Annotated in this window: 42 protein-coding genes (1 of these 42 cut by a window edge); 22 read left to right on the top strand and 20 right to left on the bottom strand. The window is 45.0% G+C overall.

The window, feature by feature from the left end:
• Nucleotides 1-419: 419 nt before the first annotated feature.
• The 5 genes from BMZ54_RS10865 to BMZ54_RS10845 all read right to left on the bottom strand — a co-directional run bounded on the left by BMZ54_RS10865 (nt 420) and on the right by BMZ54_RS10845 (nt 7,638).
• Nucleotides 420-917, bottom strand: coding sequence for a TlpA family protein disulfide reductase (locus tag BMZ54_RS10865; protein WP_089910512.1), 498 nt, complete (start codon nt 915-917; stop codon nt 420-422).
• 6 nt (nt 918-923) lie between these two features.
• Entirely contained in the window at nt 924-2,447 is a 1,524-nt protein-coding gene (locus tag BMZ54_RS10860; RefSeq protein ID WP_089910509.1) for a hypothetical protein, read from the bottom strand.
• Nucleotides 2,448-2,465: 18 nt separating this feature from the next.
• Nucleotides 2,466-3,638 carry a hypothetical protein gene (locus tag BMZ54_RS10855; RefSeq protein WP_143080967.1) on the bottom strand — a complete coding sequence of 391 codons (1,173 nt, stop codon included), beginning with the start codon at nt 3,636-3,638 and terminating at the stop codon, nt 2,466-2,468.
• Nucleotides 3,639-4,067: 429 nt separating this feature from the next.
• Nucleotides 4,068-6,734 carry a class III lanthionine synthetase LanKC N-terminal domain-containing protein gene (locus BMZ54_RS10850; RefSeq protein ID WP_089910502.1) on the bottom strand — a complete coding sequence of 889 codons (2,667 nt, stop codon included), beginning with the start codon at nt 6,732-6,734 and terminating at the stop codon, nt 4,068-4,070.
• A 37-nt stretch (nt 6,735-6,771) separates the two neighbouring features.
• Nucleotides 6,772-7,638: a glycosyltransferase family 2 protein gene (locus BMZ54_RS10845; protein ID WP_089910499.1), complete on the bottom strand. Its 867-nt coding sequence runs from the start codon at nt 7,636-7,638 to the stop codon at nt 6,772-6,774.
• Nucleotides 7,639-8,566: 928 nt separating this feature from the next.
• Here BMZ54_RS10845 and BMZ54_RS10840 point away from each other — a divergent pair.
• From BMZ54_RS10840 to BMZ54_RS10830, 3 genes are all read left to right on the top strand, one after another.
• Nucleotides 8,567-9,154, top strand: coding sequence for a Crp/Fnr family transcriptional regulator (locus tag BMZ54_RS10840; RefSeq protein ID WP_089910495.1), 588 nt, complete (start codon nt 8,567-8,569; stop codon nt 9,152-9,154).
• A 207-nt stretch (nt 9,155-9,361) separates the two neighbouring features.
• Nucleotides 9,362-10,135 carry a hypothetical protein gene (locus tag BMZ54_RS10835; RefSeq protein WP_089910492.1) on the top strand — a complete coding sequence of 258 codons (774 nt, stop codon included), beginning with the start codon at nt 9,362-9,364 and terminating at the stop codon, nt 10,133-10,135.
• A complete protein-coding gene (locus tag BMZ54_RS10830; protein ID WP_089910490.1) occupies nt 10,119-10,733 on the top strand; it encodes a P-loop NTPase family protein in 615 nt (204 codons plus the stop codon). The genes BMZ54_RS10835 and BMZ54_RS10830 overlap by 17 nt, the downstream gene beginning before the upstream one ends.
• A 61-nt stretch (nt 10,734-10,794) precedes the next feature.
• Here BMZ54_RS10830 and BMZ54_RS10825 read toward each other — a convergent pair whose 3' ends face one another.
• Nucleotides 10,795-11,490 carry a hypothetical protein gene (locus tag BMZ54_RS10825; protein WP_089910487.1) on the bottom strand — a complete coding sequence of 232 codons (696 nt, stop codon included), beginning with the start codon at nt 11,488-11,490 and terminating at the stop codon, nt 10,795-10,797.
• 229 nt (nt 11,491-11,719) lie between these two features.
• Between BMZ54_RS10825 and BMZ54_RS10820 the strand changes: the two genes are divergently transcribed.
• Nucleotides 11,720-11,926 carry a hypothetical protein gene (locus BMZ54_RS10820; RefSeq protein WP_089910484.1) on the top strand — a complete coding sequence of 69 codons (207 nt, stop codon included), beginning with the start codon at nt 11,720-11,722 and terminating at the stop codon, nt 11,924-11,926.
• A 156-nt stretch (nt 11,927-12,082) separates the two neighbouring features.
• Here BMZ54_RS10820 and BMZ54_RS10815 read toward each other — a convergent pair whose 3' ends face one another.
• Nucleotides 12,083-12,841: a competence protein CoiA gene (locus BMZ54_RS10815; RefSeq protein ID WP_089910481.1), complete on the bottom strand. Its 759-nt coding sequence runs from the start codon at nt 12,839-12,841 to the stop codon at nt 12,083-12,085.
• Nucleotides 12,842-13,064: 223 nt separating this feature from the next.
• On the opposite strand from BMZ54_RS10815, the gene BMZ54_RS10810 reads away from it, so the two are divergent.
• Complete coding sequence (locus BMZ54_RS10810) at nt 13,065-14,327, top strand: pentapeptide repeat-containing protein (RefSeq protein ID WP_089910478.1); 1,263 nt, start codon at nt 13,065-13,067, stop codon at nt 14,325-14,327.
• Nucleotides 14,324-14,896, top strand: a complete 573-nt coding sequence (locus tag BMZ54_RS10805; protein WP_089910475.1) for a hypothetical protein — start codon at nt 14,324-14,326, stop codon at nt 14,894-14,896. Before BMZ54_RS10810 ends, BMZ54_RS10805 begins: the two co-directional genes overlap by 4 nt.
• A 4-nt stretch (nt 14,897-14,900) precedes the next feature.
• On the opposite strand, the gene BMZ54_RS10800 is transcribed toward BMZ54_RS10805, so the two are convergent.
• Nucleotides 14,901-15,209, bottom strand: a complete 309-nt coding sequence (locus BMZ54_RS10800; protein ID WP_089910472.1) for a helix-turn-helix domain-containing protein — start codon at nt 15,207-15,209, stop codon at nt 14,901-14,903.
• 418 nt (nt 15,210-15,627) lie between these two features.
• Between BMZ54_RS10800 and darT the strand changes: the two genes are divergently transcribed.
• Nucleotides 15,628-16,266, top strand: a complete 639-nt coding sequence (gene darT, locus BMZ54_RS10790; protein WP_089910467.1) for a type II toxin-antitoxin system toxin DNA ADP-ribosyl transferase DarT — start codon at nt 15,628-15,630, stop codon at nt 16,264-16,266.
• Nucleotides 16,267-16,270: 4 nt separating this feature from the next.
• Nucleotides 16,271-17,332 carry a type II toxin-antitoxin system antitoxin DNA ADP-ribosyl glycohydrolase DarG gene (gene darG, locus BMZ54_RS10785; protein WP_089910465.1) on the top strand — a complete coding sequence of 354 codons (1,062 nt, stop codon included), beginning with the start codon at nt 16,271-16,273 and terminating at the stop codon, nt 17,330-17,332.
• A gap of 9 nt (nt 17,333-17,341) precedes the next feature.
• On the opposite strand, the gene BMZ54_RS10780 is transcribed toward darG, so the two are convergent.
• Nucleotides 17,342-18,184, bottom strand: coding sequence for an AraC family transcriptional regulator (locus BMZ54_RS10780; RefSeq protein ID WP_089910462.1), 843 nt, complete (start codon nt 18,182-18,184; stop codon nt 17,342-17,344).
• Nucleotides 18,185-18,351: 167 nt separating this feature from the next.
• On the opposite strand from BMZ54_RS10780, the gene BMZ54_RS10775 reads away from it, so the two are divergent.
• The 7 genes from BMZ54_RS10775 (at nt 18,352) to BMZ54_RS10745 (ending at nt 29,504) form a co-directional block, all read left to right on the top strand.
• Entirely contained in the window at nt 18,352-19,746 is a 1,395-nt protein-coding gene (locus BMZ54_RS10775) for a sugar porter family MFS transporter (RefSeq protein WP_089910459.1), read from the top strand.
• 4 nt (nt 19,747-19,750) lie between these two features.
• The gene (locus tag BMZ54_RS10770) at nt 19,751-20,590 is read left to right on the top strand and encodes a phytanoyl-CoA dioxygenase family protein (protein ID WP_089910457.1); all 840 of its coding nucleotides are present in this window, start codon (nt 19,751-19,753) and stop codon (nt 20,588-20,590) included.
• Nucleotides 20,590-21,453, top strand: a complete 864-nt coding sequence (locus BMZ54_RS10765) for a sugar phosphate isomerase/epimerase (RefSeq protein ID WP_238386547.1) — start codon at nt 20,590-20,592, stop codon at nt 21,451-21,453. The genes BMZ54_RS10770 and BMZ54_RS10765 overlap by 1 nt, the downstream gene beginning before the upstream one ends.
• A gap of 16 nt (nt 21,454-21,469) precedes the next feature.
• Entirely contained in the window at nt 21,470-23,770 is a 2,301-nt protein-coding gene (locus BMZ54_RS10760) for a glycoside hydrolase family 3 N-terminal domain-containing protein (RefSeq protein ID WP_089910454.1), read from the top strand.
• A 36-nt stretch (nt 23,771-23,806) separates the two neighbouring features.
• A complete protein-coding gene (locus BMZ54_RS10755; RefSeq protein ID WP_089910452.1) occupies nt 23,807-24,508 on the top strand; it encodes a hypothetical protein in 702 nt (233 codons plus the stop codon).
• Nucleotides 24,509-24,658: 150 nt separating this feature from the next.
• Complete coding sequence (locus BMZ54_RS10750; protein ID WP_089910449.1) at nt 24,659-28,591, top strand: SIR2 family protein; 3,933 nt, start codon at nt 24,659-24,661, stop codon at nt 28,589-28,591.
• Between the two features lie 16 nt (nt 28,592-28,607).
• The gene (locus tag BMZ54_RS10745; RefSeq protein WP_089910446.1) at nt 28,608-29,504 is read left to right on the top strand and encodes a hypothetical protein; all 897 of its coding nucleotides are present in this window, start codon (nt 28,608-28,610) and stop codon (nt 29,502-29,504) included.
• A 129-nt stretch (nt 29,505-29,633) separates the two neighbouring features.
• Here BMZ54_RS10745 and BMZ54_RS10740 read toward each other — a convergent pair whose 3' ends face one another.
• Nucleotides 29,634-30,368 (bottom strand): class I SAM-dependent methyltransferase, encoded by a 735-nt coding sequence (locus tag BMZ54_RS10740; RefSeq protein WP_162277511.1) that lies wholly within the window; start codon nt 30,366-30,368, stop codon nt 29,634-29,636.
• 259 nt (nt 30,369-30,627) lie between these two features.
• On the opposite strand from BMZ54_RS10740, the gene BMZ54_RS10735 reads away from it, so the two are divergent.
• On the top strand, nt 30,628-33,294 hold the full coding sequence (locus BMZ54_RS10735; RefSeq protein WP_089910440.1) for an alpha/beta hydrolase family protein: 2,667 nt from the start codon (nt 30,628-30,630) through the stop codon (nt 33,292-33,294).
• Nucleotides 33,295-33,351: 57 nt separating this feature from the next.
• Here BMZ54_RS10735 and BMZ54_RS10730 read toward each other — a convergent pair whose 3' ends face one another.
• Nucleotides 33,352-33,714 carry a hypothetical protein gene (locus BMZ54_RS10730; protein WP_089910437.1) on the bottom strand — a complete coding sequence of 121 codons (363 nt, stop codon included), beginning with the start codon at nt 33,712-33,714 and terminating at the stop codon, nt 33,352-33,354.
• Nucleotides 33,715-34,690: 976 nt separating this feature from the next.
• On the opposite strand from BMZ54_RS10730, the gene BMZ54_RS10715 reads away from it, so the two are divergent.
• Both BMZ54_RS10715 and BMZ54_RS10710 read left to right on the top strand, forming a co-directional pair.
• Nucleotides 34,691-37,954 (top strand): carbohydrate-binding protein, encoded by a 3,264-nt coding sequence (locus tag BMZ54_RS10715; protein WP_089910430.1) that lies wholly within the window; start codon nt 34,691-34,693, stop codon nt 37,952-37,954.
• A 368-nt stretch (nt 37,955-38,322) separates the two neighbouring features.
• Nucleotides 38,323-39,318 carry a ParA family protein gene (locus tag BMZ54_RS10710; RefSeq protein WP_089910427.1) on the top strand — a complete coding sequence of 332 codons (996 nt, stop codon included), beginning with the start codon at nt 38,323-38,325 and terminating at the stop codon, nt 39,316-39,318.
• A gap of 288 nt (nt 39,319-39,606) precedes the next feature.
• Here BMZ54_RS10710 and BMZ54_RS10705 read toward each other — a convergent pair whose 3' ends face one another.
• The 4 genes from BMZ54_RS10705 to BMZ54_RS10690 are packed head-to-tail and all read right to left on the bottom strand — an operon-like array spanning nt 39,607 to nt 47,307.
• On the bottom strand, nt 39,607-41,199 hold the full coding sequence (locus BMZ54_RS10705; RefSeq protein WP_089910423.1) for a hypothetical protein: 1,593 nt from the start codon (nt 41,197-41,199) through the stop codon (nt 39,607-39,609).
• 51 nt (nt 41,200-41,250) lie between these two features.
• Entirely contained in the window at nt 41,251-43,794 is a 2,544-nt protein-coding gene (locus BMZ54_RS10700; RefSeq protein ID WP_089910420.1) for a GH116 family glycosyl hydrolase, read from the bottom strand.
• A 12-nt stretch (nt 43,795-43,806) separates the two neighbouring features.
• Complete coding sequence (locus tag BMZ54_RS10695) at nt 43,807-45,753, bottom strand: lanthionine synthetase LanC family protein (protein ID WP_089910417.1); 1,947 nt, start codon at nt 45,751-45,753, stop codon at nt 43,807-43,809.
• Nucleotides 45,754-45,777: 24 nt separating this feature from the next.
• Entirely contained in the window at nt 45,778-47,307 is a 1,530-nt protein-coding gene (locus tag BMZ54_RS10690) for a hypothetical protein (RefSeq protein WP_089910415.1), read from the bottom strand.
• A gap of 204 nt (nt 47,308-47,511) precedes the next feature.
• Here BMZ54_RS10690 and BMZ54_RS10685 point away from each other — a divergent pair, with 204 nt between their 5' ends.
• Nucleotides 47,512-49,338 carry a glycoside hydrolase family 2 protein gene (locus BMZ54_RS10685; RefSeq protein ID WP_089910412.1) on the top strand — a complete coding sequence of 609 codons (1,827 nt, stop codon included), beginning with the start codon at nt 47,512-47,514 and terminating at the stop codon, nt 49,336-49,338.
• A gap of 19 nt (nt 49,339-49,357) precedes the next feature.
• Here BMZ54_RS10685 and BMZ54_RS10680 read toward each other — a convergent pair whose 3' ends face one another.
• Complete coding sequence (locus BMZ54_RS10680; protein WP_089910408.1) at nt 49,358-50,704, bottom strand: hypothetical protein; 1,347 nt, start codon at nt 50,702-50,704, stop codon at nt 49,358-49,360.
• A gap of 467 nt (nt 50,705-51,171) precedes the next feature.
• Here BMZ54_RS10680 and BMZ54_RS10670 point away from each other — a divergent pair, with 467 nt between their 5' ends.
• Nucleotides 51,172-52,557, top strand: a complete 1,386-nt coding sequence (locus BMZ54_RS10670; protein ID WP_089910402.1) for a DEAD/DEAH box helicase — start codon at nt 51,172-51,174, stop codon at nt 52,555-52,557.
• A 10-nt stretch (nt 52,558-52,567) separates the two neighbouring features.
• On the opposite strand, the gene BMZ54_RS10665 is transcribed toward BMZ54_RS10670, so the two are convergent.
• From BMZ54_RS10665 to BMZ54_RS10650, 4 genes are all read right to left on the bottom strand, one after another.
• Nucleotides 52,568-53,293: a hypothetical protein gene (locus tag BMZ54_RS10665; protein WP_143080965.1), complete on the bottom strand. Its 726-nt coding sequence runs from the start codon at nt 53,291-53,293 to the stop codon at nt 52,568-52,570.
• A gap of 120 nt (nt 53,294-53,413) precedes the next feature.
• Nucleotides 53,414-54,247 (bottom strand): CvfB family protein, encoded by an 834-nt coding sequence (locus tag BMZ54_RS10660; protein WP_089910396.1) that lies wholly within the window; start codon nt 54,245-54,247, stop codon nt 53,414-53,416.
• 310 nt (nt 54,248-54,557) lie between these two features.
• Nucleotides 54,558-55,544, bottom strand: a complete 987-nt coding sequence (gene mgrA / locus BMZ54_RS10655) for an L-glyceraldehyde 3-phosphate reductase (RefSeq protein WP_089910392.1) — start codon at nt 55,542-55,544, stop codon at nt 54,558-54,560.
• 66 nt (nt 55,545-55,610) lie between these two features.
• Nucleotides 55,611-56,615 (bottom strand): phosphotransferase enzyme family protein, encoded by a 1,005-nt coding sequence (locus BMZ54_RS10650; RefSeq protein ID WP_089910389.1) that lies wholly within the window; start codon nt 56,613-56,615, stop codon nt 55,611-55,613.
• Between the two features lie 61 nt (nt 56,616-56,676).
• On the opposite strand from BMZ54_RS10650, the gene BMZ54_RS10645 reads away from it, so the two are divergent.
• Nucleotides 56,677-57,579, top strand: coding sequence for a helix-turn-helix domain-containing protein (locus BMZ54_RS10645; RefSeq protein WP_089910386.1), 903 nt, complete (start codon nt 56,677-56,679; stop codon nt 57,577-57,579).
• An 81-nt stretch (nt 57,580-57,660) separates the two neighbouring features.
• Nucleotides 57,661-57,671 carry the beginning of an SDR family NAD(P)-dependent oxidoreductase gene (locus BMZ54_RS10640; RefSeq protein WP_089910383.1) on the top strand. It continues 823 nt past the right edge of the window, so only the first 11 of its 834 coding nucleotides appear in the window; it begins with the start codon at nt 57,661-57,663; the stop codon falls past the right edge of the window.

The raw sequence follows: 57,671 nt of genomic DNA, 5'->3' as shown, positions 1-57,671 counted from the left end.
TTAATATCCTGGCTCTGGCTGATCAACATAATTATCATCTACGCAACTACAACTGAATACTTACCACTCAGGGCCCAGAAAAGTGGCTTTCGTACAGCCTACATTCCTACAACTAGCCGTATTATTAGTTATTGTATAACAGCACCTTACTATACCGCCCTATCTACAAGATAGGTAGTACATATACCAGCACCTCCAGCATTTGCTCGTACACAATAAGATTATTAATACATTCTTTCCTTAAAAACCAATATCCCGCCAATTGATGCCATTACAGTAATAGCCACTAATACACTTTTTGTCTTCTCCATAATAATTATGCTTTAAATGAAGAAGTCATTTTAATATTCCAAGATTATAAATAGGTTCGGTTCTGGCCTTATACCTCCTATTCTGCTAAGTGATTCTAATAAAGATCCCTAATGCCCAGCCACTGCCAATATCTGCCCTCCGCTCACTTCTCCCACAAATGCCTCCTTTAACTTCTTATCCTTCCCATATATTGTCATATAAGGCACTCCAGGCGCAGAATAATAATTGCCAAAAAACGCACTTGAATCAAGTCCCATTTTTATATTGGAATATTGATCTATCTTATACTCATTGTAAAATCCTTTCATCTCCTGAAACGGGAAAGATGTAAATATGTAAAACTGTATATCCTTTAATCGATCAATATTTGCAATAATCTCTTCCATCTGTTGGTGGGAATAAGGGCAACGTGGGCTGTAATAAAACATCGCTATAGGCTTTCCCGCTGGAATATCCCTGGTGTTAAAATAAGTAGCGCTATCAGGTAGTAATAAACTGAATGTCGGTAAGGGTTTCCCTTCAAATCCGGTAACCACCGGCTTCTTGTTGTTGTTTGAGCAACCATAAAAGAGCCACACAGCTAATAAAAATGCTAAAAATTTCATATTAAATTATTTTAGGTAAGCAGGTGATGATGCTAGATTTTCGTTAGAAACAGAGCGTATTTCCCGTACCATAAAGTTGGTTAACAGTACGCCGAATACCAATGTAATGATCATAGGAAAAATTTGATACCTCAATTCAATAGGCGCAGACAATACGCTGAAAACCATATTACCAATCCATACAGTAAACATCCACCATAAAATATGTTTGGCATAAGGAACCGATCTATTAAAACCGGTCAGGTAAATAAAGGATATAAATCCCAGCGCAAAAAAAATGTTAGTGAATGCGGTTAATGCAGTAAAGTAATCGCTGATCTTAATTGTCTTATCCTTGAAATAAGTGGATATCTTGTTATTTTTCAATCCAAACCAGGTAACGGTTATAGGTGCAACCGTTTGCCCACCCAGGTTGTAGGATGCCATAAATTTTGCAGGCGGGGCATAGTATTTTACGAAGTTGGGCCACACGTAATACTTTAAATATAGTATCGGATAATGTTGCACCAGGTACCTTCCGTAGCCGGCATAAAGCGGTGCCATAGTAGCCCAGCGTTTAAAATAGCCCGTAGTGGTATCACTATTCCATTTCTGGTACATATACTCCAGTAAAGGCGACTTAAAATTCCAGAAATAATAAATGGCTACTTCGGCATCCGGCCTTTCAGGTAAATATCGTATAGAGTCCATATGCCGGTTCACTATGGCATGGAGTTGCCGGTATTTTTCCGGAACTTCATCCGTTGGCAGCGGCTTGGCATAGGCATAGCCGTATAGCGCATTGGATCCTATTAACCACCCACCAAAGGCGGAGTATTGGAAAGTACCGGTTTCTACATAATATTGGTATTCCGTTCGTCCAGTAAAAGCGCCCAGTAAAAATACAATACTGCCGATGCCGATCACCTTAACGCGTTTCCGCAGGTCTGTAAAAAAGATAACCACAACACTTATCATTGGGTAAAAGACTGCATTATAACGCACCGTAAACGCCAACAGCAAAACCAGCGCATGAAACAGTAACAATCTTTGATGAGGTTTATAAAGGATCCATAAAAGTTGTGTAAACCATAACAGGCTTAAAGCAGTAAAAATCGCATCGCTGGATATAAAATTGCTGATATGCAGCAACAATGGGTTTAGTATAGTACCGGCAACTGCCAGGCGGAAAAACCATTTACCCGGATACAACAGGTACTTTATAGTATATAAAAAATATAGTACGCAGGTCTGTAATAGAATATACTGGAACAAGACCAACGCAAAATGGGAGTTGGTAAAGCTGCTGAATAGCCGGAGAAACTTGGAATAACCTATAGCCCATATATTAATAAGTTGATTGCTATAGGCAGCCTCTATATAGGAATTGGAATCCGGCGGCATAAAATTCGGAAACGGGTACAGCACCTTAAACACAGCAAACTGCAGTATAATAATCGTAACAGATATACAAAGCACCAGGCGGTTCTCCTTATCCTGCCATATCCATCGCTTAAACGGCAAATCGGGTATGTATCCTTGAAATAGCATATTTTACCTGTTTATTACTTAGGCTAAAGCTTCGCTAATAAGTTTCGCTTGTTGGTCCTTTTCTTTTATTTGCCTGGCTTCGTGTTGTTCTTTAATACCCATCTTCCATATCCAGTCTAATAACAGGCCGGTAAATACAGTAGTAAGCATGATCGGAAATGATTGAAAACGTAACGCCGCTGAAGAAGCAAAAATGGTAAATCCTGCATTTAGCAGCCAAATGGCACCGGCCAGTAACATTCCTTTCCTGAACAGCATATTCATCCGCAGTCCATCCAGCATAAAAAAGCATATAAGGCAACATGCCATCACCACATTAATGATCCCGGAAAAAATCGGGTAAAAATCAAGCAACTTTATTTGCAGATCCTTCGTTCGGGTTTTCACCCTTGTACTTTTATAACCAAACCATAATTGTGCTATAGGCGCCACCTTATAACTGCCTGAATTGTAACTTTCAAGAAATTCAACAGGCGGTGCGTAGTACTTATTGGCATTGGGCCATATAAAATACCGCAAATAATGCCAGGGATATTTCCGGATAATATAGGCGCCGTACGCCTTATAGAGTGGCCCCATTGTAGCCCATTTCCTTAATTCACTGGCTGTAGTATCTTTCTTAAATTGTTTATCCCTGTATGCATATAACGGCATGCCGGACGACCACATATACACAGTGCTGGCCATCAGCCCCTCGGCAGGATATTTTTTAACATCCCGGGTGCTGTCAAAATGCGTGCGGATCATATTATCCAGCGTTTTAAACCTTACAGGCACCGGTTTACGCGCTGCGCTATCCACATGTCGGTAAGCATACATGGCGTTATTGGCCATTAACCAGCCGCTGAAGGGCGAGTATTGCCAGATACCCGTCAGCGCCTGGTACTTATTGCCGGTGTATAGAACAAAAAGTCCGCACAGCAGGATGCCGGTTCCGGCCCCGGCCAGTTTCTTACGTACTTGCATTCTGGAAACCAGGAATACAACAGCGGCTATAACCGGGTATATTAATGCATTATAACGCACGGTAAATGCAATAAATAAAACCAGCGTGTGCCAGATGATAAGGTTTGTATTGGGGCGGTGAATGATCCACAGTAATAAAGTAATCCATATAAGGCTTAATGCCAGAAAAAGGCCGTCACTGGATATCATATTCCCCATGTACAGGAACAGGGGATTCAAAACCATAAAGGCAAGCAATATCACTTTAACCGCCTTTACTGGTCTGTAAAAATAAAACGTGGTAAACAACAAAAACAACGCACTGCCCTGGATCAGTAAATACTGGAAAGCCGTTAAAACCATATCCGAGCTGCTAAACACACTAAAGATCCGCAAAAATCTTCCGTATCCTACCATGTAAGATTCTATATCCAAATTATCGTAGGCTATTGCCAGATAAACAAAGGAATCTCCATGTATATAACTAGCGTACGGGTAGAAATATTTAAATACCGAAAACTGAATAATAATAGCAACAGCGGCAATCAATAATACTATTCTGTTAAAACGGTTTTTAAGTAGGTACGATTTAAAAGACTCATCTGGTATGTCAACGGGTATGATTGCTCCTTCTTTCATAGTATTTATAATTAATGTAAATCCGGTTTATTTCTATCAAAAGAGATATCCGAAACCACCTGGCTTCTCATTTCTTACCAAAAAATTAATAATGCCACTATTTCCAGTCATAAGATCTGCGGTAGGAAATATATCCATAGCATCGGCGAGCCAATAGCATCCCTGTTCATGCCGCTTTTTTAAGTGTATCAGTGAGCCGGCAATCCAGTCAGCTCTCTGTTTCCACTTATCATCCTTAAAAACACGCCACGCTTCCAGGTATACTTCTCCTAACCCGCTGATACCCCAGGTATAACTGTGATTACGGTGTGTTATATAATCGGGATAATTTGCTAAGGCGCCTTCGGCCATCCTTTGGTACACAGGATCCTGCAGTACTTCAAATGCCCTGATGAAAACAAGTGCTATACCGGCAATACCATTATGTACCCAAAGATCCATTTCCCTGGTTATGGTATCCGTGCACCAGATATAAGCCTTGTCTTTCTTATGTGCATTTTTTTGCAGCCAGCCCAGGGCATTTGCTGCGCTACTCCTGGCCTGGTTATCATTGAAGTGCTCAGCTACATGTAGTAAAAAATAGGCGATTCCACCAACGCCCTGCGATAAACCGCTCATTATCACGTTTCTTCTTTCACCGGGAATACAGGCAGCCCATGCTCCGTTCTTGTCCTGGTGGATATACAGTAAAGAGGTGATTTCCCCGAGCTTATTATTTGCGAACGCTTCTGGCAAATAAGGCATGCACTGAATAATAGCTCTCCCCTGCCCTGCCGCTCCATTTACCAGATCATACCCGGCAGGCTCGCGGTCCAGGCAGGATTGCATCCAGGAAGTATTTTCTTCATCCTTGCGGATCAAACCGCATTGAATACCACTGGCTACCATCATAGCTATCCCGGCACTACCGGTGTATAATCCGGCGGGTATATTGGTAATATCTTTGGAATATCTTTTCCTCAGATACTCAAGATTGTGTTGGTAGTATTGCTGAACATGATTGTTAAGTTCAATACCGGATTGTTTTATGCCGGATAACATGTAAAGTACGCCGCTCACGCCTTCATAAAGTCCCGGGTAAATAGAACAGGATGCTTGCGGATTACCGATATTTTGATTAATCTGTTGCGTCCTGGAAATCCACACACCATTTTCGGCGCTCATCAGGCCACTGGTCAATGCAGCTAGGCCTTCCATTATTACAGGCTTCAGAACGTCTTTACTTGTTCCAAATTCTATGTACAGGGCCGGTTCACCGGATAATTGCAGCAGCCTGCTACGATATTTGGATACAGCCGCTGATATGGCAAATAACGGTGGCCTTTGTTCCGGAACAGGATTCAGGCAATCTGTTATCAATGTAGCAATTAGGTCATCCCCGATGAAGAAATACAGATCCTCTCTAAGCCGATCCAATGCATTAAGTTCAAATTTCAGGGGGCTAAGGCAGGTAAAAAACACGATCATCAAAGCCCCTAATTCGTAGATATCTTCTGTCGTGGCAGGTGTCTCCATATTCAGCTGCTCCGGTGCAAAGAATCCGTAAGTACCTATACCAAAAGATGGAAGGGGGTATTTTAATCTGCCGGAATATGTGAGTTCAAGGTCTATTACATATAATTTCCCCTTCTTGTCAATAATAAAATTTTCAGGTGCTATATCTCTGTGAATATATTGTTTCTGATGTAACTGCTGAATAACCTTCACCACATCTGTTAAATGATCCAGTAAGGTCAGGCGGCTGCTTAAAGGTAGTTCCATCCAGCTATGCCCGTCATAAATCGATCTTATTCTCTCGTCTAACGATACTCCGTCAATAAATTCCATGGCCAGATACAGGTCATCATTTTCCCTGAAACAGTCAATAATTTTAGGAATGGGAACATCGTTACATAAATCGTTATGCAATTTCAACTGCCATTCCAGCCTGTCCCTGATATCCCGGCCTTTGAGGTCGGAGCACATATTTTTCCTCCCCTCTTTAACAATACATTTTTTAGCCTGGAACCAGCTTTTCATGTACATACCCTTAATCACCCTGCCCTTAACATCCGGCTTTAATACGGACATAATTTTGATACGATCATTCAGGTATCCTGTTTGAGAAGGAACATTAAATTTCCTGATTGATTCAAACGGCCAGGCAATACCTTTAGGCAGCATAAAGGGTATCGCGTATTCATCCGGCACCAGCTGCCCCTCCTGGTTATAAATGTGCTTTTGTTGGTTTCCCTCGGCATCTGTTTTTATAATAGGGTTAAAGCTGCCGTAACGGGTGTATAAGATCGCCCCAAGATGTATATCTGTTGGAATATCCGGTCCCTTAAACTGGGATAATAAAACAATTAATTCCTCAGCAAGTCTCACTGCCTCTTCATCACTTTCAGGATAAATACAGACAATCTTTGCCAGATTTACATAACCTAACATACCGGCCAGCAAATGATCGGCTATTTCTGTATTTGCAGGGATCTTAAACGTAACTTTTGCAGATACCAGCGCCGGTATAACGGTTTTTAATAAGTCCGTTATCTGGGAAAATATGCCGGATACATGTAATATCCAACCCTGTACCCTGGTTATTTCCCCAACCTGTAGATAATAGCCCTGTGAAAAATAGCTTAGTCCATATTCATCCAATATTCTCTCAAATCCGCCGGTATCCTGGAGTGAATTGGTATCCAATATTGTTGCTTGCTGCATACTATAATTTTCAGGTTCTTCGCTAATTACCGTTTACTCACGCATGCCTGTTCACCATTTCCCTTACAACATCCCGCTTCCCAAACAACCCGTACTTCACAATACACACCACCGCTCTCACCCCATCTCTCCATCCTATTTTCTTGCCCTCCCTAAACGTCCTCCCGTAATACGAAATCCCCACCTCATAAATCCTCACTCCCGGCACCCTGGCCACCTTCACCGTCACCTCCGGCTCAAATCCAAACCGTTTCTCCTGCAGTGGTATCTGCTGTATAATATCTGTACGGAACATCTTGTAACAGGTCTCCATATCCGTCAGGTTCAGGTTCGTGAACATGTTGCTTAACATGGTCAGCATCCAGTTACCTATGGAGTGCCAGAAGAATAGTATCCGGTGCGGGCTGCCGCCCATAAACCGGGAGCCGTACACCACATCTGCAAAACCGTTAACAATGGGTTTTAACAGGGTATTGTATTCATCCGGGTCATACTCCAGGTCAGCATCCTGCACCAGCAGATAATCACCCGTAGCCTGGGATATGCCCGTATGAATAGCAGCCCCCTTCCCTTTATTTACTTCGTGCTGCAGGAATTTGATGTTCAGTTCCGGGTTCAGCGCGCTATATTCCTCTATAGCATGGGCAGTACCATCTTTTGAGCAATCGTTCACAATAATCACTTCCTTTTCAATGCCCCTGATCAGCACTACATCCTTCACCTTATCCAGGATAAAACCAATGGTCTTTTCTTCATTATAGGCAGGAATAATAATGGATAGTTTTTTAATGATCCCTCCTATCGGGTTACCGTTCACTGCCGGGTAAGCGGCACGCTGGCCGGCTTTAGCCGCATCGGTAAGTGTGGGGGCTGGCGGGTTTATCTGGCTTAATATGGGATCCATGAATTGTTTTTTTGTTATGGTAAGGCGTAGATCTCACTCCCGGTACTGCCTCCTCTAAAATAAGTGGGGCCGCCCGGCAATTCATAAACAGCAAAATATAACTACAGTGCGGGAATGGAATTACTTAGAAAAATGGGATTTCCCGGCACCAGTAAAGAGTAGAACTATTAAACATATCAGCGGTTATAATGAGTAATATTTTTCATTTCAAAAACATGGTTATACTGCAACCATTCAGGGCGCCTCTGAGGGCTTCGGATCTATACTCCGGTCATTCATTGCATTGTAAAGATGCGTTACATCTGCTGATTTATTGGTGGCCGTTTAGATCTTTTGGAGTGGAAAAACAGTTAAATCATCAATGCATAAAAGGCAACGGCATAGGGTTCTGTGATAAACCTGGTAGGCCGTGTGCAGAAATCGTTTAAAAACCATTCCCCCCCCACAAAAAAATATTTCTCATTTACATCTGATTAACTTGACTTTTCAAACTATCCACCTATTATTGCATAGGATTTATTTGAGAATGCTCTCCTATACATCTCTCTAGGATTGCTTCTCTCTTTATAGATGCATCTCTCAGGATTACCGCTCCATATTTGGGGCGGTTTTTCATTTTACCCTACCTGTTGTTCACATCTCCCAAGGTTATCCCGCACCTCCTCCACCCAAACAACAAAAAATTTGATTTTGGTCAATTCGATCATATCAATATCTTACTTAAATTGCACACCTCGCAATAAATAACCAAATCATAAACCCAATGAAAGATCTTACACCGGAACAAAAAACAATTGAGGAAGCCCTGCTGGCCTATATCCTCCAGACACTCCAGGATAACCCATTCGCACTTTTTTAGTAGAAGGTCTCCGCCAATTCAAAATTTTCCATTTTCCCCGCACTATCCTATCACCCAAACCCCTTTGTCATGACGATCGAGCAAATCATCCATTTAATACAGGGCATTAACCATCTGCCTGCAGAATTAGAACAGGCCTTAAGAAAGTACATTGGCTTTACAACCGCTTTCCCCGGCCATTTCCTTTTAAAGCCCAAGCAGCACTGTGATCATGTATACCTGGTGCTTAGCGGCCTGCTGCGCTGTTATACAGTAGAAAATGGCGAAGAGCACATCCTTTGGTTCAGAACAGAAAATCAGGCAGCCATCCCGGCTCCCAATTTTTGTCACCGTAAGCCTGCGCAGGAATACATTGTGGCTGTGGAGCGAACAGAGCTAGCCTTCATAACCTACGAACATCGGGAAGAGCTGCGCCGTAAGTTTGTTGAATTTGCGTGTATAGAAGTCTATTTCACATTACAGTGCCTGGCCGATCTCCGGCGCCATAGCAAGATCTACAAACTAAATGCAGAAGGCCGTTATCGCTGGTTCCTGCGTTTTTATCACCATCTCCTGCCTCGTGTCCCGCTCAGGCATATCGCTTCTTTCCTGAACATGAAGGAAGAAACGCTCAGCCGCGCCAGGGCCCGCATGCGGCGCCGTAAAAAGCCTTCATAAAGCAGATGATTTAGCGTGCCGTATCGTTCACTAAAAAAAGTTTTGACTTAGATCAAACTGACCATATTGTTATCTTTTCTAAATTGCCGCACTTAATAACCAAAACATATCGCAATGCAAAACGGAAACTAACCGGCAAACCATTACGCGGCCCGCGTAATCGTTAACCACAAACGAAAAACCTTTAACCAAATCTTCAATCAAAGAATGAATTTCATCAAGCATTTAAACACGTTCTTTTTGTACCAGCAAAAAGAACAGCGGCTCTCTGCGTCCCATCTGAGCCTGTACATGGCCTTGTTCCAGTGCTGGAACTATCACCGCTTTCAGAACCCATTTGTCCTGGACCGCGACCGCCTCATGCAGCTAAGCCATATCGGCTCCCGCAGCACCTACATCAACTGCCTGCGCTGCCTGCACCGCTGTGGATATATTGTGTACAGCCCCGCTTTGCACAAAGGCCATAAACCGCGGGTCAGCATCACACACCTGGAGCCGCCGAGCCCCAACATGCAGTTGTCGTTCTGGAAAACAGATCCACCGGATGCTCCCATGCACAAAAATGAGCCTGTACCAGGCAAACCAGGGCCTGCATCAGGCACAGATATGGGCGCCCTTTTGCTCAAAATTGGCGCACACCCGGGCCCAAATCCGGGCCATAATAATAAACAGTTTATAAACAGTGAAAACAGTGAGAGAGGCGCACACACGCAGGGGAATATTCCAACCCGTAATGAGGTCTTAAGCTGGTTCACGGCAGCCTCCTATCCGCAAATAGAAGCAGAGCGTTTCTTTAGTCATTACGAAGCTAACGGCTGGAAACAGGGTGGCAAAACGCCCATCACAAACTGGCAGGCCGCCGCGGAAAAATGGATGAGTTACGCACTCGAATTAAAAATCAAACCAAATACAAACCATGCAAATAATACCAATAACCACATCCACGTGCAACAGCAAAAAAACTATGGAGAGCCTTTATAACTATGCAGCAGTGCTGCAAAACGTTATAGCAAAAGGGCAAACAATGTACGGTCCCCGTTTTAACATTAACAAAGATGACAAGCCCACCATATTAAAACTGTTGTACTGGTTCCTCGATGACCAGCTGATGGCTGCAGAACATGGAATAGATCTTCAAAAAGGCATCATGCTCTCAGGTCCCATCGGCTGCGGGAAAAGCGCCATCATGCGCGTCCTGAACAGCTTATGCAAACCGGATTGGCAGTTCCACATTGCTCCCTGTGAACGGGCGGCACTACAGTTTGCCACAGAAGGTTACCAGACTATTGAAAAGTATTCCTTCAAAGCATTCAACCTGCACCATCCTGTTACCATTTGCTTTGATGATCTGGGTGTTGAAACCGATATCAATTATTTTGGAAATACCTGTAACACCATGTTGCACATCTTATCCATACGTTACGATCTTTATACTGCCCATGAAATGATCACTCATGTTACTACAAACTTAAACAGCAAAGAGCTGGAAGAACGTTACGGCAACCGCCTCCGCAGCCGCATGCGCGAAATGTTCAACCTCATAGCCTTCCCAACAAATAGTGCGGACAAGCGCACATAAAAAACCCCGTACAAAAATGTACGGGGCGCTTTACAACAACTATATGCAAAAACAAAAAGGCCTAATTCCCGTCTGCAGGGGGCGGCGCAGCAGCCGGCAAATCAACTTTCACAATCGCCAGCGCATTAAACTTACCGCTGTTCAACGGGTAAAACTTCCCGTTCACCTGCTGGTAAAAGCGCACACCCAGCGCCAGGAACAACGGCTGCGTGCTGTTCGCCGTCACAGCGTTGTTCAGGGCTATAGCCGCCTCCGTTTGGTCGCCATACACCAGCTCCGCAGTAGCAGCATGCGCGCCGGTATGCACATTACCGCCAAAGTTCACCTCCGATGCAGCAGCTGTTACGCTAAAGTGCGTGGTACCCGAGGGTGCATTGATCATGGTCTTCGGCTCAAATGCTGCAATCGCAATGTTCAGCGTGCCCGCGGCCCGGTCAATGGCCACGGTATACGGCGCAAAGAAAACAGTGGTCAGCCGCGCATCGTTGTTGAACTCAAAGCCTTGCAGCAGGCCCAGGTTACCGTCCGTTACGGTCCGCAGCCCGCGTCCGTTCAGAGCATCGGTTTTAATCACCTTGCTCATTTCTTTCGCCATACGGCTGGTTAGCCGGCTGTCCCGGGCATTATTGGCCAGTATGCGCATGGAGTCGGTAAGCAGTTTACCGGCCTTACCGGCTCTTTCAAATTCAGCCATGTTTTCCCGGGTGCGTTCATACGCAGGGTCAGTGGCTATACGTTTACTTAATGTACTCGGCATAAAAAAAGTGGTTTTAAAAGTTAATGAGATTGTTTCCATAATTCATAATTCGTGATTGATCAATTCGTAATTATATCGCAATACTAAAACCACTTGCTAAATCAAAAAAACAAAGTGAACGCTTTGATAACATTTGATCACATTTGATCGGAATTAAACGTTTTGATCGAAAGTGAACTTTTTGATCGGAATTGAACATTTTGAACGCTGTCATTCGCTTACATACAAAATGAAGAAACTCATTCCTCAACGCCTGGTTATTTATACAAAAGACGTGGAAAACCTCACGGGCAAAAGCCCGCAGGCCGCCCGGCGGCTCCTTCGTCTCATCAGGAAAAAATTAGGAAAAACAGAAGGGGAGTTAATTACCGTCTCGGAATTTTGTGACTTCACCGGTTTGTCAGAAGCCCAGTTAGCCCCTTTCCTGGATAATTAATGGCTGCGCCATTGGTGTCCAACTGGTATATTTCTGCCTTTTTAAGAGGGAGCCATTGCTGCTCCATTGCTGCGCAACTCTACCCCCCTACATAAAACCCTACATATTGTCAGAAACGCCTCTTTCCCGGATATTGTCTGGGTCTGTTCATATCATTCAGCATAGCCCCAGTCGTAGTGCAGCATCCCGAATTTGCCATTCTTGTTTCTCTCGATTTAACTCATCTATAAATCGCTTAACATGCAAACTCCATTTTCCGTTAATCGCAGAATTTATGAAAGTTTCACGTGGCATCTCTGCAACTGTAACATATTTTCCAACTCGTATAGGGAACAGGCAGTATAGAAGATTTTTCATAACGATAGAATCCTCTCCTGGTTCACTACCTTTAAAATCAAAAATAACCGGCACAGCGCTTTCCAGCCATGCTGGATGAAAATATTCTTCCGGGTTCGCAACACGAAATAGACCTTTTTCTATATATTCGAAATGGCGGATTCCTTTCATGAAACGGGAAAAACCGAACTTGTTGCGCGAACCATCAACAACCCAAACCATATTTTTATAGAATTTTTCCCGTGTAATTCGCTCTTGTGGATTAATGGGGGAATGTTGAAATTCAATCACGAGGTCATGACTGGTACAAACATCGGCAATGTGCTTTTCACCTGTTCCCTTATCGGGTAAAATAATTTCCTGCCATTCAGCAGGAAAAACGTTTTTCCAGGATCGATGCCATTCGGTTTCAGGTTCCCACCATCTGTCACACATCTTATCGTTGCGATGCGCCCAGTGATGAATTCGGACACCTCCGCATTTTGGAACTAAGGCGGCCTCACAAAATGGGCACACCGCAAAAAGTCCAGGTTCAGGTCTAATTCTTTCTCCTGTCGCCTTGTTGAGTCCAAATTTCATTTCTGAATATACACAATCCAACTCAAACTAAGTCTCGTCCTTTGAACAATACATTTGTTCAATACAAAAATTATAAATAAATTGCCTGGCAGCCAAACAACAAACCCCATAAATAAACCAATAACAAATGGTGATCCCTTAATATCTGTACCTTATAATTGTTCCCAACCAGTTTGGCTGTCGGTATTCTGCCAATGTGATCACCAAATAGAGATCTTCATTTATGAAATTTCGTTTCATTTTCCTGTTTTTCTTCGTATTCCTGGTGCAACGTAATTCAACGGCGCAAGCTCCTCCAGGCAAAAAGCCGGGCTTTAAGCAGGAACAAAGCTTTAGCTACTGTATTTTAAATAATAATAAGCAGATCAATCTTTATGGTTTTGAAAATGTAAATAGGAATGCCAGGCCAGATAAGGATGGATATGTTAAGTTATGGGACGCACATATATTTAAAGGGAGCTTGGCGATAAAACGTCCGCTAAAAATGATGGCCAGGCTCAAATATTTCGATGGCTCGGAGGAATTATTATACAGAGATATTAAAGACCACAAGGTCATAGAAAACTGTTACATAAATAGGCTTGATTTAAGGAAGCTGGGAACAATAAATAACGGCACCTTAAGAATAACGGAGCCTATAAACATCACTAGCTGCGTTGTTGGAAATATTTGCACCGATTACCAAGGGGTGGAAAATATTGTTTTTAATATGCCAGTTTGTATTCAAAACAGCTACATTAAAATCTTCTTTATACTGAGCGTTGACTTCAACAGCAACTTTTACTGGCTTAATAATAATTGTGGTTATTTTAGAATACTGTATACAAGATTTAATAATGCAGTACACTTGACAGACTATTGCAGCGGTGAACCTTCAGGAATAGCAGAAATGTATACAATTTTTTACAACCCCAAGCTTAATGGATCATTTAACATTTATAACGGTGTAACCTATGGATCACTTAACATTTATAACTGTGTTGCCAATGATTCAGTTGTAATTCATGCAAACAGCAAACAAAAAAGTTTTAACCTCAAAAGCAACAGCTTTAAGGGATCGGTTGTTACGAATCCCTACGACAATTTTGGATTAATGGCACTGTTTCCCTATGGCATAAACATGCTTAAAGAGCAGGTTTGGAATCTTGCTTTTGATAATAGCCAGTTTAATAATTATGCTGATTTTAGCCATTCAGAATTTAATAACTGTTCATTCAAAGACATCACTTTTAAGGGGCCACTTATTATTTACAACACGTTAATAACCAATAAAGATACTGGAGCTGCTGATTATGGCTATACACAGCGCAAAAAGAGGGATTTTTCCACTGCTGTTTTTATGAAAGATAACCTGCCCCTTATTTGCAATCCTGATTTTTTTAATCTCGACACACTGGGTTTTCTCCCAACAACAATCGCAAAATCCAGATTAGATTTCGAAACAATGGGTCAGAATGGCTTTCGTCCTCCATATTTGGAAAAATGAATGGATTCTTGTCACGTACAAATCAATATTACAAAGAAACGTTTAAAGATGAACCGCTGGCAGTAGAAGAAATTATAAATCACAACAATCACCTCAAACTTGAAAACCAGGTCAAGTACCTGAAATCGCAGCCTGGCATAAGCTTCCAGATATTAAAATACAATTTCCTGGAATACCTGGTGGGCAATGGTTACCATGGAGAAGCAAGTTTTTTCCCCAGTGCTCTGCTCTTCATACTTTTATTTACAATACTCTACAATATTTGGTTTGTTAGAGACGTGCAGGCTTACATTCTTAAGATAAATGAAAAAAGCGGCCATAATGAACCGGCAGTTATATCAAAAGAAAAGAAAACAGCACTAGATGCAGCAGTAACTTTTGCACAATGCTTTTGGATGAGCGTTATTGTTTTTTTAAATCCCCGTTTTCCGGCAGCCTACTTTCGCTTTCGAAACAGTTTTATGATCGTGGTGGTTATAGAATGGCTCATAGGCCTCGTAATGATTATTCTCTTTCTTATATTTATTGCCAGCAAATATGCTTTCGTAAAAACTTTATTAGGTATTTAAGCGCTCACTCAAACGCCTTCCTATACTGCAACGGCGTCCGGCCCTTCACCTTCAGAAACTGCTTATGAAAATTAGCCATGGTATTATACCCGCTTTCATAACAAATATCCAGCACGGTTTGCTGCGTTTCCAGCAGCAGGTTACATGCGCAGCCAATCCTTATCTCATTTAAAAAATCAATATAGGTCTTCTTGGTGCTGCGCTTAAAATAATTACAAAAAGCCGGCACGCTCATACATGCAATTTCCGCTACCTGCGGCAGGCTAATAGGGTCCCGGAAATTATCTATGGTAAACTGAAACACCCGGTCCATCGTTTCCCGGTCTTTATGTTGTAAAGCCTTAATCGGCTGGGTTGATAGGAGTTAATTACCGTCTCGGAATTTTGCGATTTCACAGGTTTGTCAGAAGCCCAGTTAGCCCCTTTTTTGGATAATTAATGGCTGCGCCATTGTTGTCCAACTGGCATATTTCGGCCTTTTTAGGAGGGAGCCATTGCTGCTCCATTGCTGCGCAACTCTCCCCCCTACATAAAACCCTACATAAATGGGGGTACTCAGCTTTCAATTTCATTCATTTATCCGGCTTAACATTATCAGAGGAATGTTATATCAATAATTGTTTACTTTTAAGTACTAAAAAATGTTACTTTGACAAATGTCATTAATAATCAATAAATTATAACTAAAATTACCACTAGTTAATAACTAGTTAACAACTTATCTTTGCATTATGCCCGGACAAGTACCTGAGGTAGTAAAAATTTTCAGAATTACGCATTATAAAAACTTAAAATTCATTCTAGAGAATGGACTGCATTGCCCAACATCGAAAACTAAAGATGCCGCGTTTGTTAATATTGGAAAAAAGGACATAATTCAAAAAAGAGAAAGTAAGGAAATTGAAGTGGCTCCATATGGCAGAATCCATGACTATGTCTCTTTTTATTTTGGACCCAGATCGCCAATGTTGTATTCTATTCATAACGGAAACTCGGACACAGATTGTTCTCAGGCAGACATAATTTATCTGGTCAGTACTATTCCTGAAATCATAGCTGCCAATTTACAATTCGTATTTACTACTGGTCAGGCAATAATGGAATTATCAACACAACATAATGATACAAGGCATTTAAGCAAACTCAACTGGGAAATAATTTTTGGGAAATATTGGTTTGACAGGCCACCGGAATATATCGACAGAATGAGGCAAAGAATGGCGGAATTCTTGGTATATAAACATGTCCCGATAACTACAATTCTAGGAATTGGTGTCATGAATGAGTCTATGAAAGATAAGATTGAACGTCTTATAAGTAATGAAGGGAAAAAATTAGAAGTACGTGTAAAATCAGATTGGTATTATTAATAGTATGATAAGATATACAAAAGGAAATTTGCTTCAGGCAAATGTTGAAGCATTGGTGAACACAGTCAATACAGTGGGTGTGATGGGGAAAGGTATTGCGCTACAGTTTAAGGAAAGATTCCCTGAGAATTATAAGTTATATAAAAAAGCAGCTGAAGAAAAAAAATTGGAGACAGGAAAGGTCCTGATTATTCCTACAAACAGGATGGATGATGTTAAATGGATCATAAATTTCCCAACAAAAAAGCATTGGAGAAATCCTTCGAAGTTAGAATATATCACTAGCGGATTAGATGATTTGGTTAAAGTAATAAATGAATACCAGATAAAATCTATTGCGGTTCCGCCATTAGGTTGCGGAAATGGAGGCCTTGATTGGAAAGAGATCAAACCAATTATAGAAAGAAAATTAAGCAAGTTAAACGATGTAGATATCCAGGTTTATGAACCTTCTGATATTGCATATGAGCAAAAAGAAAAGAAAATAATCTCCAAACCTAAATTAACTCCAACAAGAGCCATTATTATTTATTTAATGAAAGTTTATTCACAATTTGAATATTCCCTCACCCTACTTGAAACACAAAAGCTGGTCTATTTTCTTAGTAGATTAGGAGATGAAAATGCTCAAAAAATAAAATTTGAAAAGTTTCAGTATGGGCCATATGCATATCAGCTTGCTCATATATTATACGACATTGATGGAGTATATATTTCGGGTATGAAATATAAGGACGTAAAAACATTCGACCCGTTATATATAATCGAGGAAAATTTCAGGGAAATAGACGAATTTATAACTTCAAATTCAACAGATACGCAGAAGAATAGGTTAGAGAACCTGCTATCCTTAATAGAAGGTTTTGAAACGCCATTAAGTATGGAAGTATTGGCTACAGTTGATTATGTATTATACAATGAAGTAGAAAACAAAGAAAATTTGGACGAAATAGTGAAAAAAGTTCATGATTGGAACAATCATAAAAAACAAGTATTAACTACAGAATATATTAAGGTGGCTCATGAAAGATTAAAGAAATTCTCTAAAGTGCTGAACTATTATTAACGCAATTTCTCACTCAAACGCCTTCCTGTACTGCAACGGCGTCCTTCCCTTTATCTTCAGAAACTGCTTATGGAAATTAGCCATGGTATTATACCCACTTTCATAGCAAATATCTAGCACCGTCTTTTCTGTTTCTAGTAGCAGGTTACACGCACATCCAATCCTCACCTCATTCAAAAAATCAATGTAGGTCTTCTTCGTGCTCCGCTTAAAATAATTACAAAAAGCTGGCACACTCATACATGCAATTTCTGCTACCTCCGGAAGGCTGATAGGGTCCCGGAAATTGTCAATGGTAAATTGAAATACCCGGTCCATCGTTTCCCGGTCTTTATGTTGAAAGGCCTTAATAGGCTGGGTAGATACCGGTATATAAGCCGCCTGTTCTGCCATCATTTCCAGGCATTCCCCCAATAGCAAAATACGTTTAAACCCACTGGTATGTTCTAACGCTGTTATCAACGGCGCCAACGGCTGTTTCAGTGGCGCCTGCATTTTCAGCCCTTGTGATGATACATCCAGCAGCTGCCGCACATGCCGGCTCTCCGGCAATTGTAAAAATCCCTCTCCCCAAAAATCCTCCTTAAACTGCACCACTACTGCACTGGTTACCAACCCTGGCTCCCGCTTCTGAAACGTATGTGGCAAATTAGATCCCAGAAAGTAAATATCTCCGGTCTCAAACTCTCCTACATGATTCCCCACAAAGCTCAGCCCCGATCCCTCCGTAAAAAGGATCAGCTCATACTCAATATGCTGATGCCACCCCACTTCAAAATGAGGCGTACGGAAAGTTTTCGCCACAAACGACGTACTCTCCGTCAACGGTAATTTCTGTAACAGTGTACGCATGTTGCCAATGTGTTAATCTGCACATTATTCTACTTTCTTCAGCAATTTATCGTATTTCCATCACCTCATGAATTAAAATAATTTAGTTTTTGCATAATAAAATGGAACCCCTCCCATCACCAATCCCTTACTTTCGTAGTAGTACATAACCTGCATATTTGCACATCATGAACACTGCTTCCACGTTCCCAACTACACCAAAGGTTACGGTTCAAACAAAGCCCGGCAATAATAGCTTTATAATAAAAGTAAGCAGCGTAGCCGCATTAGGTGGCCTCCTCTTCGGTTTTGATACCGCCATCATCTCCGGCGCTATCCCCTATATCACCGCTTATTTCAAGCTGGATGAATATACCCTGGGCTGGGCCGTAAGTGTGATCCTCATTGGCTGCGCTATAGGCGCACTGGCCGCAGGCGCACTGGCAGACAGATACGGCCGCCGCACAGTATTGATTACCTGCGCTATTTTATTCGCGGTCTCCGGTATCGGCGCAGGCCTGTCCCACCAGTTATACTTACTCGTACTCTCCCGCCTTATCGGCGGTTTGGGCGTAGGCGCTGCCGCCATGGTATCGCCCATGTACATTGCCGAAATAGCTCCCGCAGCCTGGCGGGGCAGGCTGGTAGCCTGTTACCAGCTGGCCATTGTATTCGGTATCCTCCTTGCCTACTTCTCCAACTATTTATTGGATGCTACCGGCCCCGATAACTGGCGCTGGATGTTCGCTTCACAAGCCGCTCCCTCTCTCCTTTTCTGGCTCTTATTATTAACCGTACCGGAAACACCGCGTTGGCTCATAAAACAGGGCCGCAAAAAAGAAGCCCTCACCATCCTTACCAGGACATCCGGCGCTGCAGCTGCAGCCACAGAAATAGCCGCCATCGAAAACAGCTTCCACCAGGAAACACATGCCCCGCTCAAACTTATTTTCACTAAAACTTACCGCCCTGTATTATTCATCGGCATCCTGGTAGCGGTATTCCAGCAGGTTACCGGCATCAATGCCATTCTGTATTATGCGCCAGTGATCTTTAAGGAAATGGGCATGGATACCTCTTCCTCCATGTTACAAACCATCGGCATCGGCGTGGTAAATGTTATCTCCACTTTCATTGCTATTGGCCTGGTGGATAAGGTGGGCCGCAAAAAGTTCCTGCTGGCCGGAAGCTGCATCATGGGCATTTCGCTCATCGTAGTAGCCTCCTGTTTCCAGTACAAATACTTTGATAATTACATCGTGCTCATTGGCATGCTGGCCTATGTAGGCGCTTTTGGCTGCACGCTGGGCGCCGTTACCTGGGTGTATCTCTCAGAGATCTTTCCTAATCGCATCCGGGGCCTGGCCATGTCCGTAGCTACATTGGCATTATGGCTAGCAGATTTTATTATAGCAGGCAGCTTCCCTGTTATGACCAAACACCTGGGCACACCCCTCACCCTTTTCTGTTATGCCGCTTTATGTGCAATTGCATTTTTTTATATGCTCTTAAAAGTGAAAGAAACCAAGGGTCACTCCCTTGAGGAAATAGAGCATCTGTTTATTGGATCATCTAAATCTTAAAATCATGATCACTCCTGAAAATATCAAACAATACCAGGAACAAGGTTACCTGGTGGTCCCAAACCTCTTATCACAAACAGAGATCGCCAACCTGAAAAAAGAAACCGCCGCCATCTTCCGCGGACAGCGCGGGCACATAGAAGGCATGGTAGATGTAGACGACAACGAACCCGATGAAGAAGTGCTTAAAAAATACGTGGCCATCCACTTCCCGCACAAGATCTCAAAGGTCATCCACAACTCATTGTTCCATCGCAACATTGTAGACATCCTTACAAAAATAGTAAGCCCCAATATGAAGTGCATGCAATCCATGCTGTTCGTAAAAGCCCCCGGAAAAGCGGGCCAGTCCTGGCACCAGGACGAGTACTACATCCCTACCCGCGACAAATCCCTCATCGGCGTATGGATAGCCATAGACGATGCCACTGTGGAAAACGGCTGCCTCTGGATCATTCCCGGCCGTCCCGGTTATATTATGCCCCGCGTAAAGAACAGCTCTCCTGAATATGCCGATGTAGACACCATAGATGTATCTCCATATGAAAAGAAGAAGATCCCCGTAGAAGTAAAATCCGGTTCTGTAGTCTTTTTCAACGGTTACACGCTGCACAGCTCTTTGCGTAACAAAACAAAAGACAACTTCCGCACCGCATTGGTCAATCACTACATGAGTGCAGAATCCATGTTGCCCTGGGATCAGGACGGCCACCTGCCCCCAACAGAAGATCTCCGCGATATTGTGCTGGTAGCCGGCGAAGATCCTTACGCTTACAAAGGCACAGTAGACGCCAACAAACCTTATCTCCGCCCCGAAGTACTCAAAATTAAAACCGAATTATAATGGCTTTGCAAGTACTTTTCTTTTGCCCCCGCTGGGGAAGCGAACATCTGCCCTGGGAAGATTTTTGCCGTAACGTAAAACAGGAAGGCTACGATGGCATTGAATATGCCATTGCATCTGATACCACTCCCAAAGAGCTGGACACCGCCTGGAACGCCGCTGTCAAAAACAGCCTGGTCATTCTTCCACAGCATTTTGATACCTACACAGCTAATTTTACGGAGCATTATGATCTTTATTGTAACTGGCTGTTAAGGATCAGGGCATACAAGCCATTCAAGGTAAACTCCCAAACCGGCAAAGACTTCTTCAGCTTTGAACAAAACAAGGTGCTCATTGAAGCCGCTGCCGCCAGCGGCATACCGGTAGTGCATGAAACGCACCGCAATAAATTCTCCTTTGCCGCCCACATCACCAAAGCCTATCTGGAAAAGATCCCCGGTCTACGGCTCACACTGGATGCCTCTCATTGGGTAAATGTAGCAGAGTCTTTCCTGGATGATCAGCCCTCTGCTATGCAGCTGGCCATTGAAAGAACAGATCACATCCACGCCCGCGTAGGTTACCCGGAAGGCCCCCAGGTGCCTGATCCACGCGCCGCAGAATGGCAGGAAGCGTTGAACAAACATCTGAACTGGTGGGATCAGGTAATGCTGCTTAAAGAACAACAGTCGCCCAACGCACAGCTCACCATTAGCCCGGAGTTCGGCCCTTTTCCCTACATGGTGCACATCCCGGCCACAGGACGTCCCGTAGCAGATCAATGGGAGGTAAACAGTTTCATCATGCACTTATTAAAGAACAGATATAATCAGAAAAATGAAATGCCTTTTAAAGCCAGCATGGCTCCTCCTGCTTTGTAATATATCCTTCCACGTTATGGCCCAGCCTATCGCCGGTAAAAAAGAAAAACCTGCGCCTGTACCAGCCTACAAAAACGCATCCCTGCCAACCGCAAAACGGGTAGCTGACCTTCTTTCCCGTATGACGCTGGAAGAAAAGATAGCACAGGTACGCAGCATGCACTTTGGCCGCCCTATTATAGACGATGCCATGCAGGCTAACGCCTTTAAAATGGATTCCATGTTCCGCTACGGCATTGGCATGATGAACCCCGATTTTAAAGCCACTGCAGAAAACACCATTCACCGCCGCAATGCGCTGCAGCAGTGGTTACGTAAGAACACCCGTTTAGGCATCCCTGTTATTTTCCTGGACGAAGCCCATCACGGCCTCCTGGCTCCCGGCGCCGATGCCTTTCCGCATAGCATCGGTTTTGCCTGCTCATGGGACACCGCTTTAATTGAACGGGTATACGACTATGTAAGCCGCGAGTGCCGCTCCAAAGGCACGGACGTAGTCCTCGCCCCCATCGTAGACGTATGCCGTGATCCCCGCTGGGGCCGCACCGGCGAAACCTTTGGCGAAGATCCTTATCTCTGCGGCGTATTAGGCAGCGCCGTAGTACGCGGTTTCCAGGGCAGCAGCAATGGTAAGGTTACGCAAGATCACGTAGGCGCCTGCCTCAAAACATTCACCGGTCATGGCGGCTCAGAAGGCGCCAATAACCAGGGGCCCACAAACGTCTCCATCCGCGATCTGCGGGAGATCCACATGGAATCTTTCCGCCTGGCCATCAACCGCTCCAGGCCCACTTCTATTATGGCTTCTTACTGTGAGGTAGATGATATTCCCTCTCATGCCAACAAATGGCTCTTAACAGACGTGCTGCGCAAAGAATGGAAGTTCAATGGCGTGGTAGTCTCCGACTGGTTCGCCATCGATCAGCTCTGGCAAAAACACCTTATTGCAGCAGATACCAAATCCGCTGCTCTTATCGCCTTCAATGCCGGCGTAACCATCGATTTACCCTACGGCAAAAACTACGCTGCCCTGGACTCCCTCGTTAAGGAAAAAAAGCTGCCCATGAAAGAGCTGGACAGCGCCGTAGCCTATATTCTCCGCTTAAAATTCGATTTAGGCTTATTCGAACAGGACACCGCTTCGCTTGAAAAAGCCCAGCAGCTTATGGCATCTAATGAAGGTACCCCACTGGCCCTGGAAGCCGCAGAAAAGTCCATGGTACTCCTTAAGAACGATAACAATTTCCTCCCCATTAAAAAAGATCAATACAAAAAGATAGCCGTTATAGGCCCTTGCGCCGCCGTAAACTATTTAGGCGATTACTCCGGCATTCCCCGCAACAACGTATCCCTGTTGGATGGCTTAAAAAATAAAGCCAATGGCCAGTACGAGGTACTCTACGCCCAGGGCGTTAAGCTCACCACCAATGGCGATACCATCAGCCATAACAACTACCAGTACATTGATACCGCCCACTGGCCTTCTGCAGAAGAAAACAAAAAACTCATAAACGAAGCTGTAAGCGTAGCCAAACAGGCAGATTTCATCATCATCGCCATCGGTGAAAACGAGCAAATGGGCCGTGAAGCCTGGGCCAATCACCCCGGCGATCAAACAGACCTCAACCTTCAATCCCAGCAGGAGGATTTAGTAAAAGCCATCATGGCCACCGGCAAACCGGCCATGGTGTACCTGGCCCATGGCCGTCCCTTATCCATCAACTGGATCGCTGAAAACGTGCCCGCCATTGTAGACGGCTGGTTTACCGGCGAAGAAGCCGGCAATGCCTTCGCCAACATCCTGTTTGGCGATGTAAACCCTTCCGGTAAACTTGCTATCAGTTATCCCCGCTCTGCCGGCCAGGTACCCATTTACTACAATCACAAGCCTAGCGCGCAGTTCTTTCCTTACCTTATGGAACAAAACACGCCGCTGTATCCTTTCGGTTACGGCCGCAGTTATACTACCTATAGTTACGCCGCTCCGCAGGTATCCACACCTACCCTGAAAAAGAACGGCGCAGTTACCGTTACGGTAAACATAACCAATACGGGCAGCCGCAAGGGAGATGAAATAGTGCAATTATACATTCACCAGAAAGTAGCCTCTGTAACACGCCCTGTAAAAGAGCTCAAAGACTTCGCCCGCATTCCCCTGGAACCCGGCGAAACAAAAACAGTCTCTTTTACCCTAGATCGCTCCAAGCTCTCTTACTGGAACAAAGACATGAAGTACGGCGTAGAACCGGGTATAGTGGAAATCATGACAGGAGCTAATAGTAACGAAGTACAAAAAGTAGAACTAGTCGTGGAATAATCTAATTAGGTATTATCCACGTTAATTTGATAAAATATGAAATGGCCCAATTCTTATATCATCATTATTGCCTTTTACCTAATTTTAGGATGGATTTTGTACATTTTAAAACCTGAAATAGTAAATTCTAATTTCTTCTTCGCTTCAGTCACATTCGTTGTTGGTTGTTTAGCAATATATATATACACGGAACAGAAAAAAGATGAAAAAACTAATGCCGCAATTTCCATATTATTTGAAATTCGCAATGCGGAAGAGCAGGTTAGTATCATCTTAGAAAGATTAAATCAGGGTGGACAACTTGATTTACCCGCTGTACTCCAAACAAATAGCTGGCAAAAATACTCACATCTTTTTGCAAAAGAATTTGATCTTGATGAGTTTAAAGCAATTAGCGACTTTTATAATACATGCGATATAATAGAAGATTTAGTCGAAAGACAGAATAACTTTGTGTGGTTTGCTGCAGAAGAAAGAGCTAAAACCGCCCAAAGACTGCTTGGTGAAATTAACTTAGAGTTTCAGAGAGATATTTTTAACCAGACACATACACCAGAAACCGCTCAACAGAAATTTAATGCGGAAAGAGAAAGTATTACAAAGTATTATACAGATGATGGCTATTTTTATGCCCCGCAAAAATGTCTGGACGGTCTGCGGCTTGCAGTTAGTCAACTCCAAAAACTCACAATAACAACTTTAGGCTCGAAGCTCAAGAAAATTGCAAATTTTAAATAAACCGGCCCTTAAGACAAGCCTTATTCAACAGGTTATAATTATTATGTATTGATGTTGTTTATAGTTATATTCAAATAACTTAAAATAACCATTATGCTATCAGCTATATGGGAAGCATACACTATAGACACATAATTTACTCATTCACAGATGGAAAGCGATTACTCAAAGGCGCTCGAAGAGCTGCAACAGAAACTGAAGAATAGAAATGTATCTGTACTCGTTGGCGCGGGATTTAGTAAAAACGTGCATAACACACTGTTCCCTAGCTGGTGGCAGCTGCTCGAAAAGATGGTAATTAGGATGAACGGACGCTCATATGCGTTGGACTATGAACGGCTAACGGGAAGGAAAGCCAATGAAACGAGCCGAAAATATCTAACCTATCTCAAAGACCAGGTAAACCAATACATTGAGCAGACCGGTTATTTGCAGGTGGTATCGAACTATATCCAGAAAATGGGATATAGGGAAACTGTAGATATCTATATTGAAGAAAATACACCTGTTGCCATCCGGGAAGAAGGAAACATCTTTTTGAAATACATGGAGGATGGTCAAATTAAGAAGGCACTCATCAGTGAAGCAGACCTGGAAATGCACACCAAATTGATCAAACTCCCCTGGAATAATATATACACGACTAACTACGATAACCTGCTTGAATTTTGCATTGATGAGAAAGTCTTTGAAGAATTGGATAAGCAGTTAAAAAGGTATAACGAAGAAATACAGTCCTTACGTATACAGGTCTTAGAGAAAAAGACCGCCATAGAAACCATAGAAGCCTTAGAGATGGGCGCCCAAAGCCAGGATTATCCGGCGCAACAGCCGTACACTAACCTTCAGGATGATTCCGCGCTCAGTGAGAGTGATATCTCCGGCGCCATGCCACGGGATAATACCGCACAGAAAAACCAGCTTAGGTTTGAGATTATAACAGCCAATAATAGTATGGACAACCTGGTGCAGAAAATAGGGAACCTGGGAGAAGCTATCAATGAATGCTATAACATTGTCAAACATTCCTCTGATCTGGCTATTAAAAGGAACAGGAATATTATTAAGCTACACGGTTCATTGCCCAAGGATGAAAAGACCCCCTTTGCTTTTGACAATGAATACGATAAGCGGTACATCATATCCGGGGAGGATTATGCCAATTATCCGCAACGGCACGAAGCCTTTACGCAGCTGATGCGGATTTCTCTGTTACAGGGTCAGTTCTGCCTGATCGGCTTTTCCGGGGATGATCCCAATTTCCTGGCCTGGGTATCCTGGATCCGAACGGTGGTAATGCGAGATCCGGACGAGAAAAAGGAAGAAGCAAAAATTTATCTGATTGATGCAAGGGCAAAGACGCCCGCGGACAGTCACAAACAACAGTTTTATAAGAATCACCGGGTTGTGCATATCCCCCTCAGCCATCCCAGCTGTGTTCATTTTCTGGAGAAGGTATCCGGCAGCGCAATTGACGTGGATAATACCCGGGACCTGCTCTCCAGACTACTGGACTATTTTGGTGATATACCCGTTACAGATATACCACAGCTCTCTTATGAATTATTAGCCAGGCAAAGGTATGAGCAGTATATCGATCAGCTCCATAGTAACAGTAAAGATATAGATATGGAGGTCGTTTCGGAGCTTTGCATGCAATACAACGAACTCAAAGTGTTGAAGCAATTCAACCGTATACCGCCAGCTAATCGTTTGAATAACGATAGCAGGATCGATTTTCTAAGCTCGGTGAATGCCCTCTTTGAAGAGGTTAAAAAAGCCCACCCGAGCCTTAGTAAACATTTTTTGGGACTAACGGCCTTACTGCTGGAGGATACATTCATTCCCTATTCCGCTATTATAGAAGAAGGAAGCTTTCAGCAACTACAGGCCCATGCCCAGGTGTTATCGGACGACATTTATTATGATTTTTTGAAGCTGGCGCTAAAGGACGCTATCTGGAAAGGGGATAACGGGTTATGCCAGGAGATCCACAATAAATGCTGTCAATTAGGATTAAAACAATACGAAGAGGAAAAAACGCTCCTGCTAATAATGGAGGCAGCTATTACTTTCAATTTTGGAAAACTACGGGCGTTGCTGGAGGAAGGTGGTACTACCAAAAACAATCCTATTGCGTTTGCAGGATATTGGGGCATGTTAGATAGGGAGGCAGGAATAAAGTACTTATCTACCCAAACATTCGGGCTTTTTCAGGAGAGCCTGTATGCGCTGCAAATGAAACGGATGTTAAATGGTGTCCATTATGACAATCAGCTATTTGAAAAGGAGAGCAGGCTGAAACAGCAAGGATTGGCATCCATTAATGAGATCCCTGACATGGTTTTTTCGCTGACGGGGGAACCCAAAGAGAAGATAACGCCCTACGAAACAAATGACTTCATTGGCAGATCTATTCATTTCGGCAGGGACGATAAAATAGTGTGGAGTCTTAAATTGTTGGGTATGATGATGGAAACCGGATTTCCGTTTGCGATGCAGTCAATACGATTTAAAGCGGAGGAGGCAGCATATAGTGTTTTCAGGCCGGTCGTTAACCAGTTTCCCATCCCAGTATTATATTTCTCATTACAATATCATAATTCCAAATTTGCCAAACGGATTGGGCAGGATTATGCATATGAGGCCGGCCTTCAGGAGAAGGCGCCGGTCATATTTGACCGGCTGGCTGCAGCCTATCTTGATAGTTGTACGCCTTACTTGTATAAGGATAACATACTGGTGTTCCTGGCCCAGTTTATAGTTATACTCGGACCGGACAACTGGCAACCATTTTTCTCAACAGTATGGCAAACGTGGAAAAGCACAGGAATTTTATTTAACAGGGAAAGGCATGTTAATGCAGATTTTATAGAGTCTGCTATCCGTTATTGTCAGGATGCCCATGTTATGGCCACAGTACTCCAGGATTGTATCATCGCCTCGCTCAGGGGTGGATTGTCCTTAGATAATGCAACCCAGTATTTATACGTATTAGCTAATAATCCCTTCCATCAACATCTAAAGGCAAGTGGCCTGAAAGGCGAACAAGCCCGAATTGTGCAGCAACTTATTGCGTTAATTCCTGAGAATCCGGATTATCTGTTTATACTGGGAAATATACATACATTCTTAACCGATGAGAATACTGTATCAATTGTCAATATGCTGCTGGAATTAGATTATTCGCGGATCAACAGCCCAAATACATGGTCTGTGGCAGTTCATTACAGCAAACGCAATACGTTCCTGCAAAGGAAAATCGTTGATAGCCTGCTAAAAAGTCCCCAGTTATGGAAAACGGGTATTTTCATTAATAAAGATGGAAGAAGAAGCTGGTCCTCGGATAATCATTTTATAAGGCTCAGGAGGCTCAGAAAGGCAACAGGCAGTGATAATGGGCTTACTTTTACGGCAACCGACATCCTGGATATCTATCATCAGCTAAAATCGAAACTAGGCGAGTTAAAGGACGTTAATATGGAAAGGATCGATGACTTCTTTCCGCTGTTGCAGGAGATGCACTGGTTTCTGGATGCGGAAAGTGTGTTATTAGGGGAGCAAGATGACTTTCAGCAAATAAGAAGGAGGGTTGAGGAGCTTTCCGTTAAGGAAGGTAACGTACGGAATATCATGACGGGGCTGGCATCTGATGAAACAGCTGACATCAATGAAGCGATTACCGAGGTGGCCAGGGACCTGTATGATAAGGAAAATTTTGATGTACATCAGTTACACATCCGTCTTATCATCAGCAAAATCCAGTTAAAACGTAGCGCTGGAATCATTTTATGCATGCGTTATCTGGTACAGTGGTGTGAGGCATTTAAGGAAAATGACTTTTTCAAGTCCTTGCAGAATGAGTTGCTGGGAATTTTAAATCTTTATAAATATACATATCCGCCAGAATTAGCAATAGATGTTGTCGAGGAGTTACTGGTCAGACTGGCCATTGTATTACAATACTGGGGAATTGAACATGAGGATGTCGCTTACTTTTTATCATTGCTGGATAGCAGTCGTTTTAACAATGTCAGGTATAATTTAAAAGAAAAGGTAAAACGCAAGGAATTGCATGATTAATTAAACCACAGTCTACATGTCCACCCTAACTAAATGGATTATTGGAATAGCAGCAGGTCTAATTACGTTGCTAGCGATCGCTGCACCGATTTATTACTATGTACACGACTTCCATGATTTACCTCGTTCCTCTGACCCAGCTGACTGGGGAACATTCGGTGATTATTTTGGTGGGATTCTGAATCCGGTAATATCACTCCTAACCTTAATTATTACAATTATTATTGCCGTTAATATTAGTAAGATTGAACAACGTAATCATGACGAAACGGTCCACAGCCCTGTCAAGCCACTATTTACAATTGATACAGGTGAGTTCTTTTCATCTAATATTTCCCGTAACGGATTAACGGTAGAACGGGACTTCTACGATTACGACCCGCCACAACAGCCAGCAGGCCCTCATGATTATTTGTCAAAAGGATTTTACCTCAAGGTCTTCAATAAGGGACTTGGTATAGCTACTGATGTAAACGTAACATTCCAATTGGATCTGGAAGCATTAAAATCATTGGTAATTATCAACGTCCCCCAAATTAAAGTGACGGCGAGTGATTTAAGAACCGACGAGGACGGACGTAAGTTTATAGTTCTCGATATTCAGTCGACACATTTCAACTATCACGGTTTCTCTAAAATTTGGGCTTGGGAAAGGTATGGACTAGGACCAGTCGATAAAGCGGAAGAGATTGAAGCTACTGTTCCAGGCCAAATCATGAGCGCATTCCAGCTATATAATCTTGTTCGCAAATTGCGACCTGGCCCGGTTGACGACTATCCTGCGATCTTTGTTACGTTTAATTTTAAAAATATTCATGGTAAACAACTCAGTACCAAATTTCGAGTGGGCTTATTCCATGTTCACGACCATCCTCAATATTCGATGTTTCGAATATTGCAACAGCAAATTTGATAAATCAGTGTCTTAGTCAGCGGATGCGCAGCGTCAGCAGAAGCCTGCTGGCGGCTGGTACTATTACCGGATATAGCTCAATAATGTACTATCAAAAAATCACCATTTTGAACCCATTCTTAATCCCCCCTACTTCACCCCCACCCCTATCACCGACAACCCCACGCTATTTCCCACCATCTTATCCGCCACTCTAAACACCGGCACCAGCTTATTATAAAACTTCAGCTCCCCTGCCGGCAGCGTCTTCTTCCCCATCACAGTACCGCTCCAGAACCACCCAAATATCCCCGCTAAATTAAAATGCCAGGTCCTCATTACTTCAAACTTTTGCGATTCCAATAACCTCCTTAACGAACTCCGCGTATATCTCCTGTAATGCTCCAGCTCCTTATCAAACCCATTATACAACGCCTGGTAAGCCGGCACCAGTATAATCACCCTCCCACCCGGCGCTAACAGCTTATAACAGTTCGCCAGTGCCAGCTGATGGTCCAGTATATGTTCCACTACATTCAGTGCAAACACCGTATTAAATTTCCCAATCAATTTTGGATATGCAGTTTCAATATCAGGAATAGCCAGGTCCAGGTGTAACACATCTCTGATCAGCGGTTCCGTATCAAACTTTTTCATCAGCATCCGGCAATAGTCCTGGCTATAATCGCTCACATGCAGGGGTATCCCGTTTTGTACAAAACAGCTGGATATATTACCAATACCGCTGCCAATTTCCAGTACCGCCCCTTTTACATAAGGCCGTATAGAATCAAACATCCATTGGTTTAACCGGTCAGCAACGCTCAGGTTCTCAAGGGTAGACAAACCCACTTCCTGTGGTGTCATAGTCGTAGATGGGATCATGTGCTGGAATTTAGTGTTTAACAATACAATAGGCATGCTGCCCCCCGTTCTGAAAGAGAGGCAGCAGCTCCATGAAAAAAGGCAATCATCATATTTATGGCAGTGCCAGGAATATAAGTTGATAGATTGTTACAAAGATGGATACAATAGCGAAATGCAGCAGTAGACGAACCGCTCAATTTGAGTGGAAATTCAGTCCACACGTTTTTCCTGTAAAAAAAAAGCAGTACCTTAATAACCTACCCCTTTCCACCACTATATGAAACGCCTGATCCTCCTTTTGCTAACCTTTCATACTTATGCATTTTCCCAGCCCCTTCCCGGAAAACCGGTCATTGATAGCAGTGCAATTGTAAACTGGCCTGCCCTGGGTGCAGAACTGGCCATCACCGGCAATGGAAAATACTTTGTTTATAGCATCAGTAACAAGCCGACAAATAGCAGCACACTCATAGTACAATCAACAAACGGCCCCTGGAAAAAGGAAATCCCCAACGCTGCGCAACCTTTCTTTTCCGGCAATAACAAACTGCTGGTTTACAACATAAAGGATACCCTCTGTTTTTTGCAGCTGGCCACAGGTAAAACGGAATATATACCTGGGATTAACACAGTTAAACATCCGGTTGCCGGCAATGCACAATGGCTGGCCTATTGTCGGAAAGACACCCTCACCCTGCACAATTTATTCACCGGCAAAAGGTCCCGTTTCAACAACGTAACAGATTATACATTTGATAAAAAAGGAAATGTTTTGCTGCTCCGCACAAAAGCAACCTTACAATGGCTGCGGTTGCCGGAAGGTATACCAGTAACCATCTGGTCAGCGCAGGATACATCCGCAGTTATAAAAAGTTATGCAGTAGACACCGCTGGTAGCCGCCTGGCATTTATAGCAGAGGAAAACGGGATCAATACGCTTTGGTATTACCGGTCCGGCATGAGTAAAGCTGTGATCAAAGCCAGCAATACCTCGCCCGGCATAGAAGCAGGCCTGACTATTGGCAACACATTTCTGACCATTAGTAAAAATGGCCGTTACCTGCTGTTTCAGCTGAAACCAACAACAACAAAGCCTGAGATAAAAGATGCTGTTAGCCTGGATATCTGGAGCTATCGCGATCCCGTATTACAATGTACACAGCTCAGTAACCCGGTCCCTCAAACATATATGGCCGCCATAAACACAGATAGCAGCCGCATTATACGCCTGGAGCAGGAAAATGAAAAGCTGCTCACCTGGGATATTACAGGCAATCATGCCGTATTGCAGTATGATACCATCGGCGATAGATTCTGGCTGAATGATCAGATGAGCTACCGCCTGCTCTCACTACAAACAGGCATCCGTAAGCCATTGCCGGTAACCGGTTATACGGAATTTTATCTTTCCCCCACAGGCAAATACCTGGTATATTATAATGCCCAAAAACAAAATAGCTATTATAGCTATAACCTTATTACAGACAGCATAACAAAAATCTCCGGCCAGGGCAACAGCTGGGCATACAAAAACGAATTCATAAAAAACGATTCCCCCTTCGTATCATTGGGCATTGCGGGCTGGCTGGAAAAAGATGCCGGTTTGCTGGTGTACGACAACTATGATATCTGGTTATTTGATGCAGCAGGCACCAGGCCTCCGTTAAACATTACCAACGCTTATGGCAGCGCTCATCACATTAAACTCCGGCTGGTAAATGAGCTGGATGAATTTTACCAGCTGGCCATCCATCCTGCAAATGAAATCAGCCTGCTCACGGCCTTTAACACAGCAAACAAATACAACGGTTTCTTTCGCAAAGCTTTAAACAGCAGCAGTGATCCGGAATTATTAACAATGGGTCCCTGGACTTTTTTTTATTACCTGGGCGACAAACAGGTACAGGCCGATCATGCTTATAGCTTTGGCATGCCTCCCCTGAAAGCAAAAAACGCCGGCGCCTGGATCATTAAACGGCAATCTGCAACCCAGGCGCCTAATTACCTGCTCACAAAGGATTTTAAGCATTACCGGCAGCTCACCAACCTGCAGCCGCAGAACAACTATAACTGGCTTACCGCCGAACTGCTAACCTGGCAGCAGCTGGATGGTACTACCAGCCAGGGAATTTTATACAAACCGGAAAACTTTGATCCCCATAAAAAATACCCGGTACTGTTTAATTATTATGAGCAAATGTCCGGCCGTCTGTACCAGTATCCTATTCCGGATTTCACCAGGAATAATATCAACATTCCCTGGTTTGTAAGCAGGGGTTACTTGGTATTTACCCCGGATATTTATTATACCAAAGGCCATCCGGGTCAAAGCACTTATAATACTCTGGTATCCGCAGCCCTGCATCTTGCTGAAATGCCCTTTGTAAATGCAAAGAGAATGGGCATTAATGGCCATAGCACCGCAGGTTTTGAAACTAACTACCTGGTTACGCATACCGGTATTTTTGCAGCAGCCATTGAAGGCGCAGGCACCAGCAACTGGATCAGCTCTGCACTCCAGCTCTCCGGGCCGCAGGGCACTGCACAGATCAGCCGCCTGGGTTTATATGAAAGTATCCTGGGAGCCAGCCTATGGGAACGCCCGGATCTGTACCTGGAGAATTCCCCTGTTTTGCAGGCAGATAAAGTAACCACCCCGCTGATAATTTTTCATAGTAAAATTGATACCGCAGTGCCCTGGGAACAGGCAGTTGAATTATTTATATCATTACGCCGCCTCAATAAACCGGTATGGATGTTACAATACGATAACAGTAACCATGGCGCCTGGGGCAATGATTGTATGGATTTCACCATCCGTATCACCCAGTTCCTGGACCACTACCTAAAAGGCGCTCCTCCACCCGTATGGATGACCCGGGGCATTCCCGCAAAGCTTAAAGGCATTGAAACAGGTTACCGGTTGGATACCAGAGGCAATTAAAAAATAAAGCCGGCATTACAAGCCGGCTTTAAAACAAGTGACAGGGAATAAGCTAAATTACTCCAGGGTAAGTTTGGCCGTACGGGTGCATTGAATTAAAGTACACCCCTGGCAATTAAAGGTCGTAGTATAGTAATAAGTAGTGTTACCTCCAACTTTGCCTGCCATACAATCGGTACAAAAGCCCGCTCCGCCGGCAATGGTCTTATAGCAAAAGAGATTGGCATAGCTGTTTTTGGCTTTTAAAGCTAATGCGCCGCCTACACTGGCAATAACAATAATGGCAGCAAGCATAATTTTGATCTTCTTCATAAAAACGGGTTTAATTAAATTAAAGGTTGGATGATAGGATTTTTGTGCTGATGGTGTAGGGAAAGTGCTGATGATTCTATAATACAGATTGGTAATAGCTCCTGGCATGTTTTAACATAAAAATGCAGTATCCTTTTGTGACGCTGCAATGGTGCTCCTACTCGTCTATAAGACGCGTACTAAATTTACAGGTAGCCAAACTACAAAGGTTGCAGTTATTTGTGGTCGTATAGTAATAGGCGCTTAGGCCACCGGCCTTGCCAACCAGACAGCCAGTACAGTTACCGGCTCCTAACGTGGTTGCTCTTATACAATACAAGGTGCTGTATCGCATGTTTGCTCTAAATGCCAGTGCTCCGCCAACAGTTGCCATAACCGTGATGGCAACAAGCATAATCTTAATTTTTCCCATAAAAAATAAGTTTAAATAAAAAGAGATCAAATCCAGGTCCAATAGGGCTAATGGTGTAGGCAAACAATGCTGGTGTTGTAACATTAAACAATTCCCAAAATTGCAGATTATTAAGCAGTACTTAGGTAGAAATTCAGACCAGTTCAGGTAGAAGAGCAGACTAGTATTCCGGGACAAACAAAAAATACCGGATATCCATTTTAAAACCTGTTAAAATAGTTTAGTTTTTAAATAGTAAAGTGGAGTGCTCCCCGCCAGGCGGGGGGTAAATTTACTTGTTGCAATAGGCTACCACACACATAGATCACGGCTTATCCAGTCCCCATCCGGTAGTACAAACAATGCCACTGCCAGTATTATAAATATGGAGTTTAATATCACAAGCATAAAAGGTATAAAAGGTCGTACCGCTTACGCCATCAGTCGCACCACTACTTCCTCATTGAAGTACTGCGTTGCCGGCAGGTCCGGGTTACGAACCTTAGCCGGCGTGATACGAACCACAACGTCCCATAGCCATCCACCGCCCGTCCGCTTGAACTGCCCAATAGCCATCCAAACAGGCGGCGTCAGTTCGTACCCGGACTTGCCCGCATGCTGTAACAGCTGAAAGCAAAAAGCATAAAGCTGAAGGCTTAAAACAAAACTTATAAAATACAAAACCAAATTCCAGTGTTCTCAATCCGCAAAATATTCGCCTTTTTAAACCTCCTCCTCCTTACAGCTGCGCTGCAAGCGCAAAACCTCAGCATAGTAATCTCCAAAAACGCTACCCCCATGGAAGATTACGCCGCCAAAGACCTGTCCCGTTACATCTACCAGCTTTCAGGCAATCTCCCGACCATCACTACCGGCGATCTTAAAACCACCGGCTTTATCCTCGGCCGCCCCGGCAATCCACTAATTGACCGCCTCATTTCAGAACAAAAGATAAAGCTCCCTGCCAGCCCGCAAAGCTACCTGCTCAAAAAGCTCAGAGAAAACGGCAAGGAAGTAATAGTAATAGCCGCCAATGAAGAAGTAGGAGTGCTCTACGGCGTATACGGCCTCCTGGAAGAACACCTCGGCGTAAGCTTCAGCTTCGATGGTGATGTACTCCCTGCAAAAAAATTAACCAATGTACTCCCGGATGTGAACGAAGAAAAAACACCCGCCGTGGAAGTACGCGGTTTCCTCCCCTGGACCAACTTCCCCCAATCCGCTACCTCCTATTCCTGGGAAGATTGGAAATTCATCCTGGACCAGATGGCCCGCATGCGCATGAACTTTCTGCATATTCATAACTACAATGGCGAAGCAGAACATAATGAAATGTTTCACAACTTTGAAGTGGATGGAAAAATGTCGCGCGTATGGATGGCCACCGCCCGTACCGGCCATGCCTGGGGCAGTTTTCCCGGCGGAGAAGTAAACAAATACCCCTTCGGTTCATCCGACCTGTTTGATGATTACGACTTCGGCGCCGACTGCGCCCTGCACAACGAAAAGCTGGATAACAAACAGGTATTCCGCAAAGGCGTCAACGAGTTTCAACGGGTGATTGAATACGCTCACCGCCGCGGCATCCGCATAGGCCTGGGCCTGGACATTGACCTCATCCCCGAAGCCTACGGCCTGCAACCCGATGATCCTAAAGTGATAGAAGCCCGCGTAAAACAGATCACTACTGATTATCCTAACCTGGATTATGTACTCTGCTTTCAGTCAGAAGGTATTGCAAAAGATAAAGCCAAATGGCAGAAATGGCGTATCATCTTTGATGGCTTTTACAATGGCTTAAAGAAAACCACGCCCAACACCCGTGTAGCCGTTTCAGGCTGGGGCCTGGAACCGGAGAACACCGCTACCCTGCCTAAAGACGTGATCTGCGCCCCCATCTCCTACTATTCAGATGGCTTTGAGAATGGCTCCATTTACGATCAGCGCGAGTACTGGGGCTGCCCCTGGCTGGAAAGAGATTTTAACAGCTCTGTATACTATTATCCCTATAACATGGACCTCTCTAATACCATTAAAGCATGGAAAGAGCGTGCCCCCAATATGAAAGGTTTTTACTCCCTCACCTGGCGCATTACCGATGCGGTGAAAGCCAAAATGTGGTACATGTCCAGGGCGCCCTGGGATGATAAGAACGAATTAAAGGATTCCAAAACCGTTTACGGTCGTTTTGCAGAGCAGCAGTATGGCAACGCTGCTGCTACTGCAATAACGTCTATTATTAATGAGAACGAGCCTTATGCCAGCAACTTCAGTGAATGCCGCCCCACGCCACCTTTTGAGGTAGGTGATGTGGAGAACAATGAAAGTTATTTGTTCAACGTACTCTCCTTCCGCCTCTCTGGAGATGGTACACAGGAGTTGTTCATGCCGGCAGCAAACTACACGCAGAATAACGTAGTACGCACCGTGTCCATTTCCTCCGATAGCAGCTGCGTAGCCTACATCCGCAAAGGCTCCTGGACAGCTTATAAGGAACAGGAATTTGATCCCAAATGGACGAAGTTCAAAGCACGCGTAGCCTCCATGGGCAGCGGCGGCCGCATAGAGATCCACCTGAACGCACCCGATGGTCCTAAGATTGGCGAAGCCCTGGTGCAGCCTACCGGCGATTGGGTAAATTGGACAGACGTACAAACTACTATCACACCCGCTCCTGGCAAGCATTCCATTTACCTGGTATACCGTGAGCCCGATGCTGCCCAGGCCTATAAAGCCGATGTAGCAATGGCGCAGGGAGAGCTAAGCAAAGCAAAAGAGCAGCTCTCCACCCTGGATAACGCTATCAATACAACAACTAATCCAGGGCAGCAATATCGCCTTAAACTCCTGCGCAGCCGCATTGGTGCAGAACAGGATCACATCCAGCTGAACCTGCACTTTAATGAGGCCAAATGGAACATTACACCCGTTGCAGCCTCCTGGGTACGCAACTTCAACAGCCGTGTAACAGATCTTTCCTCATTAGGCAATGTTGTAAGTATGCAAAACCGGTTTATCCAGAAAAATTACCTCCCTGAAATAAACAGGCGCCTGCTCAACAGCTACGGCGCACCGGCGCCCGAAAACCTGCAGGCAAAAGGTACCCATGATGGCGCCATCCTTACCTGGGAAATGAACCACTCCGGCTCCAGAGGATTTATAATATTCCGTAATGGAGAACGTATCACGGAAAACGTCTTACCCGCAGATGCCCGCCGCTATGAAGACAAAACCTCTGGTACCGCTAAATATGAAGTGATCAGTGTACGCTGGGATGATATAGGTTCTACACCTTCTGTAGCCGCCACCTGCGAGGCCGGCAGCGCTGATAAAACACCTCCGCAGATCGTAGTTATTTCACCCGCTACTACTGTATTAGCCGGCCAGCCCTTATGGGTCAAGGCCCGCTTGTTAGATAACCGCGGATACGACCTGCTGAAAGCAAACCTGTATTACCGCACCCCGGGCGAAAAAGACTGGCAGCAACTGCACATGACACGCCGCATAAAAGCTATTTTCACGGCCGTTATTCCGGCAGATAAGATTGGCGCAGAAGGCGTGGAATATTACATCTCAGCCACCGACGGAAGCAATCAATCCAGTTTTCCTGCAGATGCACCTGCACAGCCTTTATCTGCCCTGCAGGAAAAGCTTCCTGTCACTGCAACTGCTCTCACTGCACCAGCAGTTGAATCACAAAAACGATCCCTGAAATGGCAGCCGGTAGCTAACGCTTCCTACTACCACATCTATCGTTCCCAGGATAAAGATTTTACACCCTGCCCGGATAACTTTTTAACCTACATCGCCGCAGACGCAGCCCTCACCTTCACCGACAACGGCGAAGACTTTCTGGCTCAGCCTCTGCAAGGAGCCTGGTACTACCGCGTCACCGCCGTAGACCCTCACGGCTACGAAGGCCCGGCTTCCGCATCCATCACCCCCTACCAACCTTGAATCATCCACGTTAATCTATTCTTTATGGAAAGATCATCCCCCACTTGTATTGTCATTAAAATGAAGCGTCCTGTTGCTAGTCTACGGGACGCTTTTAAATTAAATTCTCCATATTCACATTTCCAAATATGCAAAACCTCAACCTCGCACTTCTAGTTTAGAATTCGTATTTATTACGTAACTAATGTACTTCGCACAAGTAACAGGGGAATAAGGTAAAATTTACAAAAACATTATAAATATGCATACATGAATTGGCGTGCTTTTTCATTTAAATAATAAACTAATCAATGAATAAGAAAGACAGAATAAAAGAAAAACCTAATTAAAACTAAATACGTAAATTGCCGTAAAATATTAGAAGCACAGTGAAATCAATAGTATTTTTCAATAACAAGGGGGGCGTAGGTAAGACGACTTTTACATTCCATCTTGGGTATGCATTAGAAAGAGCGGGTAATAAAGTTTTGTTTGTTGACCTTGACCCTCAATGTAATTTAACAGCACATATTTGTGACGAGGAAACAATAGATAAGGCTTGGTCTGAAAAAGGAGACAGCGTATATAAAGCCGTTGAACCTATAATAAAAGGGGCCGGTGATGTAAAACTCATCGAACCATATAAGGTTGAAAATAGAAACATATGGATTTTTATAGGCGATCTCCTTTTATCTGACTTTGAAGGAGAACTCTCTAATGCGTGGACACAAATTCTTGCAGGGCAGGAAAGAGGCTTTAGGGTAACCTCCGCCATTTACCGAATAATTCAAGAGTTTGCTTCAAAAAACGATATTGACTATATTTTAATTGATGTAGCACCGAATTTGGGCTCTCTTAATAGAGCAGTGTTATTGGGATGTGATAATTTCGTTATACCAATGATTCCAGATCTCTTTTCATTGAGAGGTTCACAGAACCTGGGGAGGGTTTTTGCTGACTGGATAAGAAATTATTATACTTCAAAACAAAGGATAGGTGTATCAAAATTACAGTTTGATACACCTAATGGTACTCCTAAATTTTCTGGTTATATATTACAACAGTTTAATGTTTATCGTTCAAGAAAAACAAAAGCATACGAACGATGGAGTAGTCAAATCCCTGACTATATCAATGAGTACGTAATTGGGCCATTAAATGCTACAGATTTAAAAATCCTTGATTTGGTATTAACAATACCTGACTACAAAGTGGCTGACTTTAAAAACTACCATGGACTGGTTCCTATGGCGCAAACATCGTTAAAACCAATATTCGAGTTAACGTCTCGTGATGGTGTAATTGGGGACCATACTCGCTATGTTAATGATTGCCGCCGTGAATTTGAACAAATTGCAAATAATATACAATCTATAATAAAATAACGTATTACATCAACAAATTACGCTGTATACTTTTCAATTTCAATGTTTATTGTACTTCCTTATTTCCTTTTTCATGGCGTAGTTTACACTAAGGATTGCAAATGTCATTTATCACCTTGCATCGAAGAAAAAAGAAGAAAATTCTCAAATGAAGCTAAAGTCCGTCCAAAACCATAGGCTTTTTTATTTACATAAAATCTATAAATCATTTGAGTAAGCAAAATGTAGGGGCTTTATTAAAATTGTCTCCACTTCGGAAATTATATATCGTCTTAAATAACTAATAATTCAATAGTACCTTACTATCACTCCTTCCGGTAGCAACACCTGGTAATCCGCTAAATGTTTCCTCAGCCCCGCCGTTTCTTCCGGCCTTACCGCAAAAAAAGAAATACTATCATCCGCACAAATCACATTGGAACTCAAACTCCACGATCCCACTTTATTCCACTTACTCCACACACCCTGCGGAATATACCGCTCAAATATCACTGCAATGCGTACACTATCTTTTTGCGTGAGCTGCTCAATATATTCCGGGGAATAATACCCGTTCTTAATACTCCGCGTAATCTCATAGCTTCCCAGGCCCCAGAGGTCCAGGTTACCACCCCTGGTAAAATAAGAGGCAGCGCCAATATCATTAAAGGCAACAGGTGTGTTATAATAATACTTACCTAAAAAAAGCCCCATCTGGTATTGCTGCTGGTAAATATTCACACTGGCCGGGTGCACCAGTGTAAGCGCATCCCTGCTCCTTAAAAGAATAGGAATAACCAGTATAACACCCACAAAGATCAGCAGCCATTTCGCCTGTTCAAACAGCAACGATAATGCCTGCTTCCCATAACGGAATAGCAATACACCGCTTACAATAGCCCCATTAGCTATCAGGTAAGCTTCATACCGGGGAAACCGCGTTCTGCCGGTCAGCAGCAGATAGCATAAGGTAGCAAGGGTTAACAGTATCACCATATACCGGTATTTAACAGCCGGTATGGCCGGGCGGCAAAAAAGGTAGGTCAATGGTAATATCAGTAATAAACGTTGGGTAGCTGCTGTACCATAGAAACCGGTTGATATAGAAAGCTTATTATACAGGTCATCAAAAAAGAAATTGATCATACCATCTATAGTCAGCGGCGGCGCACCGGATTTCAGCAGCACAGAATTAGGAATAGCATAACTGCCATGATACTTTGCGTAAGCCCCGAAAATAACAATAGGCAGTACAGAAACCACTACCACCTTCAAAGCAGTCAGTATCCGGGCTTCAAAGAACGTGATCAATCCGGCAATCCCTATCAGCACAGCACCCTCATACCGGGTAGCGGTTAACAAAAACCCATATACATACAGCTGCCAGGTAAAACCACGTTTCTCGGTTTCCACCTCCGCAGCAAGTTCCTCGGCAAACTTTGTTACAAAAAGAAAGCAGAATAGTATTTGTAACATATGCTCCATGCCGCACATCACAATGGCAGTTAGCGGCGTTACCAGTATTACCACGAGTAATATGCTCAGCTGCGCAACAGGTCCCAGTTCCTGCTGCAGCAGCCATTTATGCAGCGCTGCCAGGAACACCAAACCTGCCAGCAGGTTAATTATAAACGGGATAATAATATGCGCGCCAAATATTTTGATAGTTCCGGCCAGCAATAATGGGTAAAGGATAGAAGAAGCAGCAGAAGTAAATCCCTGTGGTGAGATGCCCCATACATGATAAAAGGCAATGTTCCTTGCAATAGCCAAGTGAATATAAACATCATCCAGCGGGTAAGAGAATACGCCGTTGGTATTTTGCATAATGGCGTATTCCATAACAAATATAAGAAGTAAGAACGTGGCCAGCGTTATCCATAGGGCATGTTTGCTGCTCATATCGCAGGGGTTTGTTTAAAAATAACGCCCCGCTATGCGATGCCCATGCAGTTACAAAATTATGATCTTATCTATCGCTATATTACCATAAACAGTTTGCACCTTAGCCTTTCCCCCTTTATACACCACATTTCCAAACCCCGTTGCAGTAGATAAAAAGCTGGTAAAGTCCCCCACTCTTGAATCTATGTAAAGTATCTTATCCACCGCATCATAACGCACCCCTGTTAATGCCTGCAGCAGTGCGTAGCTGGATAATGCCCGCGCATACCAGTGCCCGCATTCATATTCGTCAAATGGATTACGTACCCGGCCGTCATAACGGCTCCGGCAGGTACGCACAATATCCAGTCCCTCCTTTACCTTACCCATCATGATCAGATGGCTGGCTACTTCATACTCAATCCCCGTCCATACTTCATTGGAATACACAAAAGGTAAGGCCAGCTTATCTCCTTTAGGCCAGGTACAAAGCAGTAGCCCACCTTCCTCACCCATGGCAAAAGTGGGGCGTTGCGGGTTCGAGAAATCTGTAAGGTCTTTTTTCAGGTTATACTTATACACCGCCTGCAAATGGCTCCGGATCTTCGTTGTATCAAAAGGTGCTGGTAAACCGCACACACTGGCCAGCCAGGCGCCTATCACCCCATCACTCAGGCACCCGCCCCCATATTGGTATTTAGGGCCTTCCTTTTCTAATAGTTGTTCCGCTTCAGGTGAATATCTTTCACTTTCTTCACTGCTTCCCTGTGCGGCAATCACCGGGTTAGGCGCCTGTAAACCCTCCCATTGCACCCGCTGAATAAAATATTCCCCGTTATAAAGCTGTGTTTCCAGGTAGGTTCTTCCGCTTTGCAACAATGGCTGGTACGTACTTACATCCTCCCCTAAAAAAGTGCTCATCCGTATCATAGCTTCCAGCGCGCCCAGGTAAATACTGGTACACATACCATCCGGCCCCCAGAACTCTATATCATAGGTATTGTGATGCGGTTCTTCCAGTATCCCCTTGTGTTTAGGATCCCAGGTACTGATGCAGTAATCCAGGCTGCGTTTCAGTTTAGGATACAAACCCTGCAGCCACTTATGGTCCGCGCTGATGCGCCAGTCACGATACACACGCATAATGCTGCCCAGCTGCCCGTCAGCAGCCGGAAAATAATACTGGTGCCCTGCAGGCCGTATCGGCAGCGATGCGCGGTAGTTCTGATGCCCCGCAGAATCCATGCTTTCATTATACTCGGTGTTCCGGATAGTACGCTCCATAGCCGGGAACAGATGCGGCAAGGCCTGTGCATAATTCCACACATGCGTACAGGTGCCGGTACAGCTGCCCGTTTCATCATTACAGCCTTCCCATGCCCAGAAACGTCCATCATATTGTCTTAACACCGTAGGCGATTTTAAAATGGTAAGGTTGGCCGCAATAGCCTCCAGCACTTCAGCAGGTAATGTGCTTTTATAAAACGCATCTGTAAACAACTGCGTATGTTTCCGTAAACTATCGTAATGCTCCTGCCAGTAATCAGCCACAGCAAACACATCCCCGAACCGGCTGCTGTACCAGGGTTTATGATAGATGGACGGCAAATCTGCCGATGCATCACGCACCGTACTGTCAGCAGCCTTTTTTACCGGCAGTCCATAACGTAAACGGCTATTGGGCACATACCAGGCCATCATTACACGGATGGTCCTCTCCTGACCAGGAGCAAGTTTGAACGGTACAAACACAGATGCTCCCGGCGCATCCTTCCCCACAGGCGCCACTGGCTTTACCTGGCCGGCTTCAATATTATTCCATGCTATGGAAAGAGGATCCCACCAGCCGCCCCGGAACCAGCAATGATCAATAACCGTTTCCGCTGCATCCGTAAAAATGGCAAAGCTGCCTTTATGAAAAGGCGTTTTAGGAGTGCTGTCCTGCGTAAGTACAAACCCGTTCTTAACAGGCAGTATATGATTGGGGCCAATAGTACTGTCATACATTCCCGGCCTTTGAGGAATGGCCATAAAATTGCGGGCATTATAGGAAAACACATACTCCTGCACCTTACTGCTGGTATTTTTAAACCGGTATTCCAGCGCACCAACCGGCAGGCTGGAATTATCCTCATCCGTAGGAATAAAAGGGCTCCACCCGGTGATTTGTACTTCCAGCAGCAGCGTTTTGTCCTGCAACGTAACTTCTCCAAAAGGGAACCTTGCAAGAAAGCTGGCCTCCCTGAACCTGGCCAGTCCGTATGTACTGCCTTCCGCCCCCCGGGCTGCATTTCTCTGCCCGAATTTCTTCCACCCGGGCACAGGACCTTCCAGCACCCTGGCGCTGTTAGGAACACCTTTCAGCGCAATAGCTGCAAACATAGCAGGCTCGTTATACATATCGGGATTATTCCGCACAGACATATGAGATACTGCCCCCGTTCCCTCCAGGCAAAACATGCCAGCTCCCATGCCGCCAATAGGAAAGGCCACCTGTTGCAGGTTATCTCCCTTATACACTTCATTGAAACGGTGGTTAACTGACTGTGCTTGTAGCGTGAAAAGTCCTGTTATCCAGGTTAGAACAATTAACAGGAGAGATTTAATGTACATGACAGGAACGTATTATTGTAAGATCCGGTAACCGGTTTGCTCCGGGTAAAGACATCGTAGTAAGAAATGTATAATGCCGCCATTACCCGTTGTTAGCGCTGCCGCTGGCAAAGTATTCTCATTGGCAATCCAGTAACAGTATCCTCCCTCCGTAAAATGACGCGAATGCAGCAGGATGTTGGCAATCCAGTTAGCCCGCAGCTTCCATTCATTGGTTTTAAAAACCCGGAATGCTTCAAGATATAGTTCACCAAGTCCGGCCAGTCCTCCGCTTTGCGTATAGTTATCATTCAGAATAAGTTTGGGATAACTGCTCAACGCGTATTCAGCTGCCTTTTTAAACCGGGGCATTTTAAATACTTCATAAGCCTTTATAAAAGTTAAAATGCACCCGCTCACTTCATCTACAGTTTTTTTATCATATTGTACTACTCCCGTAAAACGTTTTTTCCTGCACAGGTCCCGCAGATCGTTGGTTTGCCTGCTGATCCAGTGCAGGGATCTCAGTGCAGCCTGCGCCGCTTTATCATCCCCGTATTTTTCAACATAATCTAATAAGAACCAGGTAATCCCAGTAGTGCCGGCCGCAAAACTGATATCAGGTTGCCAGTACCCCTCCTTTTGCTGTAACATCACAATAAAACGGACCTTGTTTTTAAGCAGCTGGGCAAACGTACCTTTATCAAGATAGTTGCAGCATAGGTTCAGCGCTATCCCCTGCCCTGCTGCTCCACTGTTCATATCTGGCGATGTGCTGCTCAGGTCCAGGGCCCGCAGAATATAATCCCGGTTTTCATGGGTATCAGGTATCAGCCCGCCCTTTATGCCCTCTGAAAATGCCAGCGCTACACCCGCCGCACCTTTCCACAACCCGGGATCATTACAAGAAGCGCCTTCCTTTACAGATGCAAGCGCACTGTAGTAAGGCGTTATGGACCCTGTTACATCAATATTGTTTTTCCTGAGCCTGGCCAGCAAGTAAAGTACCCCGGCAATACCATCACTCAATCCCAGGCTGTTGGCATTGGCCTGCTCGCACTGTAATGCATACAGCGAACTCACTACTCCCTTCGAAGCCCTGTCTAATACTGCACTCAGCTGGTCCCGGTATTCATTGGTACATTGAAAAGAATAGATCGTATAACCGGAGCGCTCCATTTCCGCCTGGTAATTTTCTATGACCGCACTTATGGCTTCCAGGGAAGGCCGCCGTGCAGGCACATCATCCAAGCATTGTACAATAAGATCTGCAATAGGTTTGCTGCCTGTTAAAAAACAGAGGTCCTGGGCAAGATGGATGGTATAATGATGGGTAAATTTCGCAGGATCTAAGCCGGTAAATAAGGTTATCATCAGAGCGCCTAATCCATAAACATCTTCTTTTTCAGTAGGAGTCAGCAGCGCATACTGCTCCGGCGGTATAAACCCGGGCATACCGCCCCCAAAAGGAGGGTCCGGCCTTTTGCTCACGTTAGGCCAGGCCATACCCGCATTAATAAAATACACCCGTTTACGCCGGTCAATAAAAATATTACTGGTACAAATACTGCGATGTATATACCCTTTTCTGTGAAACCGCCCGGTAATGGAAATTATATTGAGTAAAATATGGATCAGGTCTTTTTTAACAGCCGGGTTTAATTCATACCAGCTTTCATTACGGAAGTTTACTTTTTGCAGATAGGCGGCCAGAGAAATGCCTTTAATACATTCAAGCACAAGATAACAGCAGCCTTCCTCATAAAAATAATCCACACATTTAGGCATATATTCCTGCGCCGCATACACCTTATGTACATGCGCCTGCCATTTTAAACGGGATGAAACAACCTTTTCCGCTTTCACAATACATTGCCTGGGCCGCAGGAACCGGTCCCTGTAAACACCTTTAAACACATCCTTTTTTACAATGGATCTGAGATGGTATCGCTTATTAAGTAGTTTTTTGAACGTCTCCATAACAGCACATATTCTTTCCCGTTGCTAAACGCTACGCTTTTCAAAATACCGCAGTTCATCAATCAGCAACAATGTAAACGTTAAACAAATGAACATGGGAAATACCTGGTAACGGATCACAATAATGTTGGCAAATATGCTGAAACCAAGGTTCAGCAGTACAAAAACACCTATAAGAATAGCACACTGCCTGAAACGGGGGTCCGCGTTCCTGAAATACTTTGGCTGCACAAAATGGAAATATCCAATGAAGATGCATAGGTTCAGAATGCAGAATAAAGTAGGATACAAAAACAACAGTATGCCCTGGAATTGCTTGGGCAGGGCAACCGGCAGTTTCGGGCTCTCCAGGTGAAACCATTCCTGCACAATGGGCACCGTTTCATCAAAGCCCAGGTTATAGACTTCCAGTTTTTCCAGCGGAGGAAAAAAGTAATTCATGGTATTCACTCCCATATAATACCTGGCAAAAGCAACAGGATGTTGCTTTACCAGCGACAACCCAAATTCCTTGAACACAGGCGATACTTTCCCCCAGGCAACCACGCTTTCATAACCCGTTGTGGGCTGGTAGTGCCGCGACATATACTGTTTCAATGGCGCATTGGGCTGGCGTATAAAATAATTGGCCACATAAGCAGGCAGGTTACGTTCATACGGAGGCGTTTCCTTAAAGAACTGTATGGCTATCCGGTTAAGCTCCCGTACTTCAGGAGAAGTCATTTTTGTACTGTCCGCATTAATATGCTCATACATATACAGTGCATTATTGCCCCACTGCCATCCCCCCAGAATAGGCGGAAATTGCGCCGTGCCAGTCATCTTTTCAGAAGCATTCAGGCAATAAAATATAAAAGGAATAATAAGCAGGGGGCCTATTACAATGCCCAATACTTTCCTCCAGGTTGCCTGCCGGGAAAACAAAAAGGCAATAGCAGTTATTAGCGGGTAAAACAGCGCATTATACCTGAAAGTAAATGCAATAAAGAATAAAATAGCCTGGAAAAAGATCTGGTATAGCTGCGGCTTATGCATGATCCACATCAGCTGGCTCACCCAGACTAAACTCAATGAAATGAATATTGCATCGCTCGTTACATAGTTCGCAATATAAAATTGCAGAGGATTAAAGAACAGGAATAAAATAAGTATGATGCGCGTGTACTTCCGGGTAGTATAAAAATAGGTAATCGTATAATAAAAGTACAGGGAGGAAGCTACCAGGCAAAAATACTGAAAGGTTATTAAGGCAAGATGAGAATACGTAATCCAGTGAAAAACCGCAAGGAACTTGGAATAGCCAATAGGCCATATATTAACGTCCAGCCCCGCCTGCGCAGCAAAAATATAACTCCAGCTATCAGAAAAAAAATCAGGGAAGGGATAGCATATTTTGAAGATAATAAACTCCACCGTTGTACAGGCAAGCAAGGTTAAAAGTAAAGTTCTGTTCCGCTTCTGCCGGAAAACAAAATCTGCAAAAGCATTAGTAGCCGTTCCGCCGGTGCGGATATTTACAGGGAGGGCGCCTGTTATATAATTTTGTGTATTCATAGAGTGGGCCGGGTTTGAGCATGAGGGAAGATGCTTAATAAAATTTGTAAGTCCTTATAAAGATCGCCCGAATAACTTAGGGCTCTGTTGTACCAACAGGCCATTGTCAGTAGACAATCAGGTCAATTTATGCATCTCCTCCACTACCACCAACTCCAAAAAATCCCTATATTACCTCCTCACTTTTCAAACCCAACGGAACAAATGCCACGTAATCGCACTCATCTCTGTCTGTTATTAAGCAGTATCTTATTCCAATGTAGTCTCGCTTGTGCGCAATCGCCTACCCTGCAAACCCGCTGGGCAAAAGATGTTCACGCCACGGCCATTCCCCTGCCTGAATATCCCCGCCCGCAGTTGGTGCGCAATGTATGGTTGAACCTGAACGGTCCCTGGCAGTATGCCATTGCGCCCATGTCGCAGCAAACGCCGCCCGCATCTTATGCAGGCAACATCCTGGTGCCCTACCCGGTAGAGTCGCAGCTTTCCGGCGTTACCAAAACCGTAGGCAAAGACCAGGTACTCTGGTATAAAAGAACCTTCAGCCTCCCTGCCAGCTATAAGAACAAAAACCTGTTATTACATTTCGGCGCTGCCGACTGGCAGGCAGACGTTTTTGTGAACGGCCAGCTTGCCGGCACACATAAAGGCGGCTATGATCCCTTTTCTTTTAACATCACTTCCCTGTTAAAGAAAAGCGGTTCCCAGGAAATTGTAGTACGCATATGGGACCCGACAGATGATGGTCCCCAGCCCCGTGGCAAACAGGTGAAAAAGCCCTCCGGTATCTGGTACACACCCGTTACCGGCATCTGGCAAACCGTGTGGATAGAGCCCGTAGCACCCGCCTACATTGCCTCCCTGAAACCCACGCCGGATATCGACAAACAATCCTTACAGCTCAGCGTAAACGCACCCAGCCTGCAACCTGGCGATGTTATAAAAGTAACCGCCCTGGATGGTACACAACAGGTAGCAGAACAAACCATTAATAACGGTACCGCCACTACGTTAAATATACCGCAGCCCAAACTCTGGTCGCCGGAACATCCCTTCCTGTATAACCTGCAGGTAGCCATTGTGCGAAAAGGCAAAGTGATAGACGAAGTAAAAAGCTATTTCGCCATGCGCAAAATCTCCATGGCGCCGGACGAGAAAGGCATTCAGCGTATGCTGCTCAACAACAAATTCGTATTCCAGTTCGGCCCCTTAGACCAGGGCTGGTGGCCCGATGGTTTATACACCGCACCTACCGATGCCGCGCTCTTGTACGATCTTACTCAAACCAAAGCCATGGGCTTTAACATGATCCGCAAGCACGTAAAGGTAGAACCGGCCCGCTGGTACCGTTATGCAGATTCATTAGGCATCCTGGTTTGGCAGGATATGCCCAGTGGTGACCTTGGCAACCATTGGGAGAACCGCCCCGGCGTGTTAGGCCGCGCCACAGACCAGAAGAGGGACGACATCTCAGAGAACATTTACCGCACAGAATGGAAAGCCATCATGGATGCCCTGCATCCTTTCTCCTGCATCGTGGTATGGGTACCCTTTAACGAAGCCTGGGGCCAGTTCAAAACAGAAGAGATCACTAAATGGACCATGCAGCAGGATCCCTCCCGCCTGGTGAACAGCGCCAGCGGCGGCAACTTTTATCCGGTAGGCCACATCATAGACCTGCACAGCTACCCTGATCCCGCCATGCCCCGCCCGGATCTTTTCGGCAAACAACAGGCACTGGTGTTAGGAGAATTTGGCGGACTGGGATTACCCCTGCCCGGCCATACCTGGCAGCAAAAAGATAACTGGGGTTACCAGAGCTTCAAGAATGCAGACGATCTGTTTGAGGTATACAAACGTTTTTGTGAAAGATTGAAAACACTCATCCCGGAAGGACTTTCAGCCGCTGTATATACCCAAACCACCGATGTGGAAATGGAAGTGAATGGCCTCATGACCTATGACCGCGAAGTAACAAAGGTGCCTGCAGAAAAGCTGAAAGCAATACAGGAGCCGCTTACGAAAGAATAAAACATTTATAGCATAAACCTCAGTGCAATGATTCACTTACCAGTACAGGTGCATCATCTGCCCTGAGGTTTACAGTTTTCGGTTCATCTGCATTAGCCGCATCAATGAAATATTCTATCATGACCAGGGAAAATGCACCGCTCATGATCATTGGAAATAACTGGTACCTCAACATGATAGGCCCAGCCATGATACTAAAGATCCCATTGGCAAACCATAATATAAAAGCCCCCAACAATATTTTAGACAAATACCCGCCACTCTTAAAACCATTGATCACAAAAAAAATAATACAGCCTGTTAAAAAACAAAGATTGGATAAAGCTATTATAAGCGTATAAGGCGCCGAGATCCCGCCCAGGGATTCCGCCTCCGGTACATAAAAAGTTATGAGATTAGGTAAAAGATAATACTTAACATAAAGGCCGGGGTATTTACGCATAGCATAAGCGCCATAACTCCCGTATAACGGCGCCATAGCAGACCATTGCCACACCCTCACCTGCCGCAACGAATCCATATGATGGATAACAGCATGCAGCGGCCTTAAACGGGAAGGTATTTTTGTCGCTGGTTCCGGCGTTGTGTACCCATACGTATACAGTGCATTACCGGGCCCCGGTGCAAAGAACTGCTGCGTACCTGTTTCCCGCTGGTACGTTTTAACCGTATGTACAATGTACCCTCCTATAAAAACGAATATCAGCAGGTTAGCAGCCAGTTTAAACAGGGTATAGGATCTTGAAATTGCAATCATAACCATACTTATCACCGGGTAATACAATGCATTATAACTTAGCGTAAATACCAGCAATAACAGCAGGGCATGTATTACTAACAGCGGCAATCTGGCCCCTTTCATGATCCATAACAACTGCGTAGCCCAGCAAATACTTAAAGCAGTGAACAGGGCATCACTGGAAATTAAATTACTCACATGCAGCAGCAGCGGGTCTACAACTCCTATAAAAAACAACAGGCAGGTAATAATTTTCCCGGGCCTTAGGAAATAGGTAAGTGTAAAAATGAAGTACAGAATGCATAGCTGCAGCACCAGGTATTGGAAAAGCACCAACGCAGTAGCTGAATGGGTAAACAGGCTGCCCAGCCGCAAAAACTTGGCGTATCCCACAGACCATATACTGACATCCTTATTAGCAGCGGCCATTTCAAGGTAAACATAGGATTCCGGCAGAAAATCAGGATTAGGAAAAAGGGATTTAAATACAATGAACTGTATGAGCATAAGGCCGGCAGACAGCAACAGGTATAACCTGTTTTCCCTGACATACCACACCCATTGTCCAAAGGTTAACTCCGGAGTATGTTCAGCCCTTAAAACGCCTATGGTGCCGGATTGCCGCATACAGTAAATGATTAAACCCACCATGGCAATGTGCCGTGATAACAATGCTTCAGCAGGTGTATGTCCTAAAAAACTAGTTCCGCCTGAAAAGGCGGAACCTAATATAATCCTCAAAATAACAGACACATCCGGGCAAGCACCCGGTGTGACCGGTAAGTTTAAGCTTCGTTGTCAGTATAAAGTTCCTACTAAAAACTCAATCCATTGGTAGACTTTTAGACCAATTTTCCATTCAAACCAGACAATCTTCCATCATTTTCAGACCCTACTGCAATATCCCCACAGTACGCTGAACACTGAACGCAAAACACTGAACGCTCCCCCCAAACTGCCAACTGCTAACTGCCAACTGCCAACTATATTGAAATTTCCCATTTTTCCCCTATCTTCACTGGATTTCTATCGTATTCACGGGGGCACAATTCAACCTCAGACAAACGATTACAACTTAAAAACGCACTGGAACCTTGCAATTTTACGAATTTGGTTTTGACGACGATCTATTGGATGGTATTTACGCAATGGGCTACAACACCGCCACTCCTGTACAGGAACAGGTAATACCCCCTATTATCGCAGGCCGCGATATACTGGCCTCCGCACAAACAGGTACCGGCAAAACTGCCGCATTCCTGCTGCCCGTGCTGCACAACCTGCTCACACAGGGCCGCGACGAACATAGCATTAACGCAATGGTGATAGTCCCTACCCGCGAGCTGGCCATGCAAATAGCCCAGGCACTGGAAGGACTCACCTACTACACCGATATCAGCTCCATAGCCGTATACGGCGGCACCGGCGGCGCTAACTTTGCCGCAGAGAAAAAGGCCCTGGCCACCGGGGTGGATATTGTTATCTGCACACCCGGCCGTATGATAGCCCACCTGAACATGGGTTATGTAAATGTGAAAAAGCTGAAATACCTGGTGCTGGACGAAGCCGACCGCATGCTGGACATGGGCTTTTACGACGATATCATTAAGATCATCTCCTTCTTGCCCAAAGAGCGCCAGAACCTCATGTTCTCCGCCACCATGCCCACCAAGATCAAACAGCTGGCCATGAAGATCCTCCAGGATCCTGAGCACATCTCCATTGCCCTGGGCAAGGCGCCGGAAAAGATTAAGCAGGAAGCATTCATTGTACACGAACAGCAAAAGATCCCGCTCATCAAACATGTGCTTACACAAAAACAGTTCGATAGCGTGATCATCTTCTGCTCCAGCAAACAGAACGTAAAAACGCTATACGCAGAGCTGCACCGCGCAAAGTTCTCCATAGAGCTCATTCACTCCGACCTGGAACAGGAAAAACGCGAACAGGCCCTCCTGGATTTCAAGAATAAAAAGCTGAAAATGCTCGTGGCCACCGATATCCTGAGCCGCGGTATTGACGTTGAAGATATTGACCTGGTGATCAACTACGACGTTCCCAAAGACGGCGAAGACTACATTCACCGCATTGGACGTACCGCCCGTGCAGCTACTGACGGTACCGCATATACGTTTGTAAGTGGAAAGGAAATGGGCCGTTTTGCCCGCATAGAAAGAACCCTGGGTAAACAGGTGCCCCGCGGTGTGATACCGCCGGAGATAGGTCCTGCCCCGGTAATGAAGCCCCGCTCCGAACGTCCGGAAGGCAGCCATCATGGCAAGCCCCGTCACGGAGGCGGAGGAGGCGGCGGTCACCGCAAACCAGGTTCACACAGTTCCGGCAATCATCAGCACAAACCCAGAACAGAGAACAGTGGTGGTCAGTCATCCCGTTCCCAGGGCGGCGAACGTAAACAGAATAACCAGCCTAAACGCTATAATCATAACCGGCCATCTTCCGGCCCGGCGCAGGAAGCATAGGTCGACATAACTATCGCACAAAATAATAGATGATCGCAAAAATGATCACAGCAAGCGCTATCCCCGCCACAAATGTGACGGTCTGTTTACCACGCTGGTGCTCATAAGTATTGGGGTCAATAAAAAATGTGAGGAATAATGTGGGGTCAACGCTCAGATCCGGGCGGTACTGTTTCAGCCCCTTCATGAATGCAGCGATCAGTTCTCCCCGGTTGGCAAAGAACACATGGAACGGATGCGCTCCGCGGAACGCCTCTCTTTGCCTTACTGCTCTGCCATCCTGCGTATACCACCACTGGAAATGATCCGCGCTTACACGCGCCCCATTCACCATCCCGGAAGTAGTTTCTTTATTTATATCATAGCTGGGATACCTGTCTTTCGCATGGGCGGGATCCTTGCTAAAGGAGCGCCACAGCAGGGTTTTAACAATGGTTTTAGTGTACTGGTTATAGAATTGTACGCCGTCTTTATCCACCGTAATAGTGGTGTATCGTTTCCCTTTCAGGATTAGGTATAATAGCACTCCATTCATCACCAGCGCAATGCACAGCAGTGCAAAACGCCCCCACAACGGCGTATTATCCTCCATAAATAATAAGGCAACAGCCATGATCATCAGCCCAACCGTTGCTAACGCCAGGGCACAAACGACAATACCAAATAAGATATTTACCCATACCAATGGCCTTGAAGTCACCGCCGTAAACGGTTTGGCATCAGTTCCTCTTTCCATACTTACTATTAAACTTCCTATCTTAAATCACGATCAACGATCCACTGCCTGCTACTCATAAACTACTTTCCCAAACCACGCAATCAACTGCCAACTCGCCCACTGCCAACTGCCAACTCTCTATTCCTCCACCAGCTTTATCCCCGTCTGCGTAAACTCGATCTTATGCTGTTTATACAAACTACCCGTCGTCATTTTAAACGTCTTTTTACTCATGCCAAAGAACGCATAGATCTCCTCGGGGTCTGATTTATCATGGTAAGGCAGGTAACCATTGTTCTCCTGCAGCAGCCGCAGGATCTTCGTGCTTTCATCCTCCACCTTCTTGTAACCGGCTTGCCCCAGTACAACATCTATCTTATTCTCTTCCTTGATCTTTTTCACAAAGCCTTGCAGGCGTTCGCCAATGTCCAGGGTGCGGAACACTTCATTGAAATGCAGCAGGCCGGTATGTTGCTGGTTGATGATCACCACATAGCCCAGCTGTGTGCGGCGGTAAATGATCATTTCCACGGGGTCCATTTCTTTTACGGTCAGCTGTTCATTGCTCAGGTAAGGATCTATTTTTTCTGTAGCCGCAATACGGCCGGTAAGGTTATCAATATAAATGCGCACCAGGTACTCCTGCCCTTTCTGCATACGGCTCATTTGCTGGGACCGGGGTACAAACAGGTCTTTCATCAGGCCCCAGTCCAGGAAAGCGCCCTGTTCCGTATCATCCACAACTTTCAGCAGCAGGATATCGCCGGCAACTCCTTTGGGTTTATCAGTAGTAGCAATGAGGCGGTTCTCAGAATCATGGTACAGGAACACTTCCAGCTCGTCGCCAGGTTTAGCGCCTGCAGGCACGTATCTTTTAGGCAGCAGGATCTCCTGTTCGCCTCCGTCCAGGAATACCCCAAAGTCAGATGTTTTCTTCACTTTCAGCCGGTTATATGCACCAATATTGATCATGTGTAGTATGTGTGGTAATGGATTAATCCCGCAAAGGTAGCATAAAAGCGGCAGGTCTGAGGTCGGAAGTATAATGTAGGAGGAAACCATATCCACGCACTACCGCCGTAGGTCCATACGACGGACCTTTGCCCGGCGCGCCACGCTTGACACCGCCCCATCCCTCCACAAACCCCTACACGACCTCCAACGCCCCATAGCCCTCCAAACAGGCGGGCGCAGTCCGGAGCTGGACCTACGCGAAAGGGCCTTTAAACGAACCGGATCAAACAAAGCACCATCAGGATAAAACCCTCAGTAAAACATCAGCCTACTCCGCCAGGATCCTTTCAATCTCCGCCAGTTCCGCCTCAGAGAACCGCTCCGCCTTCAAACACTGCAGCGTATCCTGCAGCTGCTCCGGCCGGCTGGCGCCTACCAGCACAGAGGTAACGCGCGCATCCTTCAGCAACCACCACAACGCCATTTGCGCCAGCGTCTGCCCGCGCCGCTGCGCTAAGGTATGCAGCGCTTTAATCTGCTCCAGTCTCCGCGCAGTTACATCCTGCTCTTTCAGGAAACCATGCGGCTTTGCGGCACGCGAATCCTGCGGAATACCATGCAGGTATTTATCGGTTAACAGGCCTTGTGCCAGTGGCGAAAAGGGAATGCAGCCAACGCCTTCATCGCCCAGCAGGTCCAGCAAACCATTTTCCACCCAGCGTTCAAACATGCTGTATTTAGGTTGATGGATCAGGCAAGGCGTGCCCAGTTGTTTCAAGATAGCAATAGCCCGTGCAGCCTCCTGTGCGGGATAGTTGGAGATGCCCACGTACAGTGCCTTTCCCTGCCGTACCAGCAGGTCCAGGGTCTGCATGGTTTCTTCAAGGGGTGTTTCCGGGTCAGGGCGGTGATGGTAAAAGATGTCTACATAATTCAGCTGCATACGGCGCAGGCTTTGATCCAGGCTGGATACCAGGTATTTTTTGGAGCCCCAGTCGCCATAAGGCCCGGGCCACATCGTATAACCAGCTTTGGACGAAATGATCAGCTCATCGCGGTAACCACGAAAGTCAGTATGCAGTATCCGGCCAAAGTTCTCCTCTGCCGATCCGGGCGGAGGGCCGTAGTTGTTAGCCAGGTCAAAATGCGTGATGCCGTTGTCAAAAGCAGTGAACAGTATTTTGCGGTAGTTATCCGGTACATCTACATGCCCGAAGTTATGCCACAGCCCCAGCGAAATAGCCGGTAGCTTAATACCGCTCTTACCGCAGCGGCGATACTCCATCTCAGCGTAACGATTAGCAGAAAATCCCATGTCTTTAAATGATTGAAGTAATATCTATAATGTATAAACTTAAAACCTCGCACTAACTATTAATTATTAATTAAAGCGGCAGTGCAGCTCCACATACATCCTAACCACCCGCTCCTGCTCTGTCAAATAACGAGGTGTAAAGAACCAGTTCGACCACTCCTCAAAATGCGTGTACTGGTAACCAAGATAAAAGATCCAGAATATAAAACCGAGATAAGGCACTGCTTTTAATTCATCATCAGAAAAAGGCCGCACGCTGCGGTAAGCATCAATAAATACCTGGAAGTCGCGGTCAGCAGCTTCCTGCGTCATTTTCTGCCTGCCTACATGGAGAAAGAAGTGTATGAAAAAAGATGTTACATCATTCGCCAGCCATCCCTTTCCTGCAAAGTCAAAATCAAAAAAGGTAAGCTGCCCCTGCTCATCAAAATGGAAGTTCTTGGGTAAAAAATCGTACTGCAAATACCCATGGCTAAAGCTACCGGTAGGTAACTCATTTAACTGCTGTATCACCTTTTGTGCAGTATCCTTCAGGTACGTATATCCTTCCGCGTGATCCTTAAACGCAGGCGCCAGTATTTCCAGGGGTTGCAGCAGCAGGCGGTTAATGTCGTACTCCTCCCGCTCATGCGGCAGCGCCAGGTTGGCGGTAATATTATGCACCTTCGCCATTTCGCGGCCTACGAGCTGCAGCTGTGCCTCCGTCAGGTCATAAACATTGCTGCCTTTGGCATAGCTGAACAATACCCCGTGCCGCAGTCCTTCCGGCGCATTAAAATCCTGGATCTCGTTGCCATGCAGGTCCGGTATGGGATAGGAAACAGCGGCGCCGCCTTCGTGCAGGCGGTTCAGTAGTTCTACCTCCCCCTGGATCTCGTGCAGGCTGCGGTGGCTGATCCGGTACACTTTAAAAATGTACACAGGCGCGCCGGCCTTTTCTATAATATAGGTATCGCTCACATTGCGCAGCAGCAGGCGGCATGTAAGTGCGGGGTCGCCATATTGCTGTATAATGAAGTCCTGCAGGGCTTTGGACGATAACATGGAGTACTGCACGGGGAATGTGGGCATGGGTTAAAAAATTTAGGCACGCAAGGTAACGGTTAAAGTTTGTATTTCGTAACTTTGTCGCATGTCAGAAACAGAAAGCTTACAGGAATTTTACCAGTATAAATTTAATTTCCTGCCCAATAACCTGCAGCAGGATATCGGGCATTTTAACGTGTTCCGCCTGGAGGACTGCGTAGGTCCTAATGGCACACAGGTCAAATACCGCCGCCGCGAGTATTATAAGATCACCTTTATACGGGGCGAAAATATTTACCATTACGCAGATAAAAGCCTGAAGGTCAATGGCAGCGCCCTGCTGTTCTTTAACCCGCACGTACCCTACACCTGGGAAAATGTGGCCGACGATCCCACCGGTTTCTTCTGCATCTTCAGCGAAACCTTTTTCACAGACCGTACCCGCAACAGCCTCAATGAGCTGCCCATGTACGCCAATGGCGGCAAACCGGCTTACCTGCTCACCCCGGAGCAGGATGCCCATGTAAGCAGCCTGTTTCAGAAAATGCTGGATGAGATCAACAGCGATTACATCTATAAATACGACCTGCTCCGCAATTACGTGATGGAGCTCATTCACTTTGCCCTGAAAACCCAGCCCTCTGAAAACCTGTACCAACACCCGGATGCCAATTCCCGCATCTGTGCCGTGTTTACAGAGCTGCTGGAACGGCAGTTCCCCATTGAGCACCCATCGCAGCGCTTTTCACTGCGCTCCGCCAAAGACTTTGCAGAACAGCTGTCCGTGCATGTGAACCACCTGAACCGCGCCATAAGGGTCACCACCGGTAAAACCACCACTGAACGCATTGCAGAAAGGCTGGTGAGCGAGGCCAAGTCGCTGCTCAAACATACCGACTGGAACATCTCCGAAATAGGCTACTGCCTGGGGTTTGAGGAGCCTTCCCACTTCAATAACTTCTTTAAGAAACATACCAGCATTCCGCCCTCCGCTTTCAGGGCTGTTTGAATTATGTAACCATTTGTTTGAAAGGCGTAAGCTGCGCCCGGGCTTAGGGGCGTAATTTTGATCCATCAAAAATGTTTAACGATGGACAAGCA

This window comes from Chitinophaga rupis, assembly GCF_900109685.1.
In the GTDB taxonomy this organism is placed as follows: Bacteria; Bacteroidota; Bacteroidia; order Chitinophagales; family Chitinophagaceae; genus Chitinophaga; species Chitinophaga rupis.
The sequence above is the reverse complement of the archived record's forward strand: the minus strand, read 5'-3'. Positions and strand labels throughout refer to the sequence as shown.

What these genes read in the sequence shown, in the direction of transcription:
- BMZ54_RS10805 (WP_089910475.1), top strand. Translation starts at nt 14,324, where the DNA reads ATGAATGGATTCTTGTCACGTACAAATCAATATTACAAAGAAACGTTT.
- BMZ54_RS10830 (WP_089910490.1), top strand. Translation starts at nt 10,119, where the DNA reads ATGGAGAGCCTTTATAACTATGCAGCAGTGCTGCAAAACGTTATAGCA.
- darT (WP_089910467.1), top strand. Translation starts at nt 15,628, where the DNA reads ATGCCCGGACAAGTACCTGAGGTAGTAAAAATTTTCAGAATTACGCAT.
- BMZ54_RS10690 (WP_089910415.1), bottom strand. Translation starts at nt 47,307, where the DNA reads ATGAATACACAAAATTATATAACAGGCGCCCTCCCTGTAAATATCCGC.
- BMZ54_RS10835 (WP_089910492.1), top strand. Translation starts at nt 9,362, where the DNA reads ATGAATTTCATCAAGCATTTAAACACGTTCTTTTTGTACCAGCAAAAA.
- BMZ54_RS10660 (WP_089910396.1), bottom strand. Translation starts at nt 54,247, where the DNA reads ATGATCAATATTGGTGCATATAACCGGCTGAAAGTGAAGAAAACATCT.
- BMZ54_RS10705 (WP_089910423.1), bottom strand. Translation starts at nt 41,199, where the DNA reads ATGAGCAGCAAACATGCCCTATGGATAACGCTGGCCACGTTCTTACTT.
- mgrA (WP_089910392.1), bottom strand. Translation starts at nt 55,544, where the DNA reads ATGGGATTTTCTGCTAATCGTTACGCTGAGATGGAGTATCGCCGCTGC.
- BMZ54_RS10755 (WP_089910452.1), top strand. Translation starts at nt 23,807, where the DNA reads ATGAAATGGCCCAATTCTTATATCATCATTATTGCCTTTTACCTAATT.
- BMZ54_RS10700 (WP_089910420.1), bottom strand. Translation starts at nt 43,794, where the DNA reads ATGTACATTAAATCTCTCCTGTTAATTGTTCTAACCTGGATAACAGGA.
- BMZ54_RS10865 (WP_089910512.1), bottom strand. Translation starts at nt 917, where the DNA reads ATGAAATTTTTAGCATTTTTATTAGCTGTGTGGCTCTTTTATGGTTGC.
- BMZ54_RS10800 (WP_089910472.1), bottom strand. Translation starts at nt 15,209, where the DNA reads ATGGACCGGGTGTTTCAGTTTACCATAGATAATTTCCGGGACCCTATT.
- BMZ54_RS10860 (WP_089910509.1), bottom strand. Translation starts at nt 2,447, where the DNA reads ATGCTATTTCAAGGATACATACCCGATTTGCCGTTTAAGCGATGGATA.
- BMZ54_RS10685 (WP_089910412.1), top strand. Translation starts at nt 47,512, where the DNA reads ATGCCACGTAATCGCACTCATCTCTGTCTGTTATTAAGCAGTATCTTA.
- BMZ54_RS10850 (WP_089910502.1), bottom strand. Translation starts at nt 6,734, where the DNA reads ATGCAGCAAGCAACAATATTGGATACCAATTCACTCCAGGATACCGGC.
- BMZ54_RS10745 (WP_089910446.1), top strand. Translation starts at nt 28,608, where the DNA reads ATGTCCACCCTAACTAAATGGATTATTGGAATAGCAGCAGGTCTAATT.
- BMZ54_RS10810 (WP_089910478.1), top strand. Translation starts at nt 13,065, where the DNA reads ATGAAATTTCGTTTCATTTTCCTGTTTTTCTTCGTATTCCTGGTGCAA.
- darG (WP_089910465.1), top strand. Translation starts at nt 16,271, where the DNA reads ATGATAAGATATACAAAAGGAAATTTGCTTCAGGCAAATGTTGAAGCA.
- BMZ54_RS10820 (WP_089910484.1), top strand. Translation starts at nt 11,720, where the DNA reads ATGAAGAAACTCATTCCTCAACGCCTGGTTATTTATACAAAAGACGTG.
- BMZ54_RS10840 (WP_089910495.1), top strand. Translation starts at nt 8,567, where the DNA reads ATGACGATCGAGCAAATCATCCATTTAATACAGGGCATTAACCATCTG.
- BMZ54_RS10730 (WP_089910437.1), bottom strand. Translation starts at nt 33,714, where the DNA reads ATGCCAGGAGCTATTACCAATCTGTATTATAGAATCATCAGCACTTTC.
- BMZ54_RS10650 (WP_089910389.1), bottom strand. Translation starts at nt 56,615, where the DNA reads ATGCCCACATTCCCCGTGCAGTACTCCATGTTATCGTCCAAAGCCCTG.
- BMZ54_RS10815 (WP_089910481.1), bottom strand. Translation starts at nt 12,841, where the DNA reads ATGAAATTTGGACTCAACAAGGCGACAGGAGAAAGAATTAGACCTGAA.
- BMZ54_RS10750 (WP_089910449.1), top strand. Translation starts at nt 24,659, where the DNA reads ATGGAAAGCGATTACTCAAAGGCGCTCGAAGAGCTGCAACAGAAACTG.
- BMZ54_RS10760 (WP_089910454.1), top strand. Translation starts at nt 21,470, where the DNA reads ATGGCCCAGCCTATCGCCGGTAAAAAAGAAAAACCTGCGCCTGTACCA.
- BMZ54_RS10645 (WP_089910386.1), top strand. Translation starts at nt 56,677, where the DNA reads ATGTCAGAAACAGAAAGCTTACAGGAATTTTACCAGTATAAATTTAAT.
- BMZ54_RS10765 (WP_238386547.1), top strand. Translation starts at nt 20,590, where the DNA reads ATGGCTTTGCAAGTACTTTTCTTTTGCCCCCGCTGGGGAAGCGAACAT.
- BMZ54_RS10740 (WP_162277511.1), bottom strand. Translation starts at nt 30,368, where the DNA reads ATGATCCCATCTACGACTATGACACCACAGGAAGTGGGTTTGTCTACC.
- BMZ54_RS10845 (WP_089910499.1), bottom strand. Translation starts at nt 7,638, where the DNA reads ATGGATCCCATATTAAGCCAGATAAACCCGCCAGCCCCCACACTTACC.
- BMZ54_RS10775 (WP_089910459.1), top strand. Translation starts at nt 18,352, where the DNA reads ATGAACACTGCTTCCACGTTCCCAACTACACCAAAGGTTACGGTTCAA.
- BMZ54_RS10770 (WP_089910457.1), top strand. Translation starts at nt 19,751, where the DNA reads ATGATCACTCCTGAAAATATCAAACAATACCAGGAACAAGGTTACCTG.
- BMZ54_RS10780 (WP_089910462.1), bottom strand. Translation starts at nt 18,184, where the DNA reads ATGCGTACACTGTTACAGAAATTACCGTTGACGGAGAGTACGTCGTTT.
- BMZ54_RS10855 (WP_143080967.1), bottom strand. Translation starts at nt 3,638, where the DNA reads ATGGTTTTGAATCCCCTGTTCCTGTACATGGGGAATATGATATCCAGT.
- BMZ54_RS10665 (WP_143080965.1), bottom strand. Translation starts at nt 53,293, where the DNA reads ATGGAAAGAGGAACTGATGCCAAACCGTTTACGGCGGTGACTTCAAGG.
- BMZ54_RS10825 (WP_089910487.1), bottom strand. Translation starts at nt 11,490, where the DNA reads ATGCCGAGTACATTAAGTAAACGTATAGCCACTGACCCTGCGTATGAA.
- BMZ54_RS10695 (WP_089910417.1), bottom strand. Translation starts at nt 45,753, where the DNA reads ATGGAGACGTTCAAAAAACTACTTAATAAGCGATACCATCTCAGATCC.
- BMZ54_RS10680 (WP_089910408.1), bottom strand. Translation starts at nt 50,704, where the DNA reads ATGCGGCAATCCGGCACCATAGGCGTTTTAAGGGCTGAACATACTCCG.
- BMZ54_RS10735 (WP_089910440.1), top strand. Translation starts at nt 30,628, where the DNA reads ATGAAACGCCTGATCCTCCTTTTGCTAACCTTTCATACTTATGCATTT.